Origin of the sequence: Desulfopila aestuarii DSM 18488 (assembly GCF_900143695.1) — a bacterium.
GTDB classification, from domain to species: domain Bacteria; phylum Desulfobacterota; class Desulfobulbia; order Desulfobulbales; family Desulfocapsaceae; genus Desulfopila; species Desulfopila aestuarii.
This window is the reverse complement of the sequence record NZ_FRFE01000006.1, coordinates 173,014-230,684: the sequence shown is the minus strand read 5'-3', so window position 1 is coordinate 230,684 and position 57,671 is coordinate 173,014. Positions and strand designations below refer to the sequence as shown.

General features: G+C 49.8%; 51 protein-coding genes (2 of these 51 only partly in view). 28 read left to right on the top strand and 23 right to left on the bottom strand.

Annotated elements, in window-relative coordinates:
- Positions 1-875, top strand: partial view of an aldo/keto reductase gene (locus BUF15_RS08570; protein ID WP_073613048.1) — the 3' portion only. It extends 82 nt beyond the left edge of the window; only the last 875 of its 957 coding nucleotides appear in the window; the start codon falls outside the window, past its left edge; the stop codon is at positions 873-875.
- A 95-nt stretch (positions 876-970) separates the two neighbouring features.
- Here the strand turns inward: BUF15_RS08570 and hutC are convergent, their stop codons facing one another.
- Together hutC and hutH are read right to left on the bottom strand one after the other, a co-directional pair.
- A complete protein-coding gene (gene hutC / locus BUF15_RS08565; protein ID WP_073613047.1) occupies positions 971-1,732 on the bottom strand; it encodes a histidine utilization repressor in 762 nt (253 codons plus the stop codon).
- A 13-nt stretch (positions 1,733-1,745) separates the two neighbouring features.
- The gene (gene hutH, locus BUF15_RS08560; protein WP_073613046.1) at positions 1,746-3,275 is read right to left on the bottom strand and encodes a histidine ammonia-lyase; all 1,530 of its coding nucleotides are present in this window, start codon (positions 3,273-3,275) and stop codon (positions 1,746-1,748) included.
- 298 nt (positions 3,276-3,573) lie between these two features.
- Here hutH and BUF15_RS08555 point away from each other — a divergent pair, with 298 nt between their 5' ends.
- The 3 genes from BUF15_RS08555 (at position 3,574) to ftcD (ending at position 8,717) form a co-directional block, all read left to right on the top strand.
- On the top strand, positions 3,574-5,610 hold the full coding sequence (locus BUF15_RS08555) for a urocanate hydratase (RefSeq protein WP_073613045.1): 2,037 nt from the start codon (positions 3,574-3,576) through the stop codon (positions 5,608-5,610).
- An 18-nt stretch (positions 5,611-5,628) separates the two neighbouring features.
- Entirely contained in the window at positions 5,629-6,873 is a 1,245-nt protein-coding gene (hutI, locus tag BUF15_RS08550; RefSeq protein WP_073613044.1) for an imidazolonepropionase, read from the top strand.
- A gap of 230 nt (positions 6,874-7,103) precedes the next feature.
- Positions 7,104-8,717, top strand: a complete 1,614-nt coding sequence (ftcD, locus tag BUF15_RS08545; protein WP_073613043.1) for a glutamate formimidoyltransferase — start codon at positions 7,104-7,106, stop codon at positions 8,715-8,717.
- Positions 8,718-8,769: 52 nt separating this feature from the next.
- Here the strand turns inward: ftcD and BUF15_RS08540 are convergent, their stop codons facing one another.
- The 3 genes from BUF15_RS08540 to BUF15_RS08530 all read right to left on the bottom strand — a co-directional run bounded on the left by BUF15_RS08540 (position 8,770) and on the right by BUF15_RS08530 (position 13,036).
- Positions 8,770-10,365 carry an aspartate:alanine exchanger family transporter gene (locus BUF15_RS08540; RefSeq protein ID WP_073613042.1) on the bottom strand — a complete coding sequence of 532 codons (1,596 nt, stop codon included), beginning with the start codon at positions 10,363-10,365 and terminating at the stop codon, positions 8,770-8,772.
- 212 nt (positions 10,366-10,577) lie between these two features.
- Entirely contained in the window at positions 10,578-12,032 is a 1,455-nt protein-coding gene (gene cls / locus BUF15_RS08535; RefSeq protein WP_073613041.1) for a cardiolipin synthase, read from the bottom strand.
- A gap of 65 nt (positions 12,033-12,097) precedes the next feature.
- On the bottom strand, positions 12,098-13,036 hold the full coding sequence (locus tag BUF15_RS08530; protein ID WP_073613040.1) for a DMT family transporter: 939 nt from the start codon (positions 13,034-13,036) through the stop codon (positions 12,098-12,100).
- Positions 13,037-13,332: 296 nt separating this feature from the next.
- Between BUF15_RS08530 and BUF15_RS08525 the strand changes: the two genes are divergently transcribed.
- Positions 13,333-13,860, top strand: a complete 528-nt coding sequence (locus tag BUF15_RS08525; RefSeq protein ID WP_073613039.1) for a glycine cleavage system transcriptional repressor — start codon at positions 13,333-13,335, stop codon at positions 13,858-13,860.
- A 119-nt stretch (positions 13,861-13,979) separates the two neighbouring features.
- Here BUF15_RS08525 and BUF15_RS27050 read toward each other — a convergent pair whose 3' ends face one another.
- A complete protein-coding gene (locus BUF15_RS27050; protein WP_159441258.1) occupies positions 13,980-14,138 on the bottom strand; it encodes a hypothetical protein in 159 nt (52 codons plus the stop codon).
- Between the two features lie 327 nt (positions 14,139-14,465).
- Entirely contained in the window at positions 14,466-15,056 is a 591-nt protein-coding gene (locus tag BUF15_RS08520; protein ID WP_073613038.1) for a TrmH family RNA methyltransferase, read from the bottom strand.
- A 408-nt stretch (positions 15,057-15,464) separates the two neighbouring features.
- Between BUF15_RS08520 and BUF15_RS08515 the strand changes: the two genes are divergently transcribed.
- From BUF15_RS08515 to BUF15_RS08490, 6 genes are all read left to right on the top strand, one after another.
- Positions 15,465-16,145: a paraquat-inducible protein A gene (locus tag BUF15_RS08515; RefSeq protein ID WP_084553752.1), complete on the top strand. Its 681-nt coding sequence runs from the start codon at positions 15,465-15,467 to the stop codon at positions 16,143-16,145.
- Entirely contained in the window at positions 16,142-16,786 is a 645-nt protein-coding gene (locus BUF15_RS08510; protein ID WP_073613037.1) for a paraquat-inducible protein A, read from the top strand. Before BUF15_RS08515 ends, BUF15_RS08510 begins: the two co-directional genes overlap by 4 nt.
- On the top strand, positions 16,783-18,468 hold the full coding sequence (locus BUF15_RS08505; protein WP_073613036.1) for a PqiB family protein: 1,686 nt from the start codon (positions 16,783-16,785) through the stop codon (positions 18,466-18,468). Before BUF15_RS08510 ends, BUF15_RS08505 begins: the two co-directional genes overlap by 4 nt.
- On the top strand, positions 18,465-19,070 hold the full coding sequence (locus BUF15_RS08500) for a PqiC family protein (RefSeq protein WP_073613035.1): 606 nt from the start codon (positions 18,465-18,467) through the stop codon (positions 19,068-19,070). The genes BUF15_RS08505 and BUF15_RS08500 overlap by 4 nt, the downstream gene beginning before the upstream one ends.
- A gap of 75 nt (positions 19,071-19,145) precedes the next feature.
- Positions 19,146-20,564: a Si-specific NAD(P)(+) transhydrogenase gene (gene sthA, locus BUF15_RS08495; RefSeq protein ID WP_073613034.1), complete on the top strand. Its 1,419-nt coding sequence runs from the start codon at positions 19,146-19,148 to the stop codon at positions 20,562-20,564.
- Positions 20,565-20,690: 126 nt separating this feature from the next.
- Positions 20,691-21,917, top strand: coding sequence for a glycosyltransferase family 4 protein (locus BUF15_RS08490; RefSeq protein WP_073613033.1), 1,227 nt, complete (start codon positions 20,691-20,693; stop codon positions 21,915-21,917).
- Here the strand turns inward: BUF15_RS08490 and BUF15_RS08485 are convergent.
- Positions 21,904-22,656, bottom strand: coding sequence for a protein phosphatase 2C domain-containing protein (locus BUF15_RS08485; RefSeq protein ID WP_159441257.1), 753 nt, complete (start codon positions 22,654-22,656; stop codon positions 21,904-21,906). The genes BUF15_RS08490 and BUF15_RS08485 overlap by 14 nt on opposite strands.
- A gap of 336 nt (positions 22,657-22,992) precedes the next feature.
- Here BUF15_RS08485 and BUF15_RS08480 point away from each other — a divergent pair, with 336 nt between their 5' ends.
- The 3 genes from BUF15_RS08480 to BUF15_RS08470 all read left to right on the top strand — a co-directional run bounded on the left by BUF15_RS08480 (position 22,993) and on the right by BUF15_RS08470 (position 26,146).
- Entirely contained in the window at positions 22,993-23,982 is a 990-nt protein-coding gene (locus BUF15_RS08480; protein ID WP_159441256.1) for a GNAT family N-acetyltransferase, read from the top strand.
- 8 nt (positions 23,983-23,990) lie between these two features.
- Positions 23,991-25,148, top strand: coding sequence for a hypothetical protein (locus tag BUF15_RS08475; RefSeq protein WP_143170666.1), 1,158 nt, complete (start codon positions 23,991-23,993; stop codon positions 25,146-25,148).
- A 137-nt stretch (positions 25,149-25,285) separates the two neighbouring features.
- Complete coding sequence (locus tag BUF15_RS08470; RefSeq protein ID WP_073613030.1) at positions 25,286-26,146, top strand: alpha/beta hydrolase; 861 nt, start codon at positions 25,286-25,288, stop codon at positions 26,144-26,146.
- Positions 26,147-26,216: 70 nt separating this feature from the next.
- Here BUF15_RS08470 and BUF15_RS08465 read toward each other — a convergent pair whose 3' ends face one another.
- The 3 genes from BUF15_RS08465 to ppnN form a co-directional block, all read right to left on the bottom strand.
- On the bottom strand, positions 26,217-26,525 hold the full coding sequence (locus BUF15_RS08465) for an iron-sulfur cluster biosynthesis family protein (RefSeq protein ID WP_073613029.1): 309 nt from the start codon (positions 26,523-26,525) through the stop codon (positions 26,217-26,219).
- A gap of 182 nt (positions 26,526-26,707) precedes the next feature.
- The gene (locus tag BUF15_RS08460; RefSeq protein WP_159441255.1) at positions 26,708-29,302 is read right to left on the bottom strand and encodes a hybrid sensor histidine kinase/response regulator; all 2,595 of its coding nucleotides are present in this window, start codon (positions 29,300-29,302) and stop codon (positions 26,708-26,710) included.
- A 301-nt stretch (positions 29,303-29,603) separates the two neighbouring features.
- The gene (gene ppnN / locus BUF15_RS08455; RefSeq protein WP_073613027.1) at positions 29,604-31,004 is read right to left on the bottom strand and encodes a nucleotide 5'-monophosphate nucleosidase PpnN; all 1,401 of its coding nucleotides are present in this window, start codon (positions 31,002-31,004) and stop codon (positions 29,604-29,606) included.
- Positions 31,005-31,385: 381 nt separating this feature from the next.
- Here ppnN and BUF15_RS08450 point away from each other — a divergent pair, with 381 nt between their 5' ends.
- The 4 genes from BUF15_RS08450 (at position 31,386) to BUF15_RS08435 (ending at position 36,081) form a co-directional block, all read left to right on the top strand.
- Entirely contained in the window at positions 31,386-31,604 is a 219-nt protein-coding gene (locus tag BUF15_RS08450) for a hypothetical protein (protein WP_073613026.1), read from the top strand.
- Between the two features lie 185 nt (positions 31,605-31,789).
- Positions 31,790-32,494, top strand: coding sequence for an SDR family NAD(P)-dependent oxidoreductase (locus BUF15_RS08445; protein ID WP_073613025.1), 705 nt, complete (start codon positions 31,790-31,792; stop codon positions 32,492-32,494).
- Positions 32,495-32,542: 48 nt separating this feature from the next.
- Complete coding sequence (locus BUF15_RS08440; RefSeq protein ID WP_073613024.1) at positions 32,543-33,358, top strand: nitroreductase family protein; 816 nt, start codon at positions 32,543-32,545, stop codon at positions 33,356-33,358.
- Between the two features lie 275 nt (positions 33,359-33,633).
- A complete protein-coding gene (locus tag BUF15_RS08435) occupies positions 33,634-36,081 on the top strand; it encodes an ATP-binding protein (protein WP_073613023.1) in 2,448 nt (815 codons plus the stop codon).
- Positions 36,082-36,162: 81 nt separating this feature from the next.
- Here BUF15_RS08435 and BUF15_RS08430 read toward each other — a convergent pair whose 3' ends face one another.
- Positions 36,163-37,218: a hemolysin family protein gene (locus BUF15_RS08430; RefSeq protein ID WP_143170664.1), complete on the bottom strand. Its 1,056-nt coding sequence runs from the start codon at positions 37,216-37,218 to the stop codon at positions 36,163-36,165.
- Positions 37,219-37,521: 303 nt separating this feature from the next.
- Between BUF15_RS08430 and BUF15_RS08425 the strand changes: the two genes are divergently transcribed.
- Positions 37,522-39,045 carry a leucyl aminopeptidase gene (locus BUF15_RS08425; protein WP_073613022.1) on the top strand — a complete coding sequence of 508 codons (1,524 nt, stop codon included), beginning with the start codon at positions 37,522-37,524 and terminating at the stop codon, positions 39,043-39,045.
- A gap of 54 nt (positions 39,046-39,099) precedes the next feature.
- On the opposite strand, the gene dusB is transcribed toward BUF15_RS08425, so the two are convergent.
- The 9 genes from dusB to BUF15_RS08380 all read right to left on the bottom strand — a co-directional run bounded on the left by dusB (position 39,100) and on the right by BUF15_RS08380 (position 47,726).
- Entirely contained in the window at positions 39,100-40,050 is a 951-nt protein-coding gene (dusB, locus tag BUF15_RS08420; protein ID WP_073613021.1) for a tRNA dihydrouridine synthase DusB, read from the bottom strand.
- An 86-nt stretch (positions 40,051-40,136) separates the two neighbouring features.
- Positions 40,137-40,664: an LPS assembly lipoprotein LptE gene (gene lptE / locus BUF15_RS08415; RefSeq protein ID WP_073613020.1), complete on the bottom strand. Its 528-nt coding sequence runs from the start codon at positions 40,662-40,664 to the stop codon at positions 40,137-40,139.
- Between the two features lie 78 nt (positions 40,665-40,742).
- Positions 40,743-43,241, bottom strand: coding sequence for a leucine--tRNA ligase (leuS, locus tag BUF15_RS08410; RefSeq protein WP_073613019.1), 2,499 nt, complete (start codon positions 43,239-43,241; stop codon positions 40,743-40,745).
- Positions 43,242-43,314: 73 nt separating this feature from the next.
- Complete coding sequence (gene dnaB, locus BUF15_RS08405; RefSeq protein ID WP_073613018.1) at positions 43,315-44,703, bottom strand: replicative DNA helicase; 1,389 nt, start codon at positions 44,701-44,703, stop codon at positions 43,315-43,317.
- 187 nt (positions 44,704-44,890) lie between these two features.
- Positions 44,891-45,346 carry a 50S ribosomal protein L9 gene (gene rplI / locus BUF15_RS08400; RefSeq protein ID WP_073613017.1) on the bottom strand — a complete coding sequence of 152 codons (456 nt, stop codon included), beginning with the start codon at positions 45,344-45,346 and terminating at the stop codon, positions 44,891-44,893.
- 59 nt (positions 45,347-45,405) lie between these two features.
- A complete protein-coding gene (locus tag BUF15_RS08395) occupies positions 45,406-46,386 on the bottom strand; it encodes a DUF2232 domain-containing protein (protein WP_073613016.1) in 981 nt (326 codons plus the stop codon).
- Positions 46,387-46,410: 24 nt separating this feature from the next.
- Positions 46,411-46,656: a 30S ribosomal protein S18 gene (gene rpsR / locus BUF15_RS08390; protein WP_073613015.1), complete on the bottom strand. Its 246-nt coding sequence runs from the start codon at positions 46,654-46,656 to the stop codon at positions 46,411-46,413.
- Between the two features lie 39 nt (positions 46,657-46,695).
- Positions 46,696-47,136: a 30S ribosomal protein S6 gene (rpsF, locus tag BUF15_RS08385; RefSeq protein WP_073613014.1), complete on the bottom strand. Its 441-nt coding sequence runs from the start codon at positions 47,134-47,136 to the stop codon at positions 46,696-46,698.
- Positions 47,137-47,330: 194 nt separating this feature from the next.
- Positions 47,331-47,726: a MazG nucleotide pyrophosphohydrolase domain-containing protein gene (locus tag BUF15_RS08380; protein WP_073613013.1), complete on the bottom strand. Its 396-nt coding sequence runs from the start codon at positions 47,724-47,726 to the stop codon at positions 47,331-47,333.
- 285 nt (positions 47,727-48,011) lie between these two features.
- Between BUF15_RS08380 and BUF15_RS08375 the strand changes: the two genes are divergently transcribed.
- From BUF15_RS08375 to ung, 9 genes are all read left to right on the top strand, one after another.
- Positions 48,012-48,458: an AP2 domain-containing protein gene (locus BUF15_RS08375; protein ID WP_073613070.1), complete on the top strand. Its 447-nt coding sequence runs from the start codon at positions 48,012-48,014 to the stop codon at positions 48,456-48,458.
- Between the two features lie 369 nt (positions 48,459-48,827).
- Positions 48,828-49,139, top strand: a complete 312-nt coding sequence (rplU, locus tag BUF15_RS08370; RefSeq protein ID WP_073613012.1) for a 50S ribosomal protein L21 — start codon at positions 48,828-48,830, stop codon at positions 49,137-49,139.
- 96 nt (positions 49,140-49,235) lie between these two features.
- On the top strand, positions 49,236-49,493 hold the full coding sequence (rpmA, locus tag BUF15_RS08365) for a 50S ribosomal protein L27 (RefSeq protein WP_073613011.1): 258 nt from the start codon (positions 49,236-49,238) through the stop codon (positions 49,491-49,493).
- Positions 49,494-49,755: 262 nt separating this feature from the next.
- A complete protein-coding gene (gene obgE, locus BUF15_RS08360; protein ID WP_073613010.1) occupies positions 49,756-50,814 on the top strand; it encodes a GTPase ObgE in 1,059 nt (352 codons plus the stop codon).
- A gap of 72 nt (positions 50,815-50,886) precedes the next feature.
- Positions 50,887-52,044: a glutamate 5-kinase gene (gene proB, locus BUF15_RS08355; protein ID WP_073613009.1), complete on the top strand. Its 1,158-nt coding sequence runs from the start codon at positions 50,887-50,889 to the stop codon at positions 52,042-52,044.
- Positions 52,045-52,082: 38 nt separating this feature from the next.
- Complete coding sequence (locus BUF15_RS08350; RefSeq protein WP_073613008.1) at positions 52,083-53,351, top strand: glutamate-5-semialdehyde dehydrogenase; 1,269 nt, start codon at positions 52,083-52,085, stop codon at positions 53,349-53,351.
- A complete protein-coding gene (nadD, locus tag BUF15_RS08345) occupies positions 53,351-54,001 on the top strand; it encodes a nicotinate (nicotinamide) nucleotide adenylyltransferase (protein WP_073613007.1) in 651 nt (216 codons plus the stop codon). The genes BUF15_RS08350 and nadD overlap by 1 nt, the downstream gene beginning before the upstream one ends.
- 380 nt (positions 54,002-54,381) lie before the next feature.
- On the top strand, positions 54,382-55,596 hold the full coding sequence (locus BUF15_RS08340; protein WP_073613006.1) for a chemotaxis protein CheB: 1,215 nt from the start codon (positions 54,382-54,384) through the stop codon (positions 55,594-55,596).
- 17 nt (positions 55,597-55,613) lie between these two features.
- Positions 55,614-56,279: a uracil-DNA glycosylase gene (ung, locus tag BUF15_RS08335; protein WP_073613005.1), complete on the top strand. Its 666-nt coding sequence runs from the start codon at positions 55,614-55,616 to the stop codon at positions 56,277-56,279.
- Positions 56,280-56,301: 22 nt separating this feature from the next.
- Here the strand turns inward: ung and BUF15_RS08330 are convergent, their stop codons facing one another.
- Both BUF15_RS08330 and BUF15_RS08325 read right to left on the bottom strand, forming a co-directional pair.
- Positions 56,302-56,751: a CBS domain-containing protein gene (locus BUF15_RS08330; protein WP_073613004.1), complete on the bottom strand. Its 450-nt coding sequence runs from the start codon at positions 56,749-56,751 to the stop codon at positions 56,302-56,304.
- 96 nt (positions 56,752-56,847) lie between these two features.
- Positions 56,848-57,671, bottom strand: the end of a protein-coding gene (locus BUF15_RS08325) for a bifunctional ADP-dependent NAD(P)H-hydrate dehydratase/NAD(P)H-hydrate epimerase (RefSeq protein WP_073613003.1). 826 nt of this gene lie beyond the right edge of the window; 824 of the gene's 1,650 nt are visible here — the last part of the coding sequence; its start codon lies beyond the right edge, outside the window; its stop codon occupies positions 56,848-56,850.

Genomic DNA, 57,671 nt, shown 5'->3' with positions numbered 1-57,671 from the left:
GCAGCAGTGACCGGGTGAATAATCTCAAGGTTCTGGAAAAAGCACTAGAGATTGGTTGCAATTTCTGGGACACGGCGGACATGTACGGACCGTTCACAAATGAACGTCTGCTGGCAGAAGCCTTTCAGGGAAAACGGGAGAAAATTATTCTGGCCACCAAATTTGGTGTGATGCGCAGCGAAGCAGGCGAATGGTTGGGTATCAACGGTCGCCCAGAGTATGTGAAATCCTGTTGTGATGCATCCTTGCAACGTATGGGTACAGACTATATCGATCTGTATTACCAACACAGGGTGGATCCTGATGTGCCGATTGCTGAAACTGTTGGGGCAATGGCAGGACTTGTTCAGGAAGGTAAGGTCAAATACATTGGCCTATCAGAAGCCACTCCCGAACAGATTCGCAGTGCGCATCAGGTGCATCCCATAACTTCCTTGCAGACCGAATATTCACTTTGGAGTCGCGATGTAGAACAAGAAATTCTACCCACTATTCGTGAGTTGGGTATTGGGTTTGTGGCATACAGCCCCATGGGCCGAGGTTTCCTCAGTGGCGAAATCCAGGCGCAGGCGGACCTGCAGGAAGGGGACTGGCGCCGAGAGAATCCACGTTTTCAACCAGAGGCCATCGAGCACAACAAAAAATTGTTGGCAACTTTGAGCAAGCATGCCGCAGATCTTAAAATCAGTAACGCTCAATTGGCCCTTGCCTGGCTTCTGGCACAGGGAGATGATATCGCGTTGATTCCTGGAACCCGCCATGAAAAGTATCTGCTGCAGAATTGGCAAGCAATGGAAATCGCGTTAACGGATAGGGTGATTGCTGACTTGGCTGATCAGGCAAGCAAATTCGAAGTTGAAGGAACCCGCTACTAAAAAGCTTTAACTGTTGTTTCTAGGAAACCTTTTACCAATATCGAAGGACAGGCATGGCATGCACCATGGATGATACGCGCGATGATGTTCTTTCTTCAGCTGATGCCGATAGAGCCGGCGCTGGGCGGGGTAAAACGGCCTCCCAGGGTATAGCGGGATCCAGGGTAGTAGAAGGTTGAGCAGGTGGCGATTACTTCCCCGACCCAGGTCTTGCGATGAAGGGCCAGACAGGGTTCAGCGCTATTTATTTCAAGCAGATCCCTTACCCACGGTTCGGCAATTAGCGCCTCGATGACATGCTCCACTGAAGTAATGGGGGCAAGGCTTAGCAGGTATTCGTTGGGGGTGATTGTGGTGAAATCCTGCTTCAGGTAATCGGGTGCAATTTTCGGGTTGATAAAGCGGCTGGAGAGCTGGATGGGCACGCCATTATCTTTGTGAACGATCACCGAATGGTAAACTGTGGAATAGGGTGCGAGAGACATGGCCCGGGCCAGGTCGGGCCGGGCCTTTTCCTCCTGCAGCGAATGTATTTCGCAGGAATATTTACCGCCGCGCTCTCGTATCTCCTGGGCAATGGAGTGGATTTCCAGCAGTGCCGATTGCGGTTTCTGCTCCGCAACAAAGGTGCCGCTCCCCTGCATACGGGTTAAGCGACCCTCGGCGGTGAGTTCCCTCAGCGCCCTGTTGACGGTCATCCGTGAAACGCCGGTAGCGGCGACCAGCTCCGCTTCCGAGTCGATTTTCATCCCAGGCTGCCAGGCGCCGGAATTGATCCGGTCGATGATGTAGTCTTTCACCTGCTGGTAGCGAGGGATGTCGTCAGTGGAGATGTTGATTGCGCGGCGTGTCTTCATAGTGTTGTCTGGGTTAGAAGCTGGGCAGCAGTGAAGGATCGAGCAGTGTGTTTAATTCTCCTTTTCTGATCAGAGTATAGATCTGCTTGATGTCCGGTGCGAAATACCTGTCCTGATCGTAAAATGGAACTCTGGCCCGCACCATACTTTTGGCTGATTCCAGCAGTTCGGAGCTTTTGAGAGGTGCCCGGAAATCTAACCCCTGGCAGGCGGCTAGCAGCTCAATCGCCAGAATGTTGGCGGTGTTTTCTGCCATGTCGCCAAGTCTTCTTGCGGCAAAAGTGGCCATCGACACATGGTCCTCCTGGTTGGCGGAGGTTGGCAGGCTGTCGACAGAGGCAGGATGGGCAAGTGATTTATTCTCGCTGGCAAGGGCCGCCGAGGTTACTTGGGCGATCATGAAACCGGAGTTGAGTCCGCCTTTTTCCACAAGAAAGGGTGGCAGTTTGCTCATATGGGTATCGATCAACAGGGCCATGCGTCGCTCTGATAGGGATCCGATCTCGGCAATAGCCAGGGCCAGGTTGTCAGCGGCCATGGCCACCGGCTCGGCGTGGAAGTTGCCGCCCGAGATGATATCTTCCTGTTCTGCAAAAACCAGCGGATTGTCCGTAACACCATTAGCTTCGGTAAGGAGGGTTTCAGCCGCATTCCTGATCTGGGTGAGGCAAGCCCCCATTACCTGAGGCTGGCAACGAAGCGAGTAGGGGTCTTGCACCGCCTCGCAATCTTTGTGGGAAATCTCTATCTCGCTGTGTTCAAGCAGCTTGCGGTAAGCGGCAGCCACATCAATTTGGCTTTTGTGGCCGCGTACTTCATGAATAAGCGGGTCGAAAGGACGGCGGCTACCAAGTGCGGCTTCAACGCTGAGGCTGCCAGTGACCATGCCGGCGGCAAACAGGTTTTCGGCAGCGAAGAAACCTTTTAACGCCAAGGCGGTAGAGGCCTGGGTGCCGTTTAAGAGAGCCAACCCTTCTTTGGGCCCGAGCGTCACTGGTTTCAGTCCGGCGATGGTTAAGCCTTCGCGGCCGTTTATTCGCCGTCCATCATAAATTACCTCACCTTCTCCAAGCAAAACCGTACTCATGTGTGCCAGCGGAGCTAAATCGCCTGAAGCGCCTACTGAACCCTTCACCGGAATGCAGGGATACACTTTGGCGTTGACCAGTTTCATCAACGCATCGATAACTTCAAAACGGATTCCAGAAAAGCCGCGAGCGAGGCTGTTGATTTTCAATACCATCAGCAAGCGAACGGTCGCCTCGTCCATGAATGAACCCACCCCGGCGGCATGGGAGAGGACAATGGAACGTTGGAGGTGCTCAAGCTCATCATGAGGGATGAGGGTGTGGGCAAGAAGGCCAAAGCCGGTGTTGATTCCATAGATAACCCTGCCGCTATCGACGAGTTTTTGAACCGTTGCCACAGATTTGTCAATGGCTTGCCGGCAATCGGCGGTGAGTTTGAGGTGGACGTGTTCCTCGGCAACTGTCCTAAGCTGGGAAAGGGTGAGTCTGCCCGGATCGATTTCTAGTATTTGCATGATTATCTGGCCCTCAAGGTATGAAAAAGTTTCGTTGGAGGTAAGTTTGTTGAGTCGTCAATCTGTATAGACCACATGTTGTAATGTATATACAATGGCTACGAAATGGCAAGCGGTTTTAGGAGGGCTTGTGCTGAAATGTTATATTTGGTGGCCACTGATGACTGATTTGGAAAATCTACTTGTATATACAAATCGAGCGTGATACCATGCAGGCACGAGTATGAAAAGCTGCCGACCTCAAGGGCGGTTTCGGGCAACCCAATTAAATAAACAGACATGTATAGAGGACTAGCCGATGCTGACAAATTCCAAAGTGGCCGAGGCCATGACGATAAGGCTCGATGACGAGTTGCCAAAACAACAGGATTTTCAATCAGGAATTCGCAGGGCTCCGGATCGTGGATTTCGTCTTTCACCAAGCCAGACTAGGGTGGCTCTGCAGAATGCGCTCCGGTATATCCCGGAAAAATACCATGCTGAGTTGATCCCCGAATTTTTAGAAGAGTTGCGTACCAGAGGTCGGATCTACGGTTATCGTTTCAGACCGGAAGGTCGGATTTACGCGAAAGCTATCGAGGAGTATCAGGGGAACTGTCTGGCCGGTAAGACCTTTCAGCTGATGATGGATAACAACCTCGACTTTGAGGTCGCGCTCTATCCCTACGAACTGGTGACCTATGGTGAAACTGGCTCAGTCTGTCAAAACTGGATGCAGTACCGATTGATCCAGAAATATCTGCGGGCGATGACAGAAGAACAGACCCTTGTAATGCAGTCCGGCCATCCGCTCGGGTTATTCAAATCGAGCCCTGATCAGCCGCGGGTGATTATTACCAACGGTCTGATGGTCGGTCTTTACGACAACCCTACCGACTGGGAGATTGCCGCCCAGATGGGAGTCTCGTCCTATGGACAGATGACCGCCGGAGGCTGGATGTATATCGGTCCCCAGGGCATTGTGCACGGCACCTACAATACTCTTCTCAATGCCGGTCGAAAAATGTGCGGTGTACCAGCTGATGGCGACCTGCGTGGCCTGCTCTTTGTCTCTTCGGGCTTGGGTGGCATGAGTGGCGCTCAACCCAAGGCAGCAAAAATAGCCGGTGCGGTTTCTATTACCGCTGAAGTTGATCTCTCCAGGATTACCACCCGTCATGATCAGGGTTGGGTTGATGTGGTTGAGAGTGATCTGGCCAAGGTGCTTGAGCTGGCGAGCAGGGCAGCAGCCCAAAAAGAAAACCTCTCTATCGCCTATCACGGTAATGTGGTCGATCTGCTCGAGTATATGGCCGATAAAAAATACAAGGTTGATCTACTCTCAGACCAGACCTCCTGTCATGTCGTTTACGATGGCGGTTACTGTCCAGTTGGCTTGACTTTTGACGAGCGCACCGAGCTCCTTGCTACTGATCGAGATACATTCAAGGAACTGACCGATGCAAGCTTAAGGCGCCATATCGCAGCGGTACAGAGACTGAGCGACCAGGGTGCCTATTTCTTTGACTATGGCAACGCTTTCCTGAAAGCTGTCTATGATGCAGGCGTCAAAGAGGTTGCAAAGAACGGCATAGATGAGAAAGACGGTTTTATCTTCCCTTCCTATTTTGAAGATATCATGGGGCCGATCTTTGATTACGGCTATGGGCCATTCCGCTGGGTCTGTTTGAGTGGTGATCCGGCTGATCTGGCCAAAACGGATGCTGCGGCCATGTCTTGTATCGATCCGGATCGCCGCCCAGAGGATCGCGACAACTATATCTGGATCCGCGATGCCGAGAAAAACAAACTGGTGGTTGGCAGTCAGGCACGTATTCTCTATTCAGATGCTGGCGGCCGGACAGCTATCGCCGTAAAGTTCAATGAGATGGTTCGAAAAGGAGAGGTTGGCCCGGTCATTCTTGGCCGCGATCATCACGATCCGGGTGGCACCGACTCACCGTTTCGCGAGACTGCAAATGTCAAGGACGGCAGCAACGTCTGCGCGGATATGGCCACCCACTGTTTTGCCGGTAATGCGGCAAGGGGCATGTCGCTGGTGGCTCTGCATAACGGCGGCGGCACAGGAATCGGCAAGGCGATCAATGGCGGCTTCGGTATGGTACTTGATGGCAGTACACGGGTTGATGAGATTCTCCGCTCTGCAATGTCATGGGATGTCATGGGCGGTGTGGCCAGACGCAACTGGAGTAGAAACCCCAACGCCATGGAAGTAGCGATGGCATATAATAGGGAAAACACTAATGGTGACCAGATAACCATTCCCTTTATGGTGGATGAGGCGAGTGTCGCGGGTGCGGTTGAGTCGCTGTTTGCTTCGCCTGTGAAAGGTTGAAGGGAGAAGAGGTGAGCCATGTATTATACCCTGTTTCGTAATGCTAACATTTTCAGCCCGATAGATCGGGGAATGCCTGCTGCCGGAAAGCATCAGGCTGAGCTTGCTCAATATCCTGGTGGCGCCTTGCTTGTCCATGAAGGGATGGTGGTGGCGGTCGGTGATGAAGCAAAAGTCGTGGCCCAGGTGCCAGCTGCTGCCACAGTGCAGGTGCGCGAGGTTGATGGTCGCTGCCTCATTCCCGGTTTTGTCGATCCCCATACCCATATGTGTTTTGCTGCTCGAAGAGAGGCCGAGTTTGTCGAGCGGTTGAAAGGCACCCCGTATCTCGAGATTCTTGCCAAAGGTGGAGGGATTCTTTCTTCGGTGAAGGCTGTGGCTGCGGCCAGTGAAAAGGCTCTCTATGAGGTGACCAGCACCCATGCGGCCTCAGCCCTGCGTTTTGGTACTACGACTCTTGAGATAAAAAGCGGCTATGGGCTTGATACCGAAAACGAGTTGAAGATGCTCGCTGCAATAGGCCGAGTTGCCAAAGAAAGTGTGCAGGATATAGTCGCCACTTTTCTGGGCGCCCATGCGATCCCCCCTGAATATGGTGATGATCCAGACGGTTTTATAGAGATGCTGGTACAAGAGATGCTACCGGCTGTTTGTGAGCAAGGCATTTCCAATTATTGCGATATATTTTGCGAGAAAGGCGTCTTTTCCATCGAACAGGGAAGAAGACTGCTGAGCGCGGCGAAAGCTCTGGGAATGAAGGTCAAGCTGCATGCCGATGAGGTCAATGACCTTGGAGGAGCTGGGTTGGCAGCGGAGTTGAACGCCTGTTCTGCTGATCATTTACTGGCGGCGGGTGATGACAATCTTCGGGCAATGGCAAAAGCCGGAGTGGTGGCTACGCTCTTGCCGGCAACAGCGTACAGTCTTCGGAAACCCTATGCCCGTGCCAGATTCATGATAGAAAACAACCTGCCGGTGGCCCTTGCCACCGACTGTAATCCCGGTTCCAGTTATACCGAATCAATGCCTTTTGTGATTGGCCTTGCCATCCTCAATATGCAGATGACCCCGGAAGAGGCACTTGTCGGAGCTACCCTCAATCCCGCTTACGCTATAGGTATGGAAAAAAAGGTGGGTAGTCTTGATGTCGGGAAACAGGCTGACTTTCTGGTTTTGGACGGTGAGTCACCGGCAATCCTGGCCTATCATGCCGGGGTATCGCCGGTGGTAGAGGTCTACAAGAAGGGCGAACAAGTCGTTTAATAGATGTTTTTATAAAATAATCTGATTACCCCGAAAGCTCAGTTACATGAAGTGAGGAGTGAGGAACGCCTGCATGAAATGATAATGCTCGTTCCAACAATATGAAAGTAGGAGAAATTCTGTTGAGTGATCACTTTCCGATATGTCACACCTCACACCTAACCTTATCAGACTGAGAATGAGGGGTGATTAAATAAAATAATGAGACCGGCCTGTGCCGGTAGTGAGATATGAAGAAAATCATCGAGTGTGTCCCCAATTTTTCAGAAGGCCGAAATCCAGAGGTGATCGAGGCTATTTCTGCGGCGATCAGCAGTGTCGCCGGCTGTACCCTGGTTGATGTGGACCCCGGTCGCTCCACTCACCGTACCGTCTATACCTTTGTCGGAGATCCGGAAAGTATTGTCGAAGGGGCGTTGGCTGCGGCAAGAGTTGCTAAAGCGACAATCGATATGCGAAAGCACAAAGGTGAGCATCCTCGCTTCGGTGCTATGGATGTCTGTCCTTTCGTGCCGGTTGCAAATGTCACCATGGATGAATGTGTGGAGGTGTCCAAGCGTTTTGCAGAACGTGCTTCAGCGGAACTGGGCATCCCATTCTATCTTTATGAAGAGTCGGCGGAGCATGAGTATCGTCGAAAACTTCCGGATCTGCGAGAAGGTGAGTATGAGGGGTTGGCAGAGCGACTGAAAGATCCTCGCTGGAAACCTGATTATGGCCCGGAAAATTTTGTGCCGGAGTGGGGAATTACCGCAACCGGCGCCCGCAAGTTCCTCATTGCTTACAATGTCAATATTATTGGGACATCCAACCAGGCACACCGTATTGCCCTCAATCTGCGAGAGGCTGGACGCAGCCCGGAAGAGCCTGGACGTCTGAAAGATGTAAAGGGCATGGGCTGGTACGTTGATGAGTATAATGTTGCCCAGGTGACGGTGAATCTCAATGACTTCCAGGTAACGCCGATCCACGTTTTGTTTGAAGAGGTCAAAAAGGAAGCCGCTGCGTTGCAGGTGGCGGTGGCCGGTTCCGAGATTGTCGGTGTCGTACCCCGTGAAGCAATACTGATGGCGGCCGAATATTATATCGAGAAGGAAAACCTCTTTATCTATGAAGAAGAACAGAAGATCCGTCTGGCGGTGGAGCGGCTCGGCCTCAACTCGGTAGCTCCATTTAAACCCAAAGAAAAGATTATCGAATATATCGTGGCCGGGGAGCGGGATGAACCACTGGCCAGTCTGACATTACGCGGTTTTATCGAAGAAGTGGCAGCCCGTACCTCTGCACCCGGTGGCGGCTCAGCTTCTGCTGCTATAGCTGCTATAGGTGCTGGTCTTGGGGCCATGGTGGCAAAACTCACCTGGGGTGTGCGAAAATTTGACGCAGTCCAGTCGCATATGAAAGAGGCCATTCCCGTGCTCCATGAGGTCAGTCAGCAGCTTATTCCCATGATCGATGCCGACACTTCCGCCTTCAATGAGTATATGGAAGGGTTACGGATGCCAAAGAGTACAGAGAAGGAGAGGGAAGCGCGAAAAGCCAAGATGCAGGCGGGTCTGAAAACTGCCATCCAGGTTCCGCTTACCACCATGCGGTTGGGCGATAAAGCATGGGATGCCCTCATAGTAGTTGCGCAATACGGTAATCCTGCTTCACGATCTGACAGCCAGGTTGGGGCAAAATCACTTGAGACCGGCATCTGGGGAGCGTATCAGAATGTGCTGATCAATCTTGAAGGAATAAAAGATTCCGCCTACAGGGATGAGATTTTATCAGAAGCGGATGTGTTGATGTCGCGAGCCAGGACCAAATGTGCAGAGGTTCTGAAGATCCTCGGCGAGTAGCAAGGGAAACGCGGGCGGCGCACATGTTTTTTGTCACCCGCGTTTGTTCAGCTTATCGCAGGATTAGGACGAGTAGTTTTGTAAACAATATCATACTGATCAATGCTACCGGATAGACGGTGGCATAAGCTGATGAGGCGTAGTGAGTTGTGGAGAGATCGTTGGTTGCGGCTAGGCCGGGGGTACTGGTCATTGCACCGGTGATGACTCCTATCATCCGCAAGAATGGCAGACCAAGCAGGTAGCGACAGATGATGACCGCGCCAATGAGGGGTATAAGTGTTACCGCCACTCCTGCGAAAAAGAGATCAAATCCCTGGCTTGCCAGGGTGGTGAGGATGGTTGCCCCGGTTTTGGTGCCGACTGTGGCCATAAAGAGAATCAGCCCAAGCTCCCGGATAAATGTGTTGGCTGTGCTGGGGATTTCCCAGATGATCGGCCCAGTTTTGTAGAGGTTGCTGAGAACGAGACCGGCTACCAGGACCCCGCCTGTGGTGCCGAGATAAAAAGTGCCACCAAAGGGAATAAAGAGTGGGATTTTGCCGACAAGAAAGCCAAGCAGCAGGCCTATGAAAATTGGCAAGAGGCTGATGCTGTACAACTCCTTGGTGTTGTTGCCGAAGATCTTGGTGATATTGGCCAGAGCCCGGGTGTCGCCTACGGCATGAACGGTATCGCCCATATGTAGACTGAGGTTTGGGGTGGCCGGCAGGTCGATGCCGTTGCGGGTGACGCGGGACAACTGAACATTGAACACTTCTCGGAAGTTCAGCTGTTTAAGACTCATCCCAACTATTTCGCGTTTCGACACGATGATGGATCTCTTTTCAAGGGCCCGGTCAAAGCTGATCTCGCTGTCGACGCGAATTCCCAAAAACATACTGATCTTTTCAAGATCAGGTTCCCGACCGACGATTCGTAAGTGATCGCCTTCCTGGAGTTCTGTTTCTCCTTTCACCAGTACCGGTTCCTCTGCTCCCTGGCGAAGAAGTCGGGTGATGACCACCGGGGCAATGGAACTGAGATGCAGTTCCATAACTTTTCTGCCAAAAATGTTGGGATTGGTCAGCTCAATGTGCGCGACGGCGAAAGGGATGCTAGTCTGGCTGATCTCTTCATTTAAGATATTTTCTTCTTTTTCAATTGATATTTTCAGTACTTTGGGAAGCAACTGGATGAAAAGTATAACTCCGGTGACACCAAAGAAATAGGTGAGTCCATACGCAGCCGGCGCATTTGGTCCGGCCATTTCAACGGCAACGGCCAGACCTGGAGTGCTGGTAAGTGCACCCGCGAAAAGTCCTGCGCCGATTCCGGCATCAAAACCATAGAACCATGAAGCAAGGAGTGCGGTCACAAAACCGATTGCAATAATAAGTACGGCACCGATGGTAAGCTTAAGTCCTCGGTCGCGCAGGGTATGGAGAAAACCGGGACCTGCCTGTAAGCCGATTGAATATATGAAAAGGACGAGGCCGAGCGTTTGAAAATCACTCGGCAGGGTGAGGCCAAAATGGCCAAAGAAGAGCGCAATGAAAATGATACCAGAAGAGCCAAGGGAGAAAGATTTAAAGCGCACTCTGCCAAGCAGCATGCCGAGCAGAGTGATAATGAGCAAAAGAAAAATATGATTGTGCAGCAGGTCCACAATGGTTTCCGACAGTAGAGGGGAGTGGTTAGATGTTGTACGTAGACAGGTATAGAACAGAGCAATGAGCTGAATGGGCGGTCCCAATGGACCATTCTTGACAGGTGAACAACATTAGTCCGCCTGTAGAGATGCTGCAATCTTTTTTTTAATAAAAAAGAGGTAGGTACAGGGAGAACAAAACAACGATATTGTTTTGTTATTACCTATTATTACAGGATAGGGCCGATTGTGGCTACAGCATTGTTGATAAGGTTGTGTTGCCAACTCCAGGTTTTTACCATTTCCTTCGTAACCTGGTGGGAACCATCTATGTATTGTTGCTGGCGGCCGCGAACATCTGCCGTCAGGCCGCTGTTGTGAACCAGGATGTTGTTTTCATAGTTGAGCTCAAAACTACGGCGATCCATATTGGCGGAGCCGATCAGGGTTACTTCCCCATCAAGGGTGAGGGTTTTGGCATGGAGCAATCCTCCTTCATATTCAAACAGTTGGACTCCGGCGTTAAGCAATTGGCTGTAGTAGCTTTTGCTTGCCGCGCCCACAATCCAGGAGTCATTTAGCGCCGGGACAATGAGGGTTGTGGCAATCCCTCGGCGGGCACAGGCGCAGAGCGCCGCCTGCATTGATTCATCTGGGACATAGTAAGGCGTTGAGATCACGAGTTCTTTTCTTGCCGCATACATCAACGACTCGAAAATCTCCGGCATTGCCGAATAGCGAACGGTGGGACCTGTGCCGATTACCTGGGCCGTTATGCCATCATCAAAATGAGGTGGCTGCTCGGTGAGCAGACAGGTTATGTCTTCATCCCGCTCATGCATCCAGTCGCTGGCAAAAAGATATTGATTCTGAAGGGCGATCGGTCCTTCGAAGCGGACCATGACATCAACCCAGGGGCCGTACTTTGCTTTGATGAGAAACTCAGGGTCGGCGCAATTCTGGCTGCCGCAATAGGTGATGCGATTGTCGATAATTACTATTTTTCGATGATTTCTTAGGTCGATACGGCCCTTCAATAGACCAAATGGTGGAGCGGCGATTGGCAGGGCGCAGGCAAGTCGGACCCCATTGTTCGACATGGCATGCCAGTGCGGTGAGTTGATCATGGAACGTGAGCCGAGACTGTCGGCCATGGCCCGGCAGATGACACCTCGCGAAGCGGCGCGCTGTAGAGCTTCGGCGATCTTGCGGCCGTTATTGTCAGGCAGCCAGATATAAAACATGAGATGGACCTGTTCAATGGCTGCATCAATGTCAGCCACCATGGCGTCGATGGTTGCATTTGAATCGCCAAGGAGCCGGGCACGGTTGCCGTTCACGGGAAGAAAACCGTTAACCGACCTGCCGGCCTCAAACAGATGCTGATAGTTATGGTCTTCTATCTGTTGCTGGTAGGTACTGTCTTTGCTGCCAGCCGTAGCAGGATTTGGCAGCCGGGAGAGTATTATTTGCATCCGTTCGATCCGGTGTCGTCCGACATTGGTTTCGCCGAGCAGGAGATATGTGATAATTCCAACAACAGGGAAGACCATAATGACGACAATCCAGGCTATGCGTGAAGCGGGCTCACGGTGGGGCCGCAAGAGGGCCCTGGCACAGAAGACGAGCTGCACAAGAATGTGGATTGTTCCAAATATGGTTCCCAAAGATAGACTCTCAAGCATTTGGCAAAATCTCCCTTGATCAGTGCGAATGAGATTGTATTAGCAGTTTTACTGCTGGACTCATATCAGCGGAGGGGGTTGAAATGAATTCCCGCACTCTTTCGCCGCCGCCAGTTGATCACAACCAAGCCTATGGCCACCATGGAAATAGAACCGACGAGGCTTGGGGTGAGCGCTTCCCCTAGAATCACTACACCCAGCATCACACCGGAGAGTGGCATCACAAAGACAAAGGCATGCAGGGTTGTGGCTCCGTATTTTTGCATGAGCCCGTTCCACATAACAAACCCGAACGAGGCGGTGACAATGGACTGGTAGAACATCCCGAGCAGAACCTCGGGCGAGAGATTGTACACCATCTGCGGGTCAAAGAGCATGCCGGCGAGGTAGAAAAGAGGAATAGATATCAGCATTGGGTAGAGGGTGATCTGCAATGGGGTGAAACCGGCGATGATCCGTTTCACAAATATGGCATTACAGCTCCAGATCAGCACTGCCGAGACCAGCAGCAGGTCGCCGGTGAGTGCATCTTGCGTCAGGCTCAGTGAGTCGCGAAAAAGGAGGACGATTCCCGAAAAGCCGAAAATGAGTCCAGTTACCTTGCGAGGATTGATACGATCGTCCGGTAGCAGGTAGTGGGCCATGACCATAACCAGAAATGGCATAATATTGCTGATCAATACCCCGTGCGATGCGGTGGTCATATTCTGACCGAAATAGAAGATTCCAATCTGCAGAAAGAAGAACAGGCCCAGAACCCCCATCTGAACCAGTTGCTTGCTTGTTATGGCAAGTTTGCGGCCTGTGAAGATCGCCCAACAGGTCAACACCGTCGCTGCCACAGTAAAACGTATGGCGCCGGTGGTGAACGCACCGATCCCGGTTAGGCAGATCTTGACAGCTACGGGATTGGCGCCAAAGAGCATGCAGAGTACAACGGCAAAGAGGGCGGCGCCAGAAGTCAGCTGGTTAACAGGTTGATTGGGGTTTGCAGCGTGTTTCACGGTTTTGTTGTTCAGACGTTAAGAAAAAAAAACACATAATCCTCCAACGGGTGATTTCACACCGAAGTTGATAGAATCAGCACATTCCTTACGTGAAAAAGAAGCAGTTGGCAAGCAGTACCCGCCTTGGCTCACAGATTCTGTATTTGGAGAACTTTTCCGCCGACCAGTGCGAGTTCGTCATCTTGCAGTTCCGGCTGGCGGAAAAATTTCGATCGCGGTAGATTCGTTTCGATACGAACCGCATGCAGTGTGTTCCTTATCAATAGACAATGCCTTTTTTGTAGGAGATGACAATGAGTTATAGATTCGTGATGACCGCTTTTGGCAAAGATCGGGTGGGCTTTGTGGCCGATGTTACCAGATTGCTGTATGAAAATGACTGCAATCTGGAAGATACTTCCATGAACCTGTTGATGGACGAGTTTACCATCAGCCTTCTGTTTTCCAGTAGTAATGAGAGTGTGCAGGACCAGTTAGTGCGCGAGTGCCGTCGATTGGAAATGGAGAAAGGCATTTCTGCCTTCATCCGGCAATTGCCCGGGATGGAACCACCTAGCCAAAATGGTAGAACCTGTACCCTCCACATCGAAGGGCTGGACCAGTCGGGTATTGTTTTTAAAACCAGCAAGTTTCTGGCGGAAAGACAGCTGAATATCCTGCATCTCAACTCAATCAGCAAACCGTCGCCGCAGAGCGGGGCACCAATGTACAATATGGATATTCACATCCAGGTGCCGGAAGGAATTTCACTGCCACAGCTGGAAGATGAACTCGGTAGGGTGGCTGATGAACTGCAGGTCGATATCAGCCTGTCACGTTAACAAACCTGGATTGGGTTATGGACAGTACGATCGGCAAGGAAGGGTGATGTACACTTTTCTTGCACATCAAAGAAAACGGCCCCCGTCGCAATATTTCCATGCAGCGGGGGCCGGGACGCTCAGTTCCAGATGACCTGGGTTGCGAGATAGCGAATCTGCTCCTGCAATGAGGCGGGCGGCAGGTTGTCCGGGCGTTTTGGCGGTCGGTTCAGAGCACATACATATTGACTGCCATCTTTTATTTTTACCAGTATATACGCTTCGTAAGTGGCTCTCATAGTATACTCCTTTATGTTTTCTGCACTTCTTTTTCCCTTGACGGACCAGCCGGCTGATACTGCTGCGGCTGTGACCACGTTTGGTTCCAAGGACCACGCGAACACTGGAGTAACCTCCCACCCCTCCTCTGGTGGATATAAGCGATAGTTGAATGACGTGTACAAAACGACGCTTATACAACGAGTCAGATAGCCGTTGAGAAAAAGAAAACAGCTTCCTTTTCAATGTGTTATGTAGTCAAAGCTACACTTCTTATTTACAGTATACGTATTCCTCTGTGGTACACAATGAAGAAAAGAGAAGCCGCTCAAAAATAATCAAATTGGTTATGTCGTTTCGTTGACAGTCAGGTCAAGCCTGGGTGTCGAACGATGGTTCTGCCGGATGTATTCATACATGGCAATTGAGGCGGCAATGGAGACATTTAAACTTTCAACACGGCCGAACTGCGGAATTTTCACCGATTTGATTCCATTGAAAGCAGCGGGGACAAAACTGATACCGTACTCTTCATGACCGAATATGAACGCGCTTTTTGGCGGCAGTTCTGTCTGGTAAAGGTTTTTTCCAGCTGTTGGCTCCATAACAAAGAACGTGTAGCCATCCCGGTCGAGCATTTCATAACATTCGTTAAAGCTGTTGTGGAAATGGGCGGGGATCCATTTGAAAGAACCCTTGGCAGGTTTGACCTCGAAATACTCTGTGCCAATGAGGTGGATAGCGCTTGCGCCGAACGCATCAGCACTGCGGAAAATCTTGCCAATGTTAAAGGATGGCTTGAGGTTGTCGAGCACAATCACAAAATCATGCTCTCCCGGTTCGGCATAGACCATGTTGTGACGGCGATGTTTGATATACTGGCGTTCGGCCCAACGGCGGGCTTCCTGTCGCTTTTTACTTTCAGCGCGTTTGGTCATGGGGTGTCCTGGCGGAAAATTGGTGTCGGGCGAGAGTGATGTCATCACTGTTGGTTCATTTTGGGTTCGTTGAACCCAAAAAAAACATCGCATTCAACCATAACGCCCGAAGGCGGTCAAGGATTGCATCCTTGGGGCATCAAGGATGTGAGGAGGGGCATTCGTTTCATCTCATAGACACCCATAACAACAGTGTCAAATCAACTCATTTAGGATAAACGCTGGGATAACATTGAAAAAAATTGCCTCGTTGTATCAGATACGCTAGGATAGAACCTGATTGCAGTATCGACAAGTCGGCCATAGTGGTTCCTGCGGTTGTATCTGCCGAACTATGACACTTTGTAAGTACTGCGTTCAGGCTGTTCGTCAAACGCTGCAAGGCCAGACGCCTTTGCAGGCATTGGTATGGGTCTCACATACTCCAACGATTTTATTTTATTAAACGAGGATACTTTGTCCGGCTTCGGGCTGGATGAAATTCACCCAATGCACCAGATTGCCTGTCACGATTGTGACCTTGTACAGAAGCTTCCGCCAATGCCAAAAGAGGGCGCTATTGTCTGCCTGCGTTGCGGCTCTGTATTGATTCGGACCAGGCACAATAGTATTGACCGGACTTTGGCCTGGACCATTGCCGGCATGGTACTTTATTCGGTTGCAGTATCGTTTCCTTTTCTTGCGATGAAGAGTGGCTCGATTATTAGGGAAACGGCATTGCTTTCAGGGGTACAACAGCTGTTCGGTCAGGGAGAGATTGTGCTTGCCACAATAGTACTGCTGACCTGCGTGACCATTCCGCTTCTGCAGATGCTGCTTCTTCTCTATATCTTCCTTCCACTCAAATATAATTTTCGGGTGTATTCGGCGCTGCCGGTTTTTCGTGTTTTTCAACACTTTAAGCCGTGGAGCATGATGGAGATCTATATGTTGGGAATTCTGGTTGCCATTGTAAAACTCGGCAAGATGGCGACCATTGTTCCAGGGTTGGCAGTGATCGCTTTTGCCTTGCTGGTGATTGTGCTGGCCTGTGCTATTTCGTCAATTGACGATCATCTGGTCTGGGACTGTCTGGAGGAAAAGAGATGAAGGCCGAAGATCCCAGATATGCTTCGGCACGGCGGCTTGGTCTGGTTGCTTGTTCGGACTGTCATCTCTTGAGCCGAAAGATCGTGCTTGGTTCCGGTCAAGTTGCGGTTTGCCCGCGCTGCGGCGGAGAACTGCATCAACGCAAACCCAATAGTATTCACAAAACCTGGGCTTTGCTGTTGGCTGCCATAATATGTTACATACCGGCCAATGTCCTGCCCATGACTATTACATCGGCGCTTGGCAACGTAGAGGCGGACACTATCATAAGCGGTGTAATCTATTTCATTCATAGCGGTTCCTGGGAAATTGCTCTTGTTATTTTTACCGCGTCCATCTTTGTGCCGTTCATGAAGTTTCTCATCCTTATCTATCTCCTGCTTTCCGTGCAGTTTCGGTCAAAGTGGCGCCCCAGGGACCGGACCGTGCTCTATCGGATAACAGAGGCCGTCGGACGTTGGTCGATGTTAGATGTCTATGTGGTAACTATATTAGTGGCGTTGGTAAAGCTCGGCGTTCTGGCCGATATTGAAGCTGGTCCTGCCGTCATCTACTTTGCATCTGTTGTGGTATTTACCATGCTTGCCGCCGAGAGTTTCGATCCGCGGCTCATCTGGGACGTTGTGGAGGACAACGAATGAGTGAGGAATATTCAGGCAGTCAGCCACCTGTGGCCAAGGTTCATACTGGTCGTGGCTTTTCGATTATCTGGGTGATACCGATCATTGCACTATTGATTGGCGGCTGGCTGGCATATAAGGCTATGCATGAGAAAGGTCCGGAGATTACCATTACCTTCCCAGATGCTGACGGGCTTGAGGCCGGGAAAACTACCATCAAGTACAAGGATGTCGAGATCGGTAAGGTGACGGCGATTTCACTGTTACCTGATCTCTCGGGTGTGGAGGTGACCGCTGAGATGAAGCGGGACACTGAAGCTTACCTGACCGACAAAACCCAATTTTGGGTGGTACGGGCACGGGTGGCGGCAGGGGAAGTATCAGGTCTCGGGACCCTTTTTTCCGGAGCCTATATCGGCTGTGATCCTTCCTCGGAGGGATTGGCGCATCGTTCTTTCAAAGGTCTTGATAAACCGCCTGTATTGACCGGACGGCTGCCTGGTGGGCATTTCCTGCTGCATTCGAAAACTCTCGGCTCGCTGGATGTCGGCTCACCGGTCTATTATCGTGGGATAAAAGTTGGGCAGGTCGTAGAGTATGGTTTTGATGACAACGCGGAGTCCGTACTCATAAAGATTTTTGTTAAGGATCCATACAATAAGAATGTGTATGAAAATTCGCGTTTCTGGAATGCCAGCGGCTTCGATTTTTCCATGGATTCAAGTGGGCTCAAGGTGGATACACAATCGCTGATCTCAATTATGCTTGGAGGTATCGCCTTTGATTTGCAGGAGTATGTCGAGCCTGGTCAGCATGCGGATGAGACGACAAGCTTTAATCTCTACAAAAACGAGGAAAGTAGCTTAAAAGAGAGGTATGCGGTTAAATCCTACTATCTCATGTATTTTGACCAGAGTGTTCGCGGCCTCTCCCCTGGGGCACCGGTCGAGATTATGGGTATTCAGATAGGCGAAGTTGTTAAAGTCGAACTGCTGTATGATCTTCAGGATAATGAGTTTCGTGTCCCGGTTCTGGTGATGATCGAGCCGGAGCGGATGAACGCGCTGATTACTGAGGAAGGAAAGGTCGTTCAGGGCAAGGAGATGGATAAGACAATAGAAGGCGATTTCAATCAGAAGCAAGGAGTTATGCGGCCCCAGCGACTGGTGGATAAGGGGATGAGAGCCCAGCTGAAAACCGGTAATCTCCTGACCGGGCAGCTCTATATTGATCTTGATTTTCATAAGGATGCAGCTCCCGCTAAAATCGAAATCAATCAGGGATATCTCGTATTCCCAACTATACCCGAGCCTTTTGAACGGATTTTACAACGGGTAGAAAATATTCTGAAACAGTTTGAAAAACTGCAACTTGATAAGCTCAGCCAGGATATTGGTAGTATGGTGAAAGATCTGCAGGGACTTCTCACGAAACTGAGTGCGCTGAGCGGGTCCGTTAATACAGAGACCTTACCCCAAATCAACAAGAAGACGCTGCCGAAAATCAATGAATCTCTGGATGAGCTGAAAAAGACTCTGGCCGGCATTGATCAGACCTTCGGGTCTGATTCGGCGCTCAATTATAATACCCAAAGGCTTGCTGAAGAATTTTCCATGACGCTGCAGTCTCTACGATCACTCATCGATTATCTGGAACGTGACCCGCAGGCGTTGATTCTGGGAAAGGAGAGAGAAAAGAAATGATCTACCATATAAAACCTCTGCTGCTCGCAATCCCCTTATTGATGTTACTGACATCTTCAGGCTGTTCGTTACGCAGTACCCCTGCGATAAACTACTTCAGCCTGCTCAGTCTCGAACAGTTGGGCAGTACAGTAAAGCTTGCCGACTCTTCCGAACTGAAAATCGGTATCGGTCCTGTGACACTGGCGGAAGCCTTGAGCAGAAGCCAGATTGCTACCCGCATGAAGGGGAATCAATTTGCCTTTGATGAGTACAACCGATGGGCTGGGCCGCTGGAGGAGAATCTGGCAACCACTATTGGCAATAATCTTGTTTTTCTCCTCGGTGCAGGTGGTGTCGATTATTACCCTTGGCGGCAGTATTTTCGGCCGACTCACCGGATTGTCATCGCTGTTGAACGCTTAGACGGAGAACTCGGCGCTGAAGCTGTGCTCGAAGTGCGGTGGAGCGTGGTCAGCCCGGATGGCAAAAAGACACTTAAGGAAAAGCGCTCTGTGTATCGTCGTACCATGGCTGGGTCTGGATACCCGGACCTGGTCATGGAGGAAAGCCTTTTGGTCGGAGATCTTTGCCGCGAGATTGCACAGGCTCTCATACAATAGCCTATGACGAGATGAAGAAAGGCGTTTTATTGTTGAGATTCATTGTTTGTCTGGCAGGAAGATGTGGAGAATAGCATGATTGCTGAACAGTTTGATTTTATCATTATCGGTACGGGACCTGCGGGTTTTTCCGCCGCCATGACAGCGGCTAAGTGTGGCAAGAAAGTGCTTGTTGTTGAAAAGGAAGGCTCGCTGGGCGGCGTGTGTGTCAATACCGGGACGTTTCCCAGTAAGACCCTGCGGGAAGCCGTACTGCTTTTGACCGGACATTTGCGAAGACAGGTTTTTGAGGAGGACTCCTGTGTTATCGGTACTACCGATATTTCTATGGATAAACTCAAAAGGCGTCTGCAGTATGTTCGATTGAAAGAACATGCGATAATCGACCATCAATTATTACGTAACGGTGTAAAGCTGGTTCGAGGTGCAGCCGCCTTTCTCGACGATCATACCGTCACAATTGAAACCATCGGTGAGGATGGGACGCTGACCGCGCGAGGGGAGTATATTATTATTGCCACAGGGTCCAAGCCGCGGAATCCACCTGAAGTGCCCTTTGATGACAGGCGCATTTTCGACTCTCGTTCAATTCTGGACATGCCAACCATCCCCAAAAACATGATTATCCTGGGCGGGGGAGTAATCGGCTCAGAATATGCGACAATTTTCGCGGCCCTCGGGGTGAAGGTGACGCTGCTTGATCGGGGAGAGAGGTTGTTGAAATTCATCGACCATGAGATAACTGATGAGCTTCAGCACCATTTCCCAAATGGTAATGTGGAGTATATTGCCAACTGCGGCAATTTCAAAATCGGGGTGGAGGGCGAGCTGGCGCAAATCACCTTGGAAAACGGCGACAGCTATTCAGCGGAAACCCTCTTTTTTGCCTTGGGGCGGGAAGCGAATGTTGGCGGACTCTGTCTTGAAAACACCGGCGTAAAGATCGGTGACGGCTATTATATTACGGTTAACGATCTTTATCAGACTTCGGTAGATCATATCTATGCGGTGGGAGATGTGGTCGGATGGCCAAGCCTTGCCGCAACTTCCATCATCCAGGGACGATTGGCGGCGTTGAACGCCATGCAAAAGCGTTCCGAGGCCTTCCCGAAAATTTTTCCGGTAGGCATCTACACCATCCCGGAAATTTCCTATGTTGGGATGACCGAGGAGGAAGCCAGAGAAAAAGATTATAAATTCGTCGTCGGCCGCTGCTCTTATGAAGAACTGCCCCGCGGCCAGATATCCGGCGAGTGTGAGGGCATGCTGAAAATGCTGGTGCACCGGGATACCCGCGAGATTCTCGGGGTGCATATCTTCGGCGGCGGGGCCACGGAGATTGTCCATATTGCGTTGATGGCACTTTGCCATAACGCCAAAATCGACCTCTTTATCGAAAATATCTTCAACTTCCCGACCTACTCAGAGGCATTGAAAATCGCTGCGCTATCGGCGTTCAATCAGATTGAGCGTGACCAGTGCCTCTGTCCATAACAGAGCGATACCGATGTCTTCAGGAACCCACTTACTCATTGGGTTCCTGAAATGCGACTCGTTTGTTTTCATCCCAAACGGATGTGTTGCATGGTGTTTTGCCTGCTCTAGAGTCATTATTTATCGATGAAAATTCTCCACCTCATAAGTCAGCACCCGGAAAGCACAGGCAGCGGTTTTTACCTGCAAAATATTATTCGCCAGGCATCGGCTGCCGGGCATCAAAATTATCTTATTGCCGGAATATCTGGCAACATGCTCCCTCAACTCGACTGTATAAGTACGCAGTCTTGTCGATTTGTTCACTTCAATCAGGGGCAGTTGGATTACCCAATTCCAGGCATGAGCGACGTCATGCCTTACCCAAGTTCGACTTTTGGATCCCTCTCACCTGCTCAACTTGCTGTCTATGAGCGTGCTTTTGGTGAGGTTATCGAACGAGCTGTATTTGATTATGCTCCCGATATCATCCACAGCCATCATCTTTGGCTTGTCAGTGCAATTGCCAGAGAACGCTTTCCCACAATACCCATGGTGACATCATGTCACTCGACAGATCTCCGGCAGTTTCTGCAGTGTCCACATATAGGAGATAGAGTTCTGCCTCATTGCCAGAAGATTGAGCGAGTGCTTGCGTTAAATGACGATCAGACAGAGAAAATCAGAAAGCTCTATTTAATACCACCACACCGCATCGATGTTGTCGGAGGGGGTTACGACGAGAGTGTTTTCGTCATGCAACCAAAGGACAAGCCTCCTCCCGTACAGATGCTCTATGCAGGAAAGCTCAGTTTTGCCAAAGGGGTCGATGTACTTCTACGGGCTTTTCAATCATTTGAAGGAACTGATGTGCATCTCCATCTTGCAGGGTCTGGAACGGGGGAAGAAGGCCAGTGTTGCCTGGATTTAGCAGAAAAAATGGGATCTTTGGTGACTATTCACGGACGGATAAACCAGCAGGACCTGGCTCGGCTGATGGCGAGATGCCATCTTTTTATTCTTCCATCTTTCTATGAAGGTTTGCCGCTTGTTCTGCTGGAAGCACTTGCTTCTGGTTGCCGAATCATCACTGCCGATCTTTCCGGCTGCAAGGAAATACTTGGCGATGCAGATTCTGATCTGATTGAATTTATACAGCTGCCGGTTATGAAACAGATAGATCGCCCAGAGCCGGAAGATCTGCCCATGGTGGAGAAACGTCTCAAGGCGGCAATAACATCCATGATGGCCCGGGTGCTCGTGACACCGTCACCTGCTCACGGCGATATTCTCAAGATAACTTCTCGGTTTGGTTGGGGAGCGGTTTTCAGGAAAATCAATCAGGCCTACGACAAAGCATTCAACGGCTTATAGCCACGGCAGCAATATCATCGTGAAGCTTGAAGCGGGGATATTTACGACACGCCGGGTCCTGCTGTTGGAGATGTCGGACATGGTCGCGGACAGCCTGAAGACCACCCAGGCGATAGAGCTCAACGAAAGTCTGCCAGTCATGCTCTTCCTTTGGGTTCTCGCGGGGGAGATGTAGTCCATCTGTGAAAAGCAGGATATCGCTGACATCGGTCAGATCCTCATAACCGTGGCGAAGAAAATTCAGGGCCTCAGGTTCGCCGTTCAATACACCATAGCTGATGTTCATCTCCAGGCGTATTTTGCGAATCTGTTCGGCCAAAACCTCGTGAATAAGTGCATCCGGGGCTAGCTGCATCTCTTTCCACAACTGCAAAGTGTCCCGGTCGATGTCGATATCCGGCGTGATCACTTTGTACCCGCCATCTTGAAAAATGAAAAGAATGAGGGCATCACCCGTCTGGCAATATTCAAGTTGATTGCCGTCTACATGAACAACAGCGAGGCTGGTGGACCAGAGTTTATGTCGTTCGTCCATACAGATATTTTCTCTGATCTGTACTTTGTGGATCGTTCGGTTTGCCTCTTTGGCCAGTTGGTCAAGGGAACCGCAATTATTGACAAAAGATTGGGCGGCTGTTTTTGCAGCAAGTAAACCTCCGGTCAGACCATTTTGAAATCGGCGTTTATCAAGGCTTGTAGCCCCATCAAAGACGCCAAGGAGGCTACCCTCTTCAAGCAAAACGTCCTCATTGATTTCGCCACTGCCTTTTTCAAGAAGAGACTTTACTGTATATCTATAAAGAGGCCGGTTCAGGCTTGCAAATGTACGTTGTTCGTTGGAAAGATACATAGAATAAATTGTCTGGTATTTTCTTATCTGACTGGGTGGTATCGAAGCACTATAGTCAGAACGTGGGATATTACCAATATCTTGTTCTTATGGGGAGAATGGGGTTTATAGCTTTTTTCTATGGGAATATGCAACCTGTTGTTATTTGATCAAAACCATGACATGATCGACATTGCGCTAAACCCTGAAAAGAAACACTGGGATCAATATGCAGCCGAAAATGTTATGGCAAAATATTCCCATCTCTATGATTGGGGAGAAAGTCTTGCTGCGACCTATAGCTTGCCAATTTTCCGACTGGCAACAATAAACAGCCAGACAGGTCGTATGACCGGGAGCCTCTCGCTCATTCTTTTCGCTCCTTCAGGTAAAAACAAACGTCTGATATCGCTACCCTATACTGATGCTGCTGGTATTCTTGCAGATGATGGGGAGAGTGGTCGTCGATTGATCTTGGCAGCCATGGAATTGGCCGACAGCCTTGGGGCAAACCATGTGGAGTTACGTCAAGGTGGAGCGTTGCAATCCTTTGTCCCGCACCATCAGGAAATCAGTACATGGTACTATACGCCCAATACTTTCAAGACCGGACTCATGCGGTCGCTTCCCCCATCCGTCGATGATCTCTGGTCTAGCCTTTCCGCAAAAGTCCGTAATCAGATTCGAAAGGCTCGCCGCTGCGGTTGTGACGTGAAGGTTGGTGGAGCCGCTCTCCTAGCGGACTTTTTTGCGGTTTTCTCCGAAAATATGCGCGATCTTGGTTCACCTGTCCATGCACCGGAACTTTTCAGGAGCGTTACCGGCAGCGAGTCACTTCGGGCTGCAATTATTGTTGTGTACCTGAAAGCTCAACCGGTAGCATCAGCTGTTGTCTTCCTGCACAATGGGACGGCGTATAATCCCTGGGCCTCATCTCTTCGCAGGTACCGGCCATCCTGCCCTAATATGCTGCTTTACTGGTCTATGCTCGAATATGGTGTCCAGAATCGTTGCAGGTGGTTCGATTTCGGCCGCTCCTCTCCCGATGCCGCAACCTGTCGGTTCAAAGTCCAATGGGGGGCAGGGATGGATGCACTCATCTGGCATGTTTTTTCCCGAAATCCTCATAGCTGGGATCCACGCAGCGAGTCACTGGAGTATGAAAACTGGAAAAAAACTGAGATAGAACGTTCTCGGCGAGACGGTCCGGCCATCAGGCGCTGGATCAGTTTGTGAGAAAGGCAATGAATCACATCACGCATAACAATCTGGATGTATTCATACCCATGCCAGTCTTTCCGATCATTGAGGATGTGGGTTGGTGGCAGGGACAGGACGGGTCAGCTGTTCAGCAACCATATCGTAACGCGTTTCCCAGGCGACACTGTCTGGCCGATTACCAAGCCCTTGTCCGGTTTGCTGATAGGCTGGGTGTACGAATTGGCCTCGGAATGGTGCTCGGTGAATGGGACCGGAAAAACATGCTTGGGGAAATACCTGGCGCAACCTGGATGGGAAAAGATTGGCATAACGATGAAAATAATGGGCCTTGGCTTGATGAAGCGGCAGAATATTTGCGTTCCCAGAAAGACTCCCTGGAACTCGGGCTACACGCACTTTGCCATGAATTCTGGCAGGGTGGGAAGATGGAGCGCTCCGAATTTCACGATCAGTATGGTAATATGCGGAGAAGGCAGGTGATAACGTCTCACCTTGAGGCTTTTGGGATGATTCTCGAGCAGAACGGATTCTCTGAGTTTCCTCGTCTTTTTTTTCCTCCAGCTCTTCATCATAGTTTTGGCAACGATACAAGATCGATTCAGGCGCTCCTGTATGAGCACGGCATCCGTCATGTAATAACCACCTTTTCCAGGGCACGACGTTATTCATTGCCGCATCATGAAAAGATCACCTGGGAATGCGGTGTCGGCCTTTTGGAACGGGGACTATCACCTGTCCCTTGGAATATGTGTGCCAGCCTTCCACGTTGGGATTTTTCAGGGCCAATCCTGCCTCTGCATTGGGGAAACCTGTTGCATCCAGATCCAGGAAATAACAGCGAAGTCGTAGATGGATGGGCAGAGATGCTGCTTTCAGAGGTAGCAGGCCCTGAGCGCATATTGGCTAAGAATTATGATATTTGCTGGCGGCAGGCTGCAATCTTCTATTTTGGTAAGATTTCTGCTGATGGTGAGGCAATTATTGTTGATCTGCGAGCACTGCCAAAAGATATGCCGGGTAGCGTCGGTTCCTTCTTTCTCACGATACGTGGCCGGCGATTGATGAGAATACAATCAAAAGAAGCGCAAATTGTATCCGACTATTTTGAGGATAGCGGGAAATCCACTGTGCAACTTTTACCGAAACAAGGAAATCAAAGAATACGGATAGTTCTCTGTTAATGTTTTTATAGCTGTAATGCCAAAGAATAACGAACCAGTTGAATCGTTGGCCGTCCTGATCTTGATGAATATGAACTCGAGCGGTGACTCTTGAGCAGGACGTTTCGCTCGGTACCCCTTCATGCCAGAATAGGGTTATGATTATGACAGAAACGAAGGCAGGCAATATTAGGATTGTCACTGTATCTTACAGGCAGGATGAGGAAAAATCCTGGCCTATGCGCATTTATATTCCTGATAAACAGGGGCCTTTCCCCGCGTTATTGGATGTTCACGGCGGTGCATGGAACTCTGGAGGCTGTGGCGATAACGAAAAGATTGATCTGGCGCTTGCAGAGGGCGGCATAACTGTCTTTGCCATCGAATGTCGAAAAGCTCCAGTTCACACATATCCTGCACAAGTTATTGATGTTAACTATGCTACACGATGGATCAAGGCACACGCGAATGATTACAATATATTATCGGATAATATTGGTGGCCTTGCTACTTCCAGTGGCGGACATGCGTTGTTTTTAAGTGGTATGCGGCCTGACGACGAACGCTATAGGGCAATAGATCTGGCTGGAGGCAACAGTTTAGATGCGAAGTTATCCTATCTTATCGGAGCATGGCCAGTGCTTGATCCGTATGGGAGATACCTGTTTGCGCAAGAGAATAATCTGGATTTTTTAGTCAAGGCGACCGAGTCATATTTCCTTGATGAGGAAACCATGAAAAAGGAAAACCCACTCCTGGCTATAGAACGTGGCGAGCAATTCAGTTTACCACCGGTACTGATTATCCAGGGCACAGCAGACCTGAACATTCCACTGTCTTCAGTATCTCGTTTTGTCGAGGTGTACCGCTCTGCCGGAGGTTTAGTTGATCTGGAGCTGTTCGAAAATGAACCTCACGGATTTGCATGTAAACCTGGTACGGAATCAGACCGTGCCATAGAGAGAATCAAGACATTTGTGATTGCCCAGGCTGCGGAAAATTCCAGCAACGTCAGATGAAAAACTTATTTATTCAAATGGTTATTTCCTATAGGCATAGGATTGCTGTCTTACTCATCAATCGGGGCAGCTAGAAAACAACCGGATTCTCGGCTGTGATTAAAAAACCGCGTTGGGCCCGTGAAGAACACGCTTCAGGTTCTCCTTCACTAAAGTCGACGGTGATGGTGCGGCAATATTCGAGCAACTTACCATCGACAGCGACAGTATAGTTTCCGTATTGGCTGGAAATATCAGAGTCCTTGATTTCATCGGTGACCAGACCGAGGCCGCAACTACTCCCACTACCCATCACCGCAATGCGTATGGCTCCCTCGCTCTGATGCTGGTCGGCAATTTCGTGAAGATGGGCTATGGCTTTATCAGTTATCGTGAGCAAAATAGTTCTCCTGGTACTGTATATTGGATATCGAGTGATAATTTTTTATTTTAGATAAGATTGATATACATGATGATGGAAGACGGCTCTCTCAACAGGATGATGCTCCCGTGGTGATAATCGATTTTGCAGTTCGGGACAAGGAGGAAAGGGTGGCGCTTTCGGAAAGTATTCACCAGTTTTTAACGGGACACAGGATGAAGCGCGTTACGAATGGCATTGCTGAGCTCTGAGGCGCTGTAGGGTTTTTGGATATAGCCGCGAACACCGAGTTTTTCAGCATCAGTAAATTTCTCTGTTTTAGTGAAGCCGGAGCAAATTAATGCACATACATTTTTGTTGATATCAAGGAGCTTTTTAAAACAGGTGGTACCATTCATTTCCGGCATGATCATGTCCAGCAACACCAGATCAATTTCCTGATGATATCGGCGATAGGTTTCAATCCCTGCGGTTGCTCCCTCAGCCAGCAGAACACTGTAGCCGAGTTCAGTGAGCAAGCCTTTGGCTGAGGCAAGGATTAAACGTTCGTCATCAATCACCAGGACCGTGGTGCCCTCTCCGGCCGGAGTGTCAATTTCTCGCGCTGTTTCAGATTGTTGACCATGGGATAGCGGGAATGAAAGAATGAATTCCGTGCCAACTCCAACCTCTGATATGAGCTGGATTCGGCCGTCGTGTTCCTTCATGGAGCCAAAAACTGCCGCCAGACCGAGACCAGTGCCTTTCCCCTGATCTTTGGTGGTAAAGAAAGGTTCAAAAATCTTCTCCTGAATGGTTTCATCGATTCCGCATCCGGTATCGATAAAGCGGACCCGAAAATAGGTCCCAGGGAGGATGACCTCACCAAACGCGCATTGTTCACTAGCGATCACCTCGACATTCTCAGTGACAATGGTAAGTCTTCCCCCATCGGGCATGGCGTCGGCGCTGTTGATGGCAAGGTTGAGAAAAATATTTTCCAGTTGGGTCGGATCGCCGATGATTACCGAATCCTGCGCTTGAAACAATGAGGTTATGGTAACAGACTTGTCGATGCTGTGTGAGAGCAGATCAATAGTAGCTTGCAGTGACTGGTGACAGTCAACGGGAGATGACATGACCTTGCCTTTTCTGGCAAAACTGAGCATCTTGCGGGTGAGATCGGCCGCACGCCCAGCTGCTTGGAGTATCCTGTTGGCATTTTGCTGTTCCATGGAACCGTTCGGCAGTTTGATTGTCAATAACTCGGCAAAGCCGCTGATGCCGGTGAGCAGGTTGTTGAAATCATGGGCAACACCACCGGCCAGCTGGCCGATTGCCTCCATCTTTCGACTTTGGGTCAGCATACTCTCCATAGTGCGCTTTTCGGTAATATCACGACAGACCAGCACGGCTCCCAGAATAGCACCTTGAGGATCGCGGATTGGTGAGCAGCTGCCGCTTAGATAACGTTGAGACTGCGTCGGCGGAGTATAGACAGTATCTTCCGGAAAGTCCTGGGCCACCCCTGCCTTGCAGTATTTCCTGACGAAATCTGCTAAAGCATGGCCGTGAACCGGATCGCTTTCAGAAAAAAGCTCGGGCAGGGGCCTGTTCTGCATTTGGGCGATTGTCAAATTGAACAATCTGCCCGCCTGGGCATTGGCGTTGACAATCCGAAAGTCAGTATCGACTGAAATGACCGCCTCTCCAATTGCTTCGAGGGTAACCGATAGATCTTGTCGACTCTTGCGCAATTTCCTTTCGGACTCTTGTCGTTGGCGATTACTTTTCATTAAGAGTGCGATGATGAAGAGTTGAGTCACAAAAAGAGCAAATACGCCAAGAATCTGGTGTTTATGTCTATACCAGAGATTGTCAGGGGTATTGATAATGGTGCTGCCAGCTGGTAGCAGCGATGAGGAAATGGAAAAACGTTTGAGTTCCTTGTAGTCAAACATTGGCAGATTGGGAGACTCATTGACCACAGGTAGGCTTGCAGCAGGTGATCCATTCAGAATTTTCAGTGCGAGTTCGGCAGCGGTTTTTCCCTGGCTTTCGCCGTTAACTAGTGATCCACCGAGAAGCCCCCGTCCAAGATAAAAGCTCCACACCCCGAATATTGGCCGCGAACTGCTTGACCTGATTGCTTGAATGGCATCGCGATAACGGAAAGTCTGACCCTCTGCATCACGGTTAAACGTCATAAGAAGTATTACACTACTGTTAGGCAGTGTACGGATTGCGTTTTGCAAATCTCCAATAGAGAGATTGCCGGAATACGTGAAGGTGAAGTGATCGGAAAAAAGGTAGGCAATCTCCTCTATTCTTCTTTTATTGGCAACTCCAGTCAGTGTGCTGTCGTTAATGATAAAAAGATTACGCTGATCCGGGAGAAGTTTCTTGATGATATTCAATGTGCCGGGAAGATCAAACGCTTCTACGACTCCGGTGATGTTGTCAAGTTTTGAAAAGACTGCGGGGTCGTAGTAGTTGATGCCGCAAAAAACGATAGGGATACCAGGAAAGATTTCATCTCTTAAAGAGAGAATGAGATTGAGAGCATTGTCGTCACAGACGATCAGAACGTCGGGCCTGTTTTCGCCATATTTGTAGTCCCAGACAGCGGTGAGCAGTTTGTTATAGTTTGTGTCTGAAAACCTTTTTGAATCCATGTATTCCACATGGATGTCAATAGAGGTTCCACGGTTGGCAAGCAGTGTCTGTTCGATAGCCTGCTCAACTTCATCAACCCATTGCATTTCTTTGTGATAGGAATGAATGACAAGTACATTCTGTTGTTCATCTGCTTCCATGCCCTGACTGGGTAGGTGGGAAACGGTCAGAAAGAAAATGAGTAGGGCAAATAATCGCATAGTCAACAAGGTTAAGCGGGGATACAAAACAACTGTTTACGATATTGTTACATGGAATTCTGGGATATACAATGAATTCCTGAATGTCGTCGAGGGGTTTGGCAGAAAAGGACTCGAGGAAAAGGCATAGTTGAGATTCTTGCCAAAGCTTTGAGAATTACGATTGTAGGAAATCATCCCCTTCACTTGCAAAGGAATTTACAAGTAAAGGGGATGCATTAATGGACGTGTGAGTACCGTGTTAATTCTTCAGTGCTGGCTCGAACTCCTCCTGGAGAAGCTGGTAGCAGGGGCTGTATTGCTGGTCGGTCGGGATTTTCATACGCTGCTGCTTGACAAATGCCTTAAGCAGGGTGTCCAGAGGGCCCATGATATCGGTCTCACCTCGCAGCTGGAACAGGCCCCGTTCCTCGATGGCCTGGATGCCAGCTTTTTTCACGTTACCGGCGACGATCCCGGAAAATGCTTTGCGCAGATTGCCAGCCAGCTCAAATGTCGATTGGTTTCCGGTGAGATTGAGTGCCAGCATATTCTCGTGAGTCGGGTCAAAAGGTTTCTGGAAATCATGCCTGATTTTCAGCAACCAATTATAGAAAAACGTGTCGCCACGTTCTTTTCTAAACTCACGAATCTGTGCGATACCTCTCTCCATCTCCCTGGCCACCGCTTCAGGATCGTTGACGATAATCTGGTATTTGCTCCTTGCCTCATCTCCCAGTGTCTGACTGATGAAGGTGTCGATCTGGCGGAAATAGTCTTTTGCTGAGGATGGACCACTTAAGATGAAGGGGAATGGTATATCCTTGTTGGCGGGATCGAGCAGGATGGCCAACAGGAAGAGAATCTCTTCAGCAGTTCCGACGCCGCCTGGAAAGACGATGACGCCGTGCCCGGCACGTACAAAGGCCTCTAATCGTTTCTCGATGTCTGGCATAATCACCAGATCGTTGACGATGGGGTTAGGAGATTCGGCAGCAATGATACCAGGTTCGGTAATGCCGAGATACTGTCCGTTGTAGAACCGTTGTTTGGAATGGCCAATGGCGGCCCCTTTCATCGGCCCTTTCATGGCGCCTGGACCGCAACCTGTGCAGATGTTCAGGCAACGGAGCCCCAGCTGGTGGCCAACCTCCTTGGTATACTCGTACTCCTCACGGCAGATGGAATGGCCGCCCCAGCAGACAACCAGACCTGTATCGCTGTCGACCCGTATCACTCCGGCATTACGTAGAATATAGAAAATGGCATTGGTGATGCCGCGGGAGGTGGAAAGATCAAACCCCGGGTTGTTTTTAATCTCATCTTCCACGTAAACAATGTCGCGCAGAACAGAAAAGAGATGCTCGCTGATACCACGGATGATCTTGCCGTCGACAAAGGCGCTTGCGGGGGCATTGGTCAGTTCAAGTTGAATACCGCCGTTTTCCCGACAGACCCTGATATCAAAGTCTTGAAATCGTTCAAGCAGTTTCTTGGAGTTATCGAGACTCTTACCACAATTAAGGACGGCGAGAGAGCAGCTGCGAAAGAGTGACTGCACCTCTCCCTTACTGGTTTCAAGAAGGCGTCGGGCCTCCATCTGGCTTAAAAGATCAAGGTAACCCTGGGGGGAAATTCTGGTGCGGGAAATTGTCTGTGTCATGAAAATGTTGTTTGTCTCGGCACGCCATATCGGTTGGCGATACAATTAAACAGATATTGAACCTGTTGGTATTCGGATATGCCTGAAGCTGCACGTCTTATGACTGGAGTGATGTAATAGTAGCTGTACTCAAAAAATGCAAGGCCAATGTGGCGGTTGAGGATGCTACAGTAAAAGATAACAATCGTAGGGGATTGAAAGATATGTCCTTTAAAAATAAAACGATAGGAGAGTTGGCAAGATTCTTTACTGGGCTCGAAATGAAAGGGTAACGCATTTCTGACAGTATCCTGACATGGATAAGTTCTTATGGCGCAACCGGGAAGGACCGGTATTGATCGAAATAAAACCAGAAAGAATCAATGCATCAGGAGGATTGTAATGTTGAGTGTCAATGCACAACTGAAGATTCAGTCGTTTGCTCATGGGCTTATGATGCCGGTTCCCGGCATGAAAGCACTCGAGAAACAGATCAGGCTTGAGTTGGGAGAAACGTCTGGCAGATCAGCTGCCTGCTGTTTTGCCATTGGGCATATGGTGATTGCGTATCCGGTGATTGTCAGCGTGGGTGTGCTCTTTTATAAGCTTATGGAAATATGAGATATGTAAAACGATATATCAAAGATCATATGAATTTGAACTTCTATATACGGTGATGACAATCGTCAATATCCTGGAGTAACTTAGCTCTTTTCCGGTATAAGTTGAGAGTATTGTGGTAGAGTTAGCAGCTCGCGTACTTTGCAGATCAATAGATTGATACTTATCGGAAAAGAGAAATGTGTATGAACCAGCCAAAAGTTGCACTTGTCACCGGTGGCAGCAGAGGTATTGGCCTCGCCACGGTTCGGTTGCTTTGCAGTCGCTCGATTACAACAATATTTACCTGCCGAAATCCGCACGACGGCCAACTGGCGTTGTCCGAACTCGGACCATTGGCCCGTCTTGCCGACTTCCATCCTCTTGAGCTGACCGACAATGCCAGCGTGAGTGAATTAGCCGAATATATTCGCCGGAAATATGGTTATCTTGATATTCTGATCAATAACGCAGGAGTTAATTATGACACCTGGCAGCGGGTGAGCAAAGTTGCAATTTCCGAGGTGGAGTATACCCTTGATGTTAATTTGCTGGGCCCCTGGCGGATGTGCAACGTGATGATCCCCCTGATGCTTTCCCGAGGTAACGCAAGGATCATCAATGTGTCAAGCGGAGCTGGTTGTATCGCGCAGCAGGATGGCTCAGCTCCGGCCTATTCTCTTTCCAAAAACGGCCTCAACATGCTGACAAAAAGTATGGATTCTGACCTGCAGAACACTGGCATAGCCGTTAATGCGGCAGATCCCGGTTGGGTGCGGACTGACATGGGTGGTAGCGATGCACCCAAATCACCGGAGGAGGGGGCTGACACTATCGTTTGGCTGGCAACAGAGGCCGATCTCTCTATTTCTGGAAAATTATTTCGTAATAGAACTGCAATCGACTGGTAGCATAGGCTTCCAGGGTTATGCAAATATATGTTTGTGCGGAGACACAATATGTTCTTTCAAGTTGATACGACTATCTGCAATAAAGATGAGATCTGTGTTCTGGAATGTCCTGCGCGCATTCTTACAATGAATGCCGATGGACCTGTTATGGTGAAGGGCGGGGAGGAGGTATGTATTCGGTGTGGACATTGCGTGGCAGTTTGTCCGGTTGGTGCGGTGGCTCTGGAAATTCTCTCTCCTGATGAATGTCTGCTGATCGAGAATGGATGGTTCTCTGATGCACAACAGGCCGAAATGTTTCTGCGTTCCCGTCGATCGATCAGGACCTATAGGCAACAGCCGTTAGATAAAGATACTCTGGAAAAAGCCCTGAAAATAGCTTCGTCTGCCCCGACCGGTTCCAATCGACAGCTCGTGAAGTGGTTGGTGCTTTATGAACGAAGCGATGTTGAAAATGTTGTCACTCACGTGGTTGACTGGATGCGGTATATGCTTGCTCACGATCCTGATATGGCGGCCCAGTTAAATATGCAGAAGATCCTCAACGATGTTGAACAGGGAGCTGATCGCATCTGTCGCCAGGCTCCGCATCTGGTCTTTGCCTATATCGACAAAGAGGTGGGTGTTGGTGCCGCCGATTGCCACACAGCCCTTTCTTATCTTGAATTGATTCTACCGTCTCTTGGTGGCGGCAGTTGCTGGGCCGGTTATGTGATGCGTGCGGTAAGTCAGTGGCCGCCTCTTGTTCAATCCCTTGGTCTTTCTGAAGAATTTTGTCTCTATGGGGCAGTTATGGTGGGGATCCCGAAGTTTCACTATCATCGTATCCCGCCTCGCAATATGCCGGACATCACTTACCGCTGAGAGTCTGTTATTCTGGTGGCTGGGCACACCCCAGAGCGTCCGTCACCAGAAATGTATGAGCCTTTTCTCCACATTTTTTAACTTCCCTTTTGTTTATCAACTGATTGGCGTGCTATCATATTACAGGAGCAGATGTTGAGTTGCCTCCGGCAGGTGATTGGGTGCGGCTACACGTCATATTCAGTTTGAACCTGGTTCGGCATCGCAGGTTCAACACCAGACATTCTCGACCATAGCCGTTTTAGGAAAGACCAGGAGTACTTTCGAGGTGAAACATGGCTATCCTGTCAATAGATCCGGACAAGGCGTGTGTGAAATGTCCCGCCGAGCTCTTTGAATTCACAACCACTGATGATATCCACGATATTGTCCAGATTGCCGGGCAGGATCGGGCATTAGAGGCTGTGGAGTTTGGAATCGGGATTGAACATAAAGGGTTCAATCTTTTTGTTATTGGGCCCCAGGGAACAGGCCGGCATACGGTCATTCGTTCCTTTATCGACCAGAAAGCTCTGGAGTCAAAACCACCTAGTGACTGGTGCTATGTCAATAATTTCAAACAGCCTCATAAACCGTCGGCGTTTGAGTTTCCCCAGGGTAAGGCCTTTGTTTTTCGAAAGGAGATGAAGGATCTGGTGGAACTTCTGAGGGTGACACTCAGCACCGTCTTTGAGGGTGAGGATTTTAAGGCCAGGCTTCGAGCGATCAACGAGGACTTCAAACGCAGGGTGGACAAAATTTACCGCGAGATTGAAGAGCGCGCCAAGCGTGAATCCATTGCTGTGGTGAAAAGTGATCAGGGTATTATGGTTGCCCCCATGGATGGTGCAGGTAACATCCTCGATACCGAGGGTTTCTTGAAGCTGCCACAGGTAACGCGACAGCGGATCGATGAACTTATTGAAAAATATCAAAATGAGCTACAGGAGGGGATGCAGAAGATTGCAGTTGCCAGGCGTGATGTTGAAGCGATGAAGCGGCGTTTAAAAGATGATCTGGCGCGCCAGGCGGTTGCTAGTCTCATAACAGCATTGAAGAAGAAATATGATAGCCGGCCTGAGCTGATGGCGTATCTTGAGGATGTCGAAAATGATATTGTTGAGCATGCGGATGACTTCTTGCAGAGGGCGCCAGAAAATGGGAAAGAAAATTTTCTTAGCATGATGACGGCTCACACCCCGTCATTTGAAAGATATGAGGTTAATATTCTCGTCAGTAACGGCAGCGACAGTGCACCGGTTGTGTATGAAGATCTTCCAAATTTTCAGAACCTTCATGGTCGCATCGAGAATCTCGCGAGAATGGGGATGCTCACCACCCATTTTACCCTGATTAAACCGGGTTCTCTCCATATGGCCAATGGCGGCTATATTATTATCGATGCCAGGAGACTGTTGACGCAGCCATATAGCTATGAAGGTTTGAAGCGCACTCTGCGTGCCCAGCAGATCAGGATCGAACCACTGGAACGACTGTTAGGGTTGATGAATACAGTGACACTCGAGCCAGAACCAATACCGCTTAGAGCCAAGGTCGTGCTGATTGGGGATGCCTATCTCTATTATCTGCTGAAGTATTACGATCCGGAGTTCGATTCACTTTTCAAGGTCCAGGTCGATTTTGAGCATTCCATGGATCGCACTCCCGAAAATTTGAAGGTGTATGTCTCGCTTATTACCGGCATGATCAAATCAGAAAATCTGTTGCCGATGGATAAAGGCGGGGTGGCGAGGCTAGTGGAACATAGCGCCAGAATGGCCGGCGATGGCGAGAAAATTTCACTCTATCTCGAACAGGTAGCCACCATCGTCAAGGAGGCGGACCATATTGCCCGAAAAGCGGGGGATACGTTGGTAACTGCGGCGTGTGTCCAGCAGGCCCTTGATGCGGCCAAAAGGCGGGAAAGCCGAATTCGCGACCGCATGTTTGAGGTTATACTGCAGGGAATTCGAAAAATCGCCACCGAAGGCAGTGAGGTGGGCCAGGTCAACGGGCTTTCAGTTCTGGGACTTGGGTCAACCTACTTCGGGCTACCAACCCGCATTACCGCTCTCACCCGTCCAGGTAAGGAGGGCGAACTGATCGATATCGAAAAGAAAGTTGATTTGGGCGGGCCTATTCACTCAAAAGGTGTGCTGATTCTTGAATCATTTCTCCGGGCACGTTATCTGCGAAATATGCCTATCGGTCTGCGTGCCAGTCTGGTATTTGAGCAGTCTTATGGCGGTGTGGATGGCGATAGTGCTTCGGTGGCCGAGCTGTGTGTGCTGCTCTCTTCGCTATCCGGGTTGCCAATTAAACAGCATCTGGCTATCACCGGGGCCATCAGCCAGAGGGGTGAGGCCCAGGCCATCGGCGGGGTCAACGAAAAGATTGAAGGCTTTTTCGACCTTTGCAACAGCCGCGGACTTAATGGCCTTCAAGGGGTGATTATCCCTGAAGCAAATGTTCGGCATCTGATGCTGAAAGATGAAGTGGTAGAAGCAATGCGCAAAAAACAGTTCTCGATCTGGTCGGTAACAAGTGTGGATGAGGCGGTGGAGTTGCTGACGGGCGTTCCGGCTGGAGTAAGAGGCGAGGATGGCGCCTATCCTGCAGATACCGTTAATGGTAAAGTGGAGGCAGCCTTGAAACAGTATATGCTCGATATAAAGGCCTTTGAGAAAACAAAAAAAGACAAAGGCGAACACCAGGAGAGCAAGAAGAAGGATGATAACCAGTGATTTTTTTTGGTGGTTCTGACCGGCAGGCTCTTTGTTATCAAATGTTGGATTCTGACAGCAACGGGCGTTGCCGGGAAAAACTTACTGGTTTTTGATGTTTTTCAGATGCCGTAGTGAAGCGAGATTACGGGAGCGCGCGAACTCCCGCATGTCCTGGTTTTTGTCAGACTCATCGATAATTTCCCTGCCGACAATCTCTTCGATGACATCCTCCATAGAGATGATACCTGTCATCGAACCATATTCATCGACCACCACAAAAAGATGTTGCTGGCGATCGAAAAAGTCCAGCAGCACCCGGTTGAGCGGTGCGGTCTCCGGCACGAAGTGGGCTGGCTTGACAAAAGTAGACACCGGGGTATCGAGGTTGCCTTCTGCGGCAGCCTGCAGGATATCCTTGCGCAGGACGATACCGGTCACATTGTCCGGCTCGCTATCAAATGTCGGGATGCGACTGTGGGCGCTCAACCTGTCTATTTTCTTCATTGAATCGGCGACGCTCTGTTTATCCTCTAAGGAAAAAGTGACCGTTCTCGGGGTCATGGCGTGGCGTACCATCTTATCTTTTAGTTGCAGGATATTGGCGATGACTCGTTCCTCTTCCTCTTCGATCTGACCGGATTCCCTTGAAAGTGCGGCGATAGTTTGCAGTTCCTCGGAAGAGATGTTGTCGTCGCCTGTGCGGCTTGGCAAGAGTTTGATAATGGTTCTGCAGACCCAGACGATGGGTTTTAAAATTGTCACCATCCATTTTAAAGGATAGGCGATGAAAGGTGCCAGCCGGTAGGCGAAGTTGACGCCTAAGGTCTTAGGAAGAATTTCAGAGAAGATAAGAATAGTCAGTGTAAAAAGAGCTGAAAACCAGATGACATTATGGTCCCCGAATAATTTCGCGGCAGCGGCACCAGCAACTGAGGCTCCGATAGTGTTGGCTATGGTGTTGAGAGTGAGAATGGCGGTGATGGGCTCTTCGATATCGGAACGGAGATTCTGAAGATGCTGGGCAGAGCGAAAACCGGATCGCTTGAGCATTTCCACCTGGCTTGCGGTGAGTGAATAGAGTACAGCCTCACAAAGTGAGCAGACGGCTGAAACGCAAATTGCCATGGTGACAGCGGTAATGAATGTGTTGAGCACTGCAATGACTCCTGGATGGATAGTCGGGTTACGTTATGGAAAAAAATATACAAATGATGGTTGTAAGCTTTTCTGTAGGCATTACTCTAGAAGATACATTGAAATACGCCAAGCTGGTACATGTCTGTTGATTTCGTCATAAAAAATGGTACGAAGTACAGCAGCATCACCATCGGAATGTTCATGTTTGCAGCCAAGCATCCCGAGGCACTGAGCGAGTTCACAGTAATGAGAGAAATGTTTCATCTTGTCAAATACCAGAAAGACGGATGAAACTCAACAAATAGACACCAAAGGAAGATCATGCACGCAACCAAAGTAACGGTTTTTGAAAAGGATATATACGGATACGATGGAGATCTACTGATTTTTTGGGCGGCAGGCAATGAGGATGGCACCGTCCAATGCGACTCGCGTGTTGCCGATCTGCTGCAACCGCTGACTGTTTGTAAAGACTTCTCAGCCAAAGAAAATGACACAGTGGTGCTCTACCCTGAAACGGTGAAAGGCGGCGAGAAATTTAGCGCCAAGAGGATCCTGGTTGTTGGGTTTGGCGTGAAGAAAGAAAATCTGGAGGAATACCATTTGCGCGAGATTATGCGCAGTGCTGGCGGGGCGGTGAGTAAAGTGTGCGAGAAGCTCAAGGTAAGCGACGCTCTGGTTTGCGTCGATGGCCTTGACTTTTGTCTTGACAGGGCGAGAATGGTGGAATGCTTTACCGAAGGACTATTGCTGGGTGACTATCGTTTCACCAAATATAAGAAACCAGACAGTGACAAGCCGGTCTATGGCGGACTTAAGAAGCTCTCGTACAGTGTGGCAGAGAAGAGGGGAAAGGTACGGAAAGGGGCAAAACGCGGCGCGGATGTGGCTTTTGCCGTGCATAGTGCCAGGGATATGGCGAATGAACCGGGCAATGGCTGGACCGCCGCGCATTTTGCTGCGCATGCTGAGCAGTTAGCAAAACAGTATAAACTGAAATGTCGAATACTCGATAAAGCGAGAATGAAGCGGCTTGGAATGGGCGGAATGCTGGCTGTCAATCAGGGGTCGGCGGAACCGCCAAAGCTGGTGATTCTCGAATACACTCCGGAAAAGCATGAACAGACAGTGATGCTTGTCGGCAAAGGACTTACCTTTGATTCAGGTGGAATCAGCCTCAAGCCCGCCGAGGGCATGAAGGATATGAAATATGACATGTGCGGCGGGGCAGCGGTGCTGGCAGCGATGCAGGCAATTGCCGAAGACCGACCTTCCGTGCGGGTGGTTGCCCTCATCCCGGCTACCGATAATATGACCGGGAGTTCTGCCTTAAAGCCCGGCGATGTCATTCGCCACTACAATGGCATAACCTCTGAAATTGTCAGTACCGATGCTGAGGGGAGACTGATTCTTGCAGACGCCATCGCCTACGGCATCAAAGAGTTCAAACCTGATTGTGTGGTTGATGTGGCGACATTGACTGGGGCTGTGATCATTGGTCTTGGCCATCATCATACAGGAATCCTCGGCAATAACGATCAACTGGTCGAGCAGCTGATAACAGCAGGCAGGAATTGTGGGGAGCCGTTGTGGCGGTTGCCGCTTACCAAGGAGTACTCAAAACAGATCGAATCGCAGGTGGCGGATATTAAAAATACAGGAGGCCGACCCGGTGGCACCATCACCGCTGCAGCCTATATCGAGAAATTTGTCGGTGAAACCGCCTGGGCTCATCTTGATATCGCCGGAACAGCATGGGATTTTACTGAAAAGACGTATATTCCAAAAGGTCCGTCTGGGATTATGGTACGCACCTTGGTTGAGTTTGTGCAAGCGAGAGGGTGAGATAGGCAGGTACAAGAGTGAAGTTGTCTCGGTATTTCAAAGACCGGGGTAACTTCACTCTTCTTCAACCGTCGTATCCATGGCGGTAGTGAGCATATTCTTCAAATCCTTAAAGCTCGCGCAGTCATAGACGGCGGCCCGCATTCGTGAGCTGCCGCGCATGCCTTTAAAATAACGTCCTACCTGGTTCTTAACCGAACCAATCATTTTTTCAACAGGCAGGAACTCTTCCATCAACTCCAGGTGGCGTAAAGCTCCTGCCATTAACTGGTGCTGGCTGCTGGGCCGTCCCTCAGGGGAAAAGACCCAGGGGTTGCCCAAGGCGCCTCGTCCGACCATCACACCATCACAGCCGGTATCTTCAATCATGGACAAGCCGTCCTCGTAGCTCTGGATATCGCCATTGCCGATAACTGGAATGTCAACAGCAGCTTTGACTTTGGCAATGATCTGCCGATCGGCAACTCCGGTGAATGCCTGCGCCCAGGTTCGCCCATGGACGGTGAGCGCAGCTGCTCCTGCACCTTCCGCCATCAATGCAAACTCTACTGCATTTATTTCACGGCTTGATGGGCCGGACCTGAATTTCACGGTGACCGGTATTGAGGTGTTGTTGCGGACCGCATTGATGATTTTTTCTGCCAGCGGGATATCGGTCATCAGGGCCGCACCAGCTCCACGTTTGGTAACCTTTTTAACCGGACACCCCATATTGATGTCGATAAGATCGGGGCCGTATTGTGACATAATCGCAGCGGCCTCACCCATTATCTCCGGTTCAGCGCCAAAGAGCTGAAATGCGACAGGTTTTTCAACTGCAACAGACTGCAGCATCTCAATGGTTCGTGGCTGTTTGAAGGAGAGACCGTGACAGCTGATCATCTCGGAAACACAATAGCCTGCCCCAAATTCCCGGCAGAGGATTCGAAAAGGCAAATCGGAGTAGCCAGCAAGCGGTGCCAATACAAAAGGTGAGGAAAAGGTAAGGTGGGCGATGGTCAGCATGAAAACAAATAAACAGAAAAACGAAAGGAAAAGAAATAACGCTGCCCCACCGGTTTTGTAGAAGAGAAAACCGGTGGGGAAAGTGGTTATTGCTGATTGAGCTTCATCAAGCTTTTCTGATAGATCCGCTCGGAAATATCATCAACGATGATGGCAATTGCTTTGCGCTGGTTGGCCTGTGTTTCGGAGGTCGAGCCACCGGTATAGTAGGTCTCGGTCCAAGTCTCTCCAGGTTCCTCGACCAGAATCTTATCGGTGGTGAGGTCTTTTAGCACATAACGAACCCGAAGACTGACCCGCACTTCGGTCGCGGACTGATCGGCTCCGTAAGAACGGCTCGGCAGACTAATGGAGACGATTTCACCGGCCAGGATAAGGTGAGCATCCTCCTTTTTCTTGGTAAGCGAGATCGATCCTGATTTTTGGTACCACTTTACCAGAGACTGATAGAATGTAGCGTCCAGGCCGAGTTGACTGGTACGGTTTTTCCAGTTCGCAAGGTAGATGACTCGATCCGGTCCTGTATAGATATTCGGATTATGATATCCGCATGAGGCAACGAGCAGCAGCAAAAAGGCCAGGAGTGGAAAATAGCGGCGGCTGTATAGTTTCAAAGCAGATTCTCCTCTAGGGGGATAATGTCATTTGTCGCTGCCTCTTGGAAGAGACAGCGACACTGGATGGCTTTTTTGCTAAGCGACAATGTTGACAAGCTTTTTCTTGACGACAATGGTTTTCTTAACCGTTTTTCCTTCCAGGAAACGTAGGACGTTCGGATCGGCAAGGGCCATGGCCTTCAGTTCTTCATCTTCAATATCCGCAGGAACCTGGAGGCGTGAACGTACCTTGCCCTGGACCTGAATAACGATGGTCAGCATCTCTTCCTCTGCCGCTGCCGCGTCAAATTTCGGCCAAGCCTGATCTTCAATGCTATTCCGGTTGCCCAACTGTTCCCACATCTCGGCGGAAAAGTGAGGAACCATCGGCGACAGCAGAATAAGTAGTGACTGAAGCGCCTCGCGGACAACTGCAGGTTCGCATTGTTCGCCTTTTTCGCTGTCGGTGAGGCTGGTCATGGTATTGAACAATTCCATACCCGCGCTGATTGCGGTGTTGAAATGGAAGTTGTTCTCAATATTTTCCGTGACCCGTTTGATGGTCTGGTGCATTTTACGATGCAGCGAACGGCCATTTTCACTCAATTCGGCTGGGACCGGACCTGCGTCGAGCAGTTCTGGTCGGGCGGAGATAAAACGGTAGACCCTGTTGAGGAAACGTGAACAGCCTTCAACGCCTTGAGCGTTCCATTCCAGATCTTTTTCGGGTGGCGCGGCGAAAAGGCTGAAGAGGCGTACCGTGTCGGCTCCATACTCGCTCACCAGATCGTGGGGATCGACCACGTTGCCTTTTGATTTGGACATCTTGGCGCCGTCCTTGATGACCATGCCCTGGGTGAGCAGGTTGGTAAACGGTTCGTCAATGTCCAGATAGCCAAGATCGCGTAATACCTTTACGAAGAAACGTGAATAGAGCAGGTGAAGGATAGCGTGCTCAACGCCGCCGATATACTGGTCTACCGGCAGCCAGTAAGAGGTTTTTTCCTTGTCAATCGGAGCATCAGTAAAACGGGGGCACGCATAACGGACATAGTACCAGGATGATTCAACAAATGTGTCCATTGTGTCGGTTTCGCGTCGAGCAGCTTTTCCACAGGCCGGACAGGTGGTGGCAATAAAGCTCTCTCGTTGATGCAATGGTTTGCAGGTGGCACCCGTGGCGTCAGCATCGTCAGGCAACACCACCGGCAACTGTTCAACCGGTACCGGCTGAACACCACAACTGTCACAATGAATCATTGGGATTGGTGCACCCCAGTAGCGTTGTCTGGAAATGCCCCAGTCGCGCAGTCGGTAGGTGACGTGGGCTTTCCCGAAATTGTTAGCTTCCGCATGGGCGATGATGGCCGTCTTGGCGACTTCCGATTCCATGCCGTTGAAGCTGCCGGAATTCACCAGGGTGCCTGGCACGGTGGAGGCGTTTTCCATGGTATCTGAGACCAGCTCGACACCTTCGGGAATAACCACTGGTGTAATGGGAAGACCGTAGACTTTGGCAAATTCGAAATCACGTTCGTCATGGGCCGGAACGGCCATAACTGCGCCGGTGCCATAATCCATCAGGACAAAGTTGGCGATATAGACAGGTACTTTGTCACCATTATAGGGGTTTATGCAATATTTGCCGGTGAAGATGCCTTTCTTGACGAGTTCATCGTCTGGACCCTGCTGCTGTTTCTCGGTGAGGATTTGGTCGATGAAGTCGCGGATCTCTTGCTCATTGTCATTGCCAGCGATAAGCGTATCAACCAGTGGATGCTCTGCGGCGATCGACATGAAAGTGACACCAAAAATGGTGTCCGGACGTGTGGTGAAAATAGAAATGGTTGCGTCAAGGCCGTCGACTGCAAAATCGCAATTGAGACCGGTGGACTTGCCGATCCAGTTACGCTGCATAGTGACAACTTTTTCAGGCCAGCCGGTGAGTTTGTCGAGGTCGGCCAGGAGTTCTTCTGCATAATCAGTAATCTTGAAAAACCAGCCGTTCATCTTGCGCGGTTTGATTGCCTGATCACAACGCCAGCAGAGTCCCTCGATTACCTGCTCGTTGGCCAGTACCGTCTGACAGGAATTGCACCAGTTGACCGTAGTGGTTTTCTGGTAGACGATCCCTTTTTTGTACATCTCCTGAAATATCAGCTGCTCCCATTTGAAATACTTGGAATTACAGGTAGCAATTTCGCGGCCCCAGTCATAGGAGAGGCCCAGCTGTTTCAGCTGATTGCGCATGTAGTCAATGTTTGAGTAGGTCCAGGCGGCGGGGTGGCTGTTATTCTTCTGGGCGGCGTTTTCGGCCGGAAGTCCGAACGCATCCCAGCCCATGGGATGCAGCACGTTGTAGCCCCGCATCCTTTTGTAGCGGGCGACAACGTCACCTATGGAATAGTTACGCACGTGGCCCATATGAATTCGGCCGGATGGGTAGGGGAACATCTCCAGCACATAATATTTTTCCTTATCCGGGTCTTCGGTAGCTTTGTAGCGCTCAGTATCGATCCAGTTTTTTTGCCATTTATCCTCAATGGTTTTGAAATCGTACCTGTTGCTTGTGGGGTTTGTGGGGCTGGTGGTCATAACTGTTCCTTGCTTGGACAATTGATCTATATGTGTATCGGTCGTAATTTCTGGTAGTTGAGCCGGAAAACGTTTACCCGAAGTGCTCGGAATCATCGTAGAGACTCAAGTTTTCAAACATAGTGAATTCCTTGATGAATGTCAATTTGACAGTGCCGGTGGGGCCATTCCTTTGCTTGCCGATAATAATTTCAGCTATACCACGATTCGGGTTGTCCTCAGCCTTGTTATATACCTCGTCACGATAAATGAAGGTGATGACGTCGGCATCCTGTTCGATGGCACCTGATTCTCGCAGATCCGACATCATCGGTCGCTTGTCGGTACGGCCTTCAAGTCCCCGGTTCAACTGAGAGAGGGCAATGACCGGTACATGGTGTTCTTTGGCAAGGGCCTTCAATGATCTGGAGATTTCACTGATCTCCTGGGTTCTATTTTCGGTGCCGTCTCTGCCGCGCATGAGCTGGAGATAGTCGACCACGATGAGGCCAATATCATATTGGGCCGCGAGTCTGCGCACCTTGGCACGCATCTCGAGCACCGAGACCGCTGGCTGGTCATCAATATAGATTGGTGCTTCTGAGAGCATGCCAACGGCCCGGGTGAGTTTGGGCCAATCTTCATCTAAGAGTTTACCGGTACGGATGCGCTGGGAATCTATGCGGCCAACCGAACTGAGAAGACGCATGACCAGCTGCTCCTTGGACATCTCCAGGGAAAACACCGCAACGCCGATTTTTTCCACCAGGGCGGCATGCTGGGCGATGTTCATCGCAAAGGAGGTTTTACCCATGGAGGGGCGGGCGGCAAGAATGATAAGATCGGAACCTTGCAGACCGGCTGTCATCTTATCGATCTCATGATAACCGGTGGGGACACCGGTTATCATTTCCTTGCGGCTATAAAGCTGTTCGACCATCTGGAAGGCCGCAGGGACAATCTGTTTTATCGGCGTGAATTTTTGACCGCTTTTCGATCCGGCAATTTCGAAAATCGCCTGTTCGGCCTGATCCACAAGCAAGTCTATTTCGCCTTGTTCTTCATAGCATCTTGAGGCGATATCTGTGTTGACCTCGATCAGTTTTCTGAGGATAGCCTTCTGGCGAACGATCTTGGCATAGGCAGCGATGTTTGCGGTAACCGGGACGATCGAGGTCAGAGACGCAAGATATCCGGCACCCCCTACCTTTTCGAGCTGGTTCTGGTTGTTGAGCAGGTTGGTGATGGTCAGCAGATCCTGAGGCTCGTTGGCATCGAATAGATCGATCATGGCCTCATAGATGATTCTGTGGGCATCCCGGTAAAAATCATCCGGCTTCAGGATCTCAAGAACGGTGCCGAACGACTTGTCTTTCAGCAGTATCGATCCAAGAACCGACTGTTCAGCCTCGAGGTTTTGCGGCGGAATCTTGGCGGCAGGCATCTGGCTGCTGCGGGACGGCGATGGGGCGAATTCATTCATAGTGTCCGGCCATGGAGAAAATGCTTGGTAATGCTGAGCCCTAAACGAAAAACACACCATGCAGGGCTTGCCCAGATGGTGTGTTTCGTTGCGGCTTTACATACGACCGAAAAGTAATCGGGTGTATGTCAGCGCTGCCGTGCTCTGCCGGTCAGAGTGACCGGTAGGCTTGCTATTCTTGAAAGAATCAGGCTTCGGTAGCGGCGCGTACGACCTTGACGGTGACATCGGCAAACATCTGGAAACCGACTTTGACCGGAATCACATTTTCGCCAAGAACCTTGATCGGCTCACTGAGCTGGATCTGTTTTTTGTCGATGACGATGTTTTTCTCGGCCAGCTTTGCACAGATGTCGGCGTTGGTAACTGAACCGAAGAGACGTTCGTCGTCGCCTGCGAGCTGTTCGATAACGATCTCAATGCCGGCAATCTTCTTAGACAATGCTTCCGCCTGTTTGCGCTCTTCTGCAAGACGAGCTTCAATAACTGCCTTGTTCTCCTCGAGAACGGCGAGATTTTCCTGGGTGGCAACAACTGCTTTGCCTTGAGGAAGGAGGTAGTTGCGGCCGTAGCCCGGCTTGACCGTGACAACTGTCCCTTCCTGACCGAGGGTGCTGATGGTTTCCTTCAAAATGAGTTTCATTTTTAACTCCTTCGTGTTGTGTATGTAAAATCCCTTCAATCTGTGATAATGAAGAAATTTTAGTCATCTACGGAATCCTCATCGGATTTCGGTATTTCTGGATTCAATTTACGGAAATCGAACCAAACGTCGGCTACTCCTGCCATAAGCAGTGCCAGAGTACCAAATGACTGAAAGACGATCATCACATATATAAATGATCGAAACAGTAACGGCACCCTCCATTTATGCATAAAGAACACACAAAGGGCAAAACCCTGAAAACAGTAGACCAGGCTGAGTATTATCAGTAGGTTCACTGCTGCATTGCGCGGCAGCCCAGGCAACACTGCGGGTATCGCGCAAACGATGGCCAGCCAGATCAGTTTTTCCGGCAATTGCCAGAAACGATATCTCGGCCATACACTACGGTTGCAGAGTCTTACCGCCAGCCGGTTGCCGAGCACCATGGTTACCCAGATGGTAAAAAGGGCGCAGCAGATAAAAATGGCCGGCATAATGATGGGTAGAACGACCTTCATCTGATAGAGGGTCGATTCCAGCACCATCATGGCGTCGGGATCGAGCGAACCGCTTTGCCGGTAATGGCTAAGCGTCTCACCGATGCCGGCGTTCAGTGTGTCAATGAGGGAGTTGTATGGGGAAACCCCTGTGGTGACTCCCAGTGCTGCAATGAGCAGCGCCCAACATACCACTAAAACTGCTGAGCTTTTAAGGCCCGATAAAGCCGGACCGTCCCCTCCTAAACCAGATCGTGCCAGCATATACCCGGCCGGAATCATGGAAAAGGAAAAGACCGGCAAGCTAAGCGACGGTACGATTATTCCTGTAATTGCTGCTATTCCTGATCCTGCAAGGATAAATCTGCTACCTACTGTTACACCGTATCGACAGAGAAAGGTGAAAACAATAAGCGGCAGGAACGCATGCAGCCAGCCAAACATGGACCAGGCTGAGCCGGGGAGCGTAATAGCGGCAAAAACAAGAAAAATGTTACCGAGTATATGCTGTATAGCCGGCTGAGGGGTACGCTGATCCACCGTACTGAATCCTATTATAACCGATTACCCCTGAGAAGAGCCTGAATAAGGCAGCAACGCAATGTGGCGAGCCTGCTTGATTGCCTCGCACAGCTGGCGCTGATGGGTTGCACAGGTGCCGAGGATGCGACGAGGAATAATCTTGCCGCGCTCGGACACATAATTTCTCAGAGTTTTAACATCTTTATAGTTGATTGACATCTCGTTGTCAGCGCAGAAACGGCAAACTTTTTTGCGCGAAAAGAGTTTTTTCTGGGGTCTGGCAGCCATGTTTAGATCTCCTGAATATGAATCGTAGGGTTGAAATCTTTATTCGTCGTCAGAATCATCAGTGTCGACATCTTCAATGTCGTCATCATCCTGATCGTCGTCATCCTCGTTTTCGGCCGCGGCAGCCTCAAGGGCGGCAGCTTTTTTGGCTTCGGTCTCGCCAATAGCTTTCTGAATGTCCTCTTCGGTCATTGCATCAGCGGTTTTAATGGTGAGATATTTCAGGACGCCGTCGTCGATCCGGAACTTACGCTCGATCTCAGCCACAGCTGCGGGAGTACCTGCGAATTCGCAGTAGACATAGTATCCCTGGGTTTCTTTCTTGATAGCGTATGCCAGCTTTTTCATTCCCCATTTGTTGAGGTCGATGATGGTGCCTTTCTCATCGAGAATAATCTGGGTGGCGTACTCTGTGATGTTGTTGATCTGATCTTCTCCCAGGCCGGGACGAAGAATATAGATCAGTTCATACCTTCGCATGTGTTCCTCCTCGTGGACTCATGGATATGGGCAATTTTGCCCTGTTGCGGCCCTCGCTTGCTGTACCTCAGTGCAGAGAGCGAAGAGGTGTAGACGATCTTAAGTGTCTACGTTCTATAAAAAAGGTTGAAAGAGAAAAAAAGATCTCCTTAAACCGTCAAAACCACGAATCATACAATTCTGGCATGATAGTGTCAAATCAATTTTTTTGCTTTTTCCATTGCCTTGATTTCTTGCCATTGTCGGCGCAACGCTTCCTCGTCCAAATCCTGTTTATCTCCAAAAACATGGGGGTGACGACGAATGAGCTTCTCGGTGATACCCTCAAGGACATTCTCGATGGAGAATGTATTTTCTTCACTATTTATTTCAGAAATCAATATAATAATGAAAAGGAGATCGCCCAGTTCTTCACAGAGATTAGCGTTGTCGTCGTTGTTAATGGCGGCCAGTAATTCGTCGAATTCAGATTGCAGATATTTAACAAGAGAGACGGTAGTCTGGCGTTTGTCCCATGGGCATCCGCCTTCCCCTCGCAGGGTTTTGACAGTTTCAATGAGACGAAAGAAATGCGATTTGTGATGATACATTGTGGCATTTGTCCTGGTAATGGGTTATTCTATCAGCTAGGAAGTCGAGGGCTTCAGGATGCACATATTACAATAGTGTCCGAAAAGTCCAAAATACAAAAATGTTGACATTCCCGCCCTGACCAACTAATTAGTCTGGTGGGTGGCTTTTAGGGAGAGCTGCCGGGGCCGGGATGGTCAGCAATGTTTCCGAGCGCAGAGACGAGGCGTACCCCACCACCTTACGTTGCTGCCGCGTTTGCCGGGAAACTTCATGATGGTACTAATGAAGATATGAGGATTCAAATGGACGAAGACAAGAAACAGAAGCTGTTGTTGGAGAAACATAAAGACATTGCACGTATTGATCAGGAGTCAAAGCGTACACACGGATGGTATGTTCGTGTCCGTTTTCTTGGGAAAACGCATTCAAAATTTTTCTCTGACAAAAAATGTGGTGGGCGCTATTCAAGTCTGTTGTCAGCCATTTCATGGCGCGACAAAGTCGAGAAGAAACTTGGAAAAATCCGGACCAACAAACATATGGTTACGGTCAGCAATTCCAGCACCGGCGTAGTAGGTGTGCGACTGAATGAGAAACTCAACCGTTATGAGGTGAGCTGGGTTACTCATCAAGGCAAGCAGGGTAAGACCTCTGTTTCCATTAAGAAGCATGGGAAAAAAGCTGCCTTCGCAAAAGCCTGTTCCATCCGCCAGGGTAAGGAACGGAGCCGTCTCGAATACTCGGTGTGACCATTCTGATCTTCACCGGTTTGCTATAATACGCAGGCCGGTGAAGGCTGTTTTTCCTCTCCGCATTATTTTATCCAGCCCACACATTCTTTCTTTAAGAACAAACTTGTCAAAATTCCATGACTCTCCCGTCAAGAGACAGGTATAATAACGTCGTGTAAGTTATTGCCTTTTAAGCTGAAGGTTATAGAGTTGCTGGTCGGTGAATTTTGCTGATCGACTTTACTATTAAAGTGTGTACAATACTGTAGAGCCTGGCAGATTTTGATTGACATATTACGTCAAAAGGTTTTTTATTTGGCGTTTCTGGTTTTATCAAGCAGCGTTTGAAAGAACATAACGAAGTTTCCATGTAAAGAGGTTTATATAATGTATGCAATAGTTCGCACCGGCGGAAAACAATACCAGGTCGCTTGCGGCGACATTCTGCGTGTTGAAAAGATTGCCGGAAATGTTGGTGACACTGTCGATCTGAACGATGTGCTGATGGTAGTGGAAGGCGAGGAAGTAAAAGTCGGGCAGCCTGTGCTGGAAAACGCCAAGGTTGTTGCGAAGATCGCCGAGCAGGGAAGGGCGAAGAAAGTTATTGTCTTCAAGAAAAAACGTCGTAAAGGTTATCGTCTTCGACGCGGTCACAGACAGTCCTTTACCGGTCTGCAGATTGAAGCAATCGAGGCGTAAGCGACGAATCGGATTGTTTAAAATCCATGTTCTGAACTGATATGATAATGCGGCCGGTTATACCTCATAGGGGCGGCTGGAAGAAGGAGTAATACAATGGCACATAAGAAAGCTGGTGGTAGTTCGCGAAACGGACGCGACAGTGAAGGTCAACGACGGGGCGTGAAGCGTTTCGGCGGACAGGTGGTGAAGGCAGGAAACATCCTTGTGCGTCAGCTCGGCACGAAAATTCACCCAGGTACCAACGTTGGCTGTGGTCGTGATTATACACTTTTTGCAAAGGTTGATGGTGTTGTAACATATGAGGACTTCGGCAAGAATAAGAAACGCGTCAGCGTTTATCCTGCTGTTTGATCCACCTTTCGACCTGCGTACCTGCAGTAACGTTCTTGAGTAACGTAAACTGTAGCCAAGTGATACTCGGCCTCCATTTTCAATGAAGGTCGAGTTTTTTTTTACCCTTGACTGAGTTATCGCACTTCATACCCTGTATGGAGTAGCTCTTCTTTCAGTTTATTTCCCATTTGACGCTGTTCTGAACATCTCTTTTTCGGTAACCACCGTGGTGGTGCAAGTGACCGGATGGAAAGCGCAGGATCGTGTAGCGGGTGTTGGTATGTCTTTTGTTGATGAAGCAAAATTTTTTGTAAAAGCCGGTGACGGTGGTAACGGTTGCGTCAGTTTCAGGCGGGAGAAGTATGTTCCCAAGGGGGGACCTGATGGCGGTGACGGCGGTCGTGGGGGCAGCGTTATCATCCGGGCAACCAACAAGCTGAACTCGTTGATGGATTTCCGCTATCGATCGCATTTTAAAGCTGAACGTGGCACTCATGGCGCCGGTAAAGACTGTTATGGAGCCAAGGGCAAAGACTGCATAGTCGAAGTTCCTGTCGGTTCATTGATAAAAGACAGCGAAAGTGGTGAAGTTTTGATTGATCTTGCCAATGATGGCGACACCTATCTCGCGGCACAGGGTGGTGATGGTGGTCTGGGCAACAGTCATTTTGCCAGTGGGGCCAATCGAACACCACGCTATGCATCAAAAGGATTTCCCGGAGAAGAACGGTGGCTGAGAATAGAACTCAAGCTGCTCGCCGACGTGGGATTGGTGGGGCTCCCCAATGCCGGCAAGTCGACATTGCTGTCAAAACTTTCCGCCGCCAACCCAAAAATTGCAGATTACCCCTTCACCACACTCGAGCCACAGCTCGGAGTATTGCAACATAGTTTCTTTGACCCTTGCATTATAGCTGATATACCCGGTCTCATTGAAGGTGCTCATGAAGGGTTAGGCTTGGGACATAAGTTCCTGCGCCATATAGAACGGACCTCGATTATTCTCCATTTGCTTGATATTTCAGACGATAATTACCGAGAGAACTATTCGATTATCGAAAATGAACTGCATTCCTATAAAGAGGAGCTTGCTGACAGGACCCGTTTTATCGTGTTGAACAAAATTGACTTGGTCGATCCCGATATGGTGAAAGAAATACAGCACGAATTTGCTGCAGATGGTTTGAAAACAATAGGTATTTCAGCCGAGACCGGCCAAGGGATAGAAGCGTTGAAGGAAGTTGTCATGGAGGTCCTGGAAGACGCGAAAACGAAAAAACTTAATGCCCCATCTGAGGTTTCTGAAGATGAGGCTGAAAAGGGCGAGCAAGAGGAGTAGTGCCGTCCGTTGAAGGCGGAGATCGGTGGGGGCGTCGTAGCACTATAGAGGCATGAGTATCGATAGGTTATTATGACCAGACAGATTGACCAGGAAGAGGGGCTCTACTATCGTCAGACCCTTTTTGACAAGGCAAGGCGAGTCGTCATCAAGGTCGGCAGCGCTATTCTTACCACCGAGCAGGGCATGAACCTTGAGGTGATAGAAAACCTCGCCAGAGATATCGTATTTTTGCACAACACCGGGCGAGAGGTTATCCTTGTCAGTTCGGGTGCGGTTGCTGCAGGCAGGAAAAAAATCGGCTATGTCCCAAAAGGCGAAGTCGGAATGCGCGATAAGCAGGCCCTGGCTGCCATTGGCCAATCGGTTCTCATGCACATTTATGATGAGACCTTTGGTCGTCACAACACCAAAATTGCCCAAGTACTGCTCACTCACTCAGACCTGTCCCGGCGTGACAGATACCTCAATGTCCGAAACACCCTCAACACCCTGTTCGAATTCGGGGTTGTGCCCATTATTAATGAAAATGACACGGTTTCGATAGAGGAGTTGCGTTTCGGGGATAACGATACCCTTGGGGCTCTAGTTGCCAATCTCATTGAGGCCGATATGTTTATTTGTCTCACCGATGTGGTCGGTCTGTATAATGGCAACCCCCACACTGATCCTGATGCCAGACCAATCTACACCGTCACCGAAGTGACACCGGAGATAGAGGCCATGGCAGGAAATGTCAAAAGCGCCCTCGGTACCGGTGGCATGCAGAGTAAGATCAGGGCCGCCAAGATGGTGGCGGAAGGTGGAGGCTGTTCCTTTATTGGTCCTGGCCGAATGAATAATATTCTCCAGCAGCTCTTCTCCGGTGAGATGGTCGGTACCTTCTTTTTGCCAAAAACAACGAGAATGCCCAGTCGTAAACACTGGATCAGCTATGTCCTTAAACCTAAAGGGCGGCTGGTGCTCGATGGCGGGGCCTGTGTGGCACTTACCCAAAAAGGAAAGAGCCTGTTGCCGTCCGGTATTCTCGAGGTGCATGGCACTTTCGGAGCAGGAGATGCCGTAGAATGCAGTGATCAGACAGGCTGTGTTATTGCGGTTGGACTCATAAATTACAGTTCAAGTGATGTCGGCAAAATCAAGGGCCGCAAGACTGGAGAGATTGCGGCTATCATCGGCTTCAAGGATGATGACGAAGTGATGCACCGCGACAATCTTGTGCTGAAATAAGTATTGGGAATTTAGATCTGGGAAAGAGGAGTGAGACAATGACAGAAGCTGCAAATCTCGAAAAAATTGTAATCGCTATGGCTCAAGATGCTTGCGACGCAGCCGCTGGTTTGCTGACACTGTCACGGGCTGAGAAAGACCGTGCTCTTCTGAGAGTAGCCGAGCTTCTTGACCGTCGCCGGGTAACGATTCAGGCTGAAAACAAGAAAGATCTTGAGGCTGGCAGAGCAAAAGGCCTTTCGTTGGCGATGCTCGATCGGCTGGAACTCTCTGACAAGGTGATTGACTCCATGATCAGTGGCTTGCACGAAGTGTGTGGGCTTGCCGATCCAGTTGGTGCTGTAGAAAATCTCTCGTTGCGACCCAATGGCTTACAGGTTGGACGCATGCGGGTTCCGCTTGGGGTTATCGCCATGATCTATGAATCACGGCCCAATGTGACGATCGATGCTGCAGCTCTTTGCTTAAAGACCGGTAATGCTGTGATTCTCCGGGGAGGATCCGAGGCCATTCATTCAAATATCGCCTTAGCTGGACTGTTGCAGGATGCTCTTGCCGATGTAGGTATACATGAGAAGGCGGTTCAGGTTGTTCCAGTTACTGACCGTAAGGCTGTACATATTCTCCTACAACAGGATGAATATATCGACCTTGTGATTCCCCGTGGCGGTGAGGGGCTGATCAGGTCGGTCAGTGAATCTTCACGTATCCCGGTGCTCAAACACTATAAAGGGGTGTGCCATATCTACGTGGACAATGATGCGGACCTCGCAAAAGCGACGCCTATTATCCTCAACGCCAAGACCCAGAGACCTGGGGTTTGCAATGCCCTTGAAGGAGTGTTGGTCCATCAAGCGGTGGCAGAAAAATATGTACCTGAATTAGTAAAGGCACTGACCGAGGCCGGAGTTGAAGTGCGAGGCTGCGAAAAGAGCGTGGCTTTAAACCCACTGGTCAAGGCTGCAACCAATGAGGACTGGGGGCGGGAATTTCTCGATCTTGTACTGGTGTTGAAGGTTGTTGATGGCATGGGGGAGGCGATGGCCTATATCCGCAGATATGGTTCGCAACATACTGAAGTGATACTTACTGAAAACTACACGAAGGCCAGGAAATTTGTTGCTCAGGTTGATGCCTCTGCGGTCATGGTTAATGCGTCAACCCGGTTCAATGACGGTGGCCAACTCGGCCTGGGGACAGAGATCGGGATCAGTACTACCAAACTCCATGCCTACGGCCCAATGGGGCTTGAGGAGCTGACCACGAGGAAGTTCGTGGTCTTTGGTGAGGGGCAGGTCCGCGACTGATGATGCGGATCGGTCTGCTTGGCGGCACGTTTGACCCGGTCCACGATGGCCATCTGCAACTGGCTCTTGCCGCCAAGAACGAACTCTCTCTTGATAATGTACTGTTAATTCCGGCAGCAAGTCCTCCTCATAAATGCAATAGAGAAGTGACCAGTTTTCACCATCGCCGGGAGATGCTGCTGCTGGCACTTGTCGGCACGCGAGGGCTGACCCCCTGTTTTATCGAGGGCGAGTTGCCGACTCCCTCATATACCATTGATACCATAAGGATTCTACAAAAACAGGATGACACGCCAGTGGAATATTTTTTTATCATTGGAGTGGATGCCTTTGCAGATCTTCTGACCTGGAAAGAGTATGAAGAACTGCTGCGACGGGTGAGGCTCATTGTTGCCAGGCGGAAAGGTTTTTCTGCTCTGGATAAGCTGGATGAAATAGCGGTAACTCTTGATTATGAGCAGCTCCCGGATCTGTGGCGGAGTCGTTCCGGGTTCAAGGATATCCTTTTTCTTCGTTCGCAGCCGCGACAGATCTCTTCCTCTCTGGTTCGTCGACTATTGACTTCCGGGGTTGCCTGTGTCCCCGGGGTGCGCCAAGAAGTGGTCGATTACGCGATGCACCACCATCTGTATATTGCTGAATCGAGCTGAGTTGTTTGTCTATTCAGGTGCAGCGTCGCTCTTTAATCTGTAGAGCTACCATTTTCCTTTTCCTTAACGCATTTCAATCTTTTCGTTTCTCGTCTTCACTCGCTTGGTGTGGTACTATATTTATGATTTGTCGTAATGCTGGCGGTTGCTCGCTATAAGCCTGGCTTAGGATACTTTTTTGCGTTTTTTTCCGATAAATAGATGCATGATTAGCGTTTTTCTTATATAAATCTATATGTTGCCGTGATAAGGTTGTTCGCGTGCACAGAAAATATAAATACGTTGCAGGCACTTACGCCAGGCGAGCAGGGACCGGACAGGCTGGTCGCTTTCGTGGTTGATCACAATTGCCATGTTTACACTTACTGATGGTTGAGGCTATGGCTGTCGCCAAAACATCTTCGAATAAAGGTGCCATACCTGTTCTCGTCGCAGACGATTCGATCGTTTTCCGACGATATCTTCGTGATATACTTGCTGACTTCGAAACCATTACCATAGGTGGTGAGGCGAAGAACGGTATTGAGGCGTTGGATATGGTATTGAAAGTTCGTCCAAAAGTTATCCTGATGGACATGGAGATGCCGCTGATGGATGGTATGACCGCCCTCCAGCATCTTATGATTCACTGCCCGACCCCAACTATCATGTTTTCCAGTCTGACCAGTGAAGGAACGTTTCGTGCCTTTGATGCTCTCAAGAATGGAGCAGTTGATTTTATAAGTAAGGACCTGCTGTTCGATGAAAGCCGTCAGGACGTTTTTAAAAAGATGCTCTTTGCCAGAATCTCGAGTGCGGCAAAGATGAAGGTTCATTCCATTGAGCCTGTGTTTGACATGTCGAAGATGCAGGACGATATGCCCAAGGACGAGCCGGTTACCCGCGTCATTTTCTGTGAGGAGTGTGGGGCCAGAAATATCGTTGAAGGGATTGGTGCTGCCTATTGCAGTCAGTGTGGTGACGTATTAGTTGAGTATCATGATGTGGAGATTTTCAGAAGAAATACCCACGTGACCATTTTCGGCGGCGGCGAAGACAGCTGCCGAAATCTGCTCAATATAATCCCGAGGCTTGGTAGCGAACAGGGTGGCTCGACTATTGTCGTTATCAAGGCGGATAGCGTACATGTCGATACCCTCACGGAATATCTTGACGCAATCAGTCCCTTGAAAATTCTGCGCGCCAGGGAAGGTATGAGTCTTGATAGCGGCTATTGCTATGTCGCATCCACACAAGACCAGATTTGCCTGCAGCAGTTCAGCACCCAGCAGACCCTTGGCAAGGTGAAGCAATCGTTAGACGGGATGGGCTCTATTGATATGGCAATGGCCTCGGTCGCTGCAGCATTTAAACGAAAATGTGCAGGTGTGCTGCTTTCCGGGAATGAGCTGGATGGTGTCCGTGGCGCGGCCGATATAGCCGCAAATGGCGGTGAGGTGCTGGTGCTGAATCCCGATGAGTGTTTGTCACCTCGACTGATTGGGGCAGCAATTGAGAAGATCAAGGGTGTTCGCATCGCAACTGATGAAAATGAACTTGCCAGGATGTTGATGGAGTTTTGTCGTCAGGCAAGAACCGGCGACCCTATTTTTTGATATCCGGCGAGTCCAATATGCTGTGGGAAGAACAGGTGCCGATGTTGCGGCAGGGAGTGCACAAAGAGTTGTTAAACAAGGCGTTTGGACCCGCCTCTATGGGGCGAAAAGTCTACCCGCCGCGAGAGCTGGTTTTCCAGGCGATGCGTATCACCGCCTTTGACCTGGTGAAAGTAGTGATCATCGGCCAGGATCCGTATTTTAACGAACATCGAGATGTCGGCCCGGAGGCGCACGGCCTGTGTTTTTCGGTGCGGGAAGGGGTGCCTATGCCGCCCTCCTTGCGCAATATTTTCCAGGAAATCAATACTACTATCTATCGGGGCAAACCGGGCAGGACTAAAACCGACCTGACGGACTGGGCTGAGCAGGGCGTATTGCTGATCAATGCCAGTCTTACAGTTATTGCCGGACAACCGAATTCTCACGCCAGCCTGGGTTGGCATGAATTGACCGATAACATCATTGAAGCTGTATCAGAGCAACGGGAGCATGTGGTGTTTATGCTTTGGGGAGCCTTTGCCCAGAAAAAAGAACGACTGATCGATGCAAACAAACATCTCATCTTAAAAACCAGCCACCCCTCGCCACTGTCAGCGCATCGCGGCTTTCTCGGTTCTGGCATTTTTGTCCGCTGTAACGAATACCTCGTAAAACACCAGATCGAGCCAGTCGTCTGGTAGCACGATCATTTTGTTCGTCCGGTTAGCTGATAATAGTCCGGATGATGTCCTTTTTGCCGATCACCCCCACCAATTTCCCGTCCTCAAGTACCGGCAGCGTGTGAATTGACTTTTCCGACATGATGGTGGCCAACTCGTCGAGCGGTGTTGTGACTGTTACAGTGATAGGGTCAGAGGTGTAGATATCTGCCACTGTCGATCCGGCAATCTTTTGGATTTCCTTTTCCATCCGGTCAGGACTCTCCAGATAAATGAATGAATCAAGGATGGAGACCACTGTCGGAATATGGATTCTCTTATTCTGATCGATAAGATCGCTTTCGGTAACTACACCGATGAGCATACCATCTTCGTTGACCACCGGGACGCCGCTGATATTGTTTTCCGTAAGGATCCTGGCAAGGTCCTTAACACTGGAGGCGGCTGTTACGGTGATAACCTTACGAGTCATGATGTCAGCAGCAGTTTTCATAATTCATCCTTGTGGCGGCAGAAAAGTTTTAAAACCGCAATTCCATAAGTTGACATAATGTTCATGCGAGATACGGGGCAAACAGATCGTTTTGGCTTATTCATTGTCCGGATCTGTGCTCCGCCTGTTACGACTGAAACGATCATCTCTGGCGAGCAGTGTCTTTAATGTGGCAGGCACCGCATCTGCGACTTCACTTGCAGTATATCCAACCCTCACATTCCGGTAAAGGCTGTCTGCAGCGGCACCGTGGAGATACACCCCTGCCGCCGCAGCTTCAAAGGGTTCGCAGCCTTGGCAGAGCAGGCTGCCGATAATTCCGCTGAGAACATCGCCCATGCCGCCAGTCGCCATTCCAGGGTTGCCGGAAGTGTTGATCATGAGGCGTCGACCGGGTTGACAGACAATGGTGCCGGCTCCCTTGAGGATAATAATATGTTTTGAGCCACTGCTATTAAACCTTGCACAAGCTTGTCTGGCGGCTTCAAGCCTGTTTTCCTGAATTTCTGTTGTCGACCAGCCCAGTAATCTGCTCAATTCTCCAGGGTGAGGGGTGAAAATTCGTAACCCTTCAGCTTTCTGGATATCTTTGGGATTCAATGCAAGAATATTTAATGCATCTGCATCGACAACCAACGGAATCGGCAGTTTGTGGTAGAGTTTTCTGGTGAAGTCGGCTGTCTCTGTATCTGTTCCTATACCAGGTCCTATAACAGCAGCCTGTTTACCTTCTGCAAGCTTGAGTGCCGTGTCTGCGTCAGCGGCCGTGAACATGTAATCTGATTTGGGCAGAGGGATAGTCATCGCCTCCCATAGACTGGATTCCATGATACTATTCAACGCATGGGGAATGAGAAGGCTTACCAGTCCTCCGCCACTGCGAAGAGCCCCACGGGCGGAGAGTATGGCCGCACCGGTTT

Bases quoted from the DNA above. Each gene is read 5' to 3' on its own strand.
- hutC (WP_073613047.1), bottom strand. From the start codon at position 1,732: ATGAAGACACGCCGCGCAATCAACATCTCCACTGACGACATCCCTCGC.
- hutH (WP_073613046.1), bottom strand. From the start codon at position 3,275: ATGCAAATACTAGAAATCGATCCGGGCAGACTCACCCTTTCCCAGCTT.
- BUF15_RS08555 (WP_073613045.1), top strand. From the start codon at position 3,574: ATGCTGACAAATTCCAAAGTGGCCGAGGCCATGACGATAAGGCTCGAT.
- hutI (WP_073613044.1), top strand. From the start codon at position 5,629: ATGTATTATACCCTGTTTCGTAATGCTAACATTTTCAGCCCGATAGAT.
- ftcD (WP_073613043.1), top strand. From the start codon at position 7,104: ATGAAGAAAATCATCGAGTGTGTCCCCAATTTTTCAGAAGGCCGAAAT.
- cls (WP_073613041.1), bottom strand. From the start codon at position 12,032: ATGCTTGAGAGTCTATCTTTGGGAACCATATTTGGAACAATCCACATT.
- BUF15_RS08525 (WP_073613039.1), top strand. From the start codon at position 13,333: ATGAGTTATAGATTCGTGATGACCGCTTTTGGCAAAGATCGGGTGGGC.
- BUF15_RS27050 (WP_159441258.1), bottom strand. From the start codon at position 14,138: ATGAGAGCCACTTACGAAGCGTATATACTGGTAAAAATAAAAGATGGC.
- BUF15_RS08520 (WP_073613038.1), bottom strand. From the start codon at position 15,056: ATGACCAAACGCGCTGAAAGTAAAAAGCGACAGGAAGCCCGCCGTTGG.
- BUF15_RS08515 (WP_084553752.1), top strand. From the start codon at position 15,465: ATGGGTCTCACATACTCCAACGATTTTATTTTATTAAACGAGGATACT.
- BUF15_RS08510 (WP_073613037.1), top strand. From the start codon at position 16,142: ATGAAGGCCGAAGATCCCAGATATGCTTCGGCACGGCGGCTTGGTCTG.
- BUF15_RS08505 (WP_073613036.1), top strand. From the start codon at position 16,783: ATGAGTGAGGAATATTCAGGCAGTCAGCCACCTGTGGCCAAGGTTCAT.
- BUF15_RS08500 (WP_073613035.1), top strand. From the start codon at position 18,465: ATGATCTACCATATAAAACCTCTGCTGCTCGCAATCCCCTTATTGATG.
- sthA (WP_073613034.1), top strand. From the start codon at position 19,146: ATGATTGCTGAACAGTTTGATTTTATCATTATCGGTACGGGACCTGCG.
- BUF15_RS08490 (WP_073613033.1), top strand. From the start codon at position 20,691: ATGAAAATTCTCCACCTCATAAGTCAGCACCCGGAAAGCACAGGCAGC.
- BUF15_RS08480 (WP_159441256.1), top strand. From the start codon at position 22,993: ATGGCAAAATATTCCCATCTCTATGATTGGGGAGAAAGTCTTGCTGCG.
- BUF15_RS08475 (WP_143170666.1), top strand. From the start codon at position 23,991: ATGAATCACATCACGCATAACAATCTGGATGTATTCATACCCATGCCA.
- BUF15_RS08470 (WP_073613030.1), top strand. From the start codon at position 25,286: ATGATTATGACAGAAACGAAGGCAGGCAATATTAGGATTGTCACTGTA.
- BUF15_RS08460 (WP_159441255.1), bottom strand. From the start codon at position 29,302: ATGGAAGCAGATGAACAACAGAATGTACTTGTCATTCATTCCTATCAC.
- ppnN (WP_073613027.1), bottom strand. From the start codon at position 31,004: ATGACACAGACAATTTCCCGCACCAGAATTTCCCCCCAGGGTTACCTT.
- BUF15_RS08450 (WP_073613026.1), top strand. From the start codon at position 31,386: ATGTTGAGTGTCAATGCACAACTGAAGATTCAGTCGTTTGCTCATGGG.
- BUF15_RS08445 (WP_073613025.1), top strand. From the start codon at position 31,790: ATGAACCAGCCAAAAGTTGCACTTGTCACCGGTGGCAGCAGAGGTATT.
- BUF15_RS08440 (WP_073613024.1), top strand. From the start codon at position 32,543: ATGTTCTTTCAAGTTGATACGACTATCTGCAATAAAGATGAGATCTGT.
- BUF15_RS08435 (WP_073613023.1), top strand. From the start codon at position 33,634: ATGGCTATCCTGTCAATAGATCCGGACAAGGCGTGTGTGAAATGTCCC.
- BUF15_RS08425 (WP_073613022.1), top strand. From the start codon at position 37,522: ATGCACGCAACCAAAGTAACGGTTTTTGAAAAGGATATATACGGATAC.
- dusB (WP_073613021.1), bottom strand. From the start codon at position 40,050: ATGCTGACCATCGCCCACCTTACCTTTTCCTCACCTTTTGTATTGGCA.
- leuS (WP_073613019.1), bottom strand. From the start codon at position 43,241: ATGACCACCAGCCCCACAAACCCCACAAGCAACAGGTACGATTTCAAA.
- dnaB (WP_073613018.1), bottom strand. From the start codon at position 44,703: ATGAATGAATTCGCCCCATCGCCGTCCCGCAGCAGCCAGATGCCTGCC.
- rplI (WP_073613017.1), bottom strand. From the start codon at position 45,346: ATGAAACTCATTTTGAAGGAAACCATCAGCACCCTCGGTCAGGAAGGG.
- rpsR (WP_073613015.1), bottom strand. From the start codon at position 46,656: ATGGCTGCCAGACCCCAGAAAAAACTCTTTTCGCGCAAAAAAGTTTGC.
- rpsF (WP_073613014.1), bottom strand. From the start codon at position 47,136: ATGCGAAGGTATGAACTGATCTATATTCTTCGTCCCGGCCTGGGAGAA.
- BUF15_RS08380 (WP_073613013.1), bottom strand. From the start codon at position 47,726: ATGTATCATCACAAATCGCATTTCTTTCGTCTCATTGAAACTGTCAAA.
- BUF15_RS08375 (WP_073613070.1), top strand. From the start codon at position 48,012: ATGGACGAAGACAAGAAACAGAAGCTGTTGTTGGAGAAACATAAAGAC.
- rplU (WP_073613012.1), top strand. From the start codon at position 48,828: ATGTATGCAATAGTTCGCACCGGCGGAAAACAATACCAGGTCGCTTGC.
- rpmA (WP_073613011.1), top strand. From the start codon at position 49,236: ATGGCACATAAGAAAGCTGGTGGTAGTTCGCGAAACGGACGCGACAGT.
- obgE (WP_073613010.1), top strand. From the start codon at position 49,756: ATGTCTTTTGTTGATGAAGCAAAATTTTTTGTAAAAGCCGGTGACGGT.
- proB (WP_073613009.1), top strand. From the start codon at position 50,887: ATGACCAGACAGATTGACCAGGAAGAGGGGCTCTACTATCGTCAGACC.
- BUF15_RS08350 (WP_073613008.1), top strand. From the start codon at position 52,083: ATGACAGAAGCTGCAAATCTCGAAAAAATTGTAATCGCTATGGCTCAA.
- nadD (WP_073613007.1), top strand. From the start codon at position 53,351: ATGATGCGGATCGGTCTGCTTGGCGGCACGTTTGACCCGGTCCACGAT.
- BUF15_RS08340 (WP_073613006.1), top strand. From the start codon at position 54,382: ATGGCTGTCGCCAAAACATCTTCGAATAAAGGTGCCATACCTGTTCTC.
- ung (WP_073613005.1), top strand. From the start codon at position 55,614: ATGCTGTGGGAAGAACAGGTGCCGATGTTGCGGCAGGGAGTGCACAAA.
- BUF15_RS08330 (WP_073613004.1), bottom strand. From the start codon at position 56,751: ATGAAAACTGCTGCTGACATCATGACTCGTAAGGTTATCACCGTAACA.